Genomic DNA, 56,958 nt, shown 5'->3' with positions numbered 1-56,958 from the left:
AGGGCCTTGAAGGTCTGACTGATCTTGTTCAACCCGCCGTTGACCAGGTGAGCGCCTGGTTGGACCGGGCCGATCGTGTGGCCAAGGAGGGCAAGGCATCCTCCCCAGGAGCTGACCGCCTCTCCGCCATCCTCAAGGACCCGGACGGGCTGGAGTTCACCACTGGTTTTGTGGACCGAGTGGTCCGCACCGAGGACAGCAAGGCAGCGGCCAAGGCATTGCAGCGGGTGGCCAAACTGGCACCCAAGAGCTTGTCCAAGGTGGACCGTTCCCAGATTCTGGCCGGTGGAGTGTTCTCTCGGTTGGCTCCGGCCGCCGTGATCCCGGTGGCCCGGGGTCGCCTGCGCCAGATGGTGGGACACCTGGTGGTGGATGCCCGCCCTGAGCCGTTCGGCAAGGCCGTGGCCAAGTTCACCGAGCAGGGCAACCCCCTCAACATCAACCTGCTGGGTGAGGAGGTCCTGGGAGACGCGGAGGCTGACAAGCACCTCAAGGACGTTGACGACCTGCTGGAGCGCTCGGACGTGGACTACGCCTCCATCAAGGTCTCCTCCGTGGTGGCTCAACTCTCCCACTGGGGTTTTGACGGCACCGTGACCCGCGTGGTGGACCGCTTGCTGCCTCTGTACCTCAAGGCAGCTGCTGCCCCGGCCGGTACCAAGTTTATCAATCTGGACATGGAGTTCTATTCGGACCTGCACCTGACCACAGAGGTGTTCATTGAACTCCTGGACCGTGCTGAGCTGAAGGACTTGGAGGCCGGAATCGTGGTCCAGGCCTACCTGCCCGATGCACTGGGCGCCATTCAGCGTCTTTCCGAGTTCGCGGCCCAGCGCGTTGCCGACGGCGGCGCCCAGATCAAGATCCGCCTGGTCAAGGGCGCCAACCTGGCTTTGGAGAAGGTGGATGCCGAGGTCCACGACTGGCCCCTGACCACCATGCCCTCCAAGCAGGCGACGGACGCCAACTACAAGCGCGCCTTGGCCTGGGCTTTCACCCCGCAGCGGCTGTCCGGAATGCGGATCGGCGTTGCCGGGCACAACCTGTTCGACATCGCATTCGCCCACCTGCTGGCCGAACAACGCGGGGTCACGGACCGGATCGAATTCGAGATGCTGCAGGGCATGGCCGTGGAGCAGTCCGTGGCGGTGTCCGAAGATGTGGGCCGAATCCTGCTCTACGTCCCGGCCGTTCGCCCCGCCGAGTTCGACGTGGCCGTCTCCTACCTGGTCCGCCGCCTGGAGGAGAACGCAGCCAGTGAGAACTTCATGTCCGGGATCTTTGAGTTGGCACCCGGCAACGCCATCTTTGAGCGTGAGGCCGCCCGGTTCAAAGCCTCCGTGCAGCAGTTGATGGAAGAAGGCATCGCCCTGGATGGTGACCAGGCACCTGAGCCGCACCGCAACCAGGACCGCGCGGGCGAGGCCAACGGTGGTTACCAGGGGCACCAGCCGCTGGATCAGCCTTTTGTCAATGAACCTGACACGGACGTGTCCGTGCCGGCCAACCAGCAGTGGGCCGCCGAGATCGCCGAACAGATCACGGACCGCCGCTGGTACGACTCCCTTGCGCTGCCCGACGGCCTGGATGAGGACGGGGTCGCCGTCGTCGTGGAAACCGGGCGGCACGCCGCCAAGCAGTGGCAGGCCCGGGGAGCGCGTGAGCGCGCGGAGATCCTCAACCGCGCCGCTGACATCCTGGGGGAGCGCCGCGGTCACCTGATGGCCGTTGCCGGCGCTGAAACCGGCAAGGCCCTGCCGCAGAGCGACCCCGAGGTCTCTGAGGCCATGGATTTCTGCCGCTGGTACGCGCGCCGGGCCCTGGAACTGGAGCAGGTGGACGGTGCGGTGTTCGACCCGGACACCCTGGTGCTGGTGACCCCGCCGTGGAACTTCCCGTTGGCCATTCCGTGCGGTTCCACGGTGGCGGCGCTGGCGGTGGGGGCCGCCGTGATCCACAAGCCCTCTCCGCAGACCAAGCGCTGCTCGGCTGCGATCATCGAGGCGTTGTGGGATGCAGGTGTTCCGCGTGAGGTGCTCCAGCTGGTGGACTCCGTGGAAGGCGACACCGGCAAGGCGTTGGTCTCCCACCCCGGTGTGGACCGGGTGCTGCTGACCGGCGGATACGAAACCGCTGAACTGTTCGGTGGTTGGCGCACCGGGCGGCCTGTGACCGGTGAGACCTCCGGCAAGAACGCCCTGGTGGTCACACCCGCAGCCGACCGCGACCGAGCGGTGTGGGATCTGGTGACCAGCGCCTTCGGTCACGCAGGACAGAAGTGCTCTGCGGCGTCCCTGGGCATTCTGGTGGGCTCCGTGGGGACCTCTGAGCGTTTTGAACGCCAGTTGCTGGACGCCGCCGAATCCATGGTGGTGGACTGGCCGCAGAATCTGCAGGCCGTGGTGGGCCCCGTCATCAAGGAACCGGAGGGCAAACTGCGCCGCGCCCTGACTCAACTCGACGACGGCGAAACCTGGCTGCTGGAGCCCAAACAACTGGATGACACGGGGCGGCTGTGGCGTCCCGGGATCAAGAAGGGCGTCAAACCCGGATCCTTCTTCCACCTCACGGAGGTCTTTGGCCCCGTGCTGGGGCTCATGCACGCCAAGGACCTGGGTCAGGCCCTGGAATGGCAGAACGCCGTGGACTACGGGCTGACTGCCGGTGTGCACTCCCTGGACGCCACAGAGGTTGAGCGATGGCTGGAGGGTGTGAAGGCCGGCAACCTGTACGTGAACCGGGGGATCACGGGTGCCATCGTGCAGCGTCAGCCGTTCGGTGGTTGGAAGAAGTCCTCTGTGGGGCTGGGCGCCAAGGCTGGTGGGCCCAACTACCTGGCCCAGCTGGGGACCTGGTACAAGGCAGGATTCCACCGGGACACCACCGGCGGCAGTGCCCACCCCGTGGTCTCGGCCGTGCTCTCCTCCGCGGAACTGGCCAACACGCTGCCGGAACCGGACCTGGCCTGGTTGCGTTCATGCGCAGCCGTGGACCAAAAGGCCTGGGACGGTGAATTCGGCGTCACCAAGGACCCCACCGGCCTTTCTGTGGAGGCCAACCTGTTCCGCTACCGTCCGCGTCGTGTGGTGGTGCGCGCAGCTGAGGATGCACCCGTCACGGACGTGGTGCGGGTGGGACTGGCAGCAGCGCGCTCCGGTTCCCATGTGGTGCTCAGCCCCGCGCCGCGAATCGCTGACGAGTTGCCGCTGGTGGCGCGGGACCTGTTCTCAGGTGTTCTGCCTGCGGCCACCGATGCCGAGTTCCGCGAGCAGGCGGTGGCCCGCGTGCTCAGCGGTGACGCCGTGGAGGCTGACCAGGCCGAGGCAGCCGGGGCCAGCGACACCGAATCGCAGCGAACCCCGGCCGAGGACCTGCACGCCGGTGCCCGCATCAAGCTGATCGGCACGGACGTCAATCTGGGTGCCGCACTGGGGGCAACTCCGGACGTCGCAGTGCTGAGCCACCCGGTGGTTGGAGCTGCTCGAGTGGAACTCATGGAAATGCTCCATGAGCAGGCAGTTTCCATGACCATGCACCGGTTCGGAAATCCGTTCCCGGATATGGAATCCCTCAAATCTCGGCTGATGACAACCGTTTCATAACAAAATCTTGTTGTGGATGATTCAGGGCCAAGATCCTGTTGTGATGGACAACTGCGGGATCTTGGCCCCGAATGCACATCACGATTCATACCTATATGATGATGCCTCATCAGGGGTGCAAGTTCTGCACGTCAAAGAACCTGACCAAAGCCAAGAGATTCAGTGCAGCCCAAGGGGTGCAGCAGCGCGGGGGCCCTCACCTCCCAGCTGAAACCGAGGCTGACAAGGGGAGATCATGATTTCCGTGCGCGAGCGTATTGCGCATCTACCGGCGGAGCAACGGGAGAAGTTTGCTGTCCTGGTGCGAGCCATACCAGTACGTCTGCGCTACGGGCCGGCCTACCGTCGAACCCGCCGCGATATTCTGAAGGCACACTCGGTACCTTTTTGGGGACAAGAAGAACGCCGCCGCCAGTTGATCAAGTTGCTTTCAGTCGCCGCGAGCACGGAATATTACGGTGAACATTTTGATTACGTGGCGCTGAAATCATTCGACCCTCAGGTTGATGACCCCTTCACGGTTTTGGCGCAGCTGCCGGTGTTGACCCGTGCGGCATTATCCGCCAACACCGAGTTGATGATTGCCCCAGCATCCCGATCCACGGTTGAACTGGTGGCAAGCTCCGGAACCTCCGGTAGCCCCATCCTGTTCCACCTGGACAAGGCACGTGGGGCCGGGGAATGGGCTTACGTTCAGAACGCCTGGGAGCAGGACACCGGTTATCAGCTGGATGACTGGCGGCTGTTCCTGCGGGGTGCCGTGGAGTTTGACGAGTCCAAGGACCACTTGGTGCAGGCCACCACCGGGGAAGTGGTGCTGCGCATACAAGCCCTGTCCCCGGAAAAGATCCGGGAGCACTGGAAGCTGGTCACGGATCGCAGCATCCGCTACATCCACGGCTACCCGGCCTCCATCGACTACATGGCGCGCCTGCTGGAAACCCACCTTCCCGACGACGACTGGCGGTATCAGGTCAAGGGCATCCTGGCGGTCTCCGAGGAGTACACACCGGCCCAGGCCGAGACCTTCCGACGGGTCTTCCCCAACGCAAAGGTCTCCAACTTCTACGGGCTCTCCGAACGCACCGTGTTTGCCCCCATGGACCGGGAATGGGTGTTCCACCCGGAGCCTCTCTACGGGATCACCGAAATCCTCAAGGCAGACGGCAGCCCAGCGCAGGTGGGTGAACGTGGACGAATTGTGACAACAGGACTACGCCTGATGGGGCACCCTTTCCTGCGATATGACACCGGTGATTCCGCAGAAGTGGTGGGATTCAACACCTGGGGGGAGCCCACGTTCAAGGACATCAAGGCACGCCGTGGACGCGAAGGCCTGGTCCGCGCAGACGGAACGCTGTTCCCCACCACACCTCTGAACGTTCACGGACACCAGTTCCTGTGTGTGAACAGGTTCAGGTTCCGTCAGGACGAACCCGGGAAGGTGGCTCTCATGGTGGAGCCCTCTGCCCGCGCAACCAGTGAGGACCTCAAGGACTTCTACACCACCATGGTCAGCCGCACCAAGGATCAGGTGGAGCTGAGCTTTGAGGTGGTTGACCGTCTCCAGGTGCCACCCGGGGGCAAAGCCCGGTTGGTGGATCAGAACATCGACGGAGTGGTCAGCACCTGGGCGTGAGCCTGGCTGGGTGGGGGTGCCATCCGGGTCTGGTGCTGCTCAGGCTGCTCGGCGCCCCGAGTTGCGGGGGTGCCCCAGGCTGACGGCCGCAATGACGCCCAACAGGAGACCAACAGCTGCGCCAATCGCGTAGATCAGCGGTGTTGCGATTCCGGAGGGGTTCGCCGGGACGGTTGGCTCACCTGCAGGTATCACCTGGATGTTGTCTCCGGGTTGGGGGTCTCCGGCGGCGTCTGCCAGAGCCTCACGCCATGCGGCTGCTAGCTCGGCTGCCTCTCCTGGGCTGGCCGCACTGGCGGTGACCTCCAATCCAGTGGTGTCCGGGCTTGCCACAACGCGGACGTTCTCCAACAAGATGTCGGTGGGCGTGTCCAGGCCCAGGTCCTGTTTCACCGTGTCAGCCACCACCACGGAGTTACCCAGGGACTCGTATGTTACAGCCCTGGACTTGGCCAGCTCCTCGGCGGCCAGGCGGTCTGTTGCGGTGTCCTGTGCTGCGGTGGCGTGTACCAGGGCCGTGGTCACGGAGCTGTATTGGGGAGCTTGGGTGGCGGAAAACGCAAAGCTCAGGGCCAGGCCCAGAATCAGGCCCAGTACGGGGAGCCACCACCGACGTCGAACGGCACCACCGAGCTCCACTGCGGTGATCTCATTGGTCTCGTACGGTGATTTCTCGCGCAACTTTCGATTCCCCCTGATCGAGTCATGTGCGTGTGTCCCTCGAATTTCCGCAGGTGCAGGACTGGCGGCGCTGCTCTACCTTGCGCCCTCAGTTCGGTGTTGACTTGCGGTCGATCGTCATCTGGACACGTGCTGTGTCGTGAGCTGACGGCGTCCCCAAACGGCCGTAAGCAGGCCCCATGCTAGCCCTCCGGTCTGCTTGAATCAGGAAAATACATACTGTTACTGCGACCTACCTCCACTTGTGTGGACATTATTGGCCTCACGTTCAGTCAGGCTCAACTGCCGTGCCACCATGGCTTGAGCACCGCCCCGGGCACACGTCAGGTCTGCACATCGAGGACTGGGAGCAGGAAGCCTGAGGTCTTGGGGAAGACCTTTTCCAGACCCTGCTCAGCGTGAGCGCCATGGCGCCTCGGATTATGTGAGCGCCATGGCGCCTCGGATTATGTGGGCGCCCGGGTGTCGGGACCATCCGGTGATGATGCCTTGAGCGAACTGGGCGTCACAGCGGAGTTCAGCGTTGATGGGGGCGCAAGACGCAAGAGTTGTTTGGGGCGCAGGACGCAAGATTGGGGGAGATTTCGCCTTGGTAGAACCAGCCACATCGGTTGAGCTGGCCCGAGTGGTCACAGTGATGGCTGCTGTGTTCACAGTTGGTCTGGCCCTGTTGATCATGGCACTGGCCGCCTGCAAGTACCCCAAGGTCACAGCTGGAATCCTGGTCATGCTGACCATGCTGTCCCAGACGCTGCAGACCGTCTCCGGAGTCAACGCGCTTGGCTACGGTGATGAGCTGGGGATCCTGTTGGCCGTGGTGCTGTTCACCGGACGCCGGTTGGTCCTGCGTGGTTCCATCCGGTTCTACCCTGCGTTGTGGTTCTTTCTTGCCTTCGCCGTTCTGGGCGTGATCAGCAGCGTGGTGCAGTCAGTTCCTCTCAGCACCATGGCCTTGGGCGCGTTTCTGTTCCTCAAAGGACCCATGCTTGGATTCGCAGTGGCCCAGTTGGACTGGCGGCGTGAGGATCTGCCCAACGTTGTGCGCGCCGGAGTGTTCTTTGTTGTCTTCGTGTTGGCAGCTTCTGCAATCAACGCTGTTGCGCCAGGCCCGTGGAACGCGTGGATTGGTCGCATGGCCACCATCACGGAGCGCGCTGGTTTCACCAGCTTAACAGGGCCTTTCGACCACCCTGTGGGTCTCGGTACAACCATGTCCATGGCTTTCCTGGCGATTCTGCTTTATCGCCATCTGATCAGAAAAAATGCCTTGAGCCTGGCACTGTTGATTGCAACGGGTCTTGCCTGCATTGCTGCATTCCGGAGGAAGTCGATCGCTGCTGCGGCCGTGACGGCCATCAGCATGCGGGCCATGCTCCCTGGGCTCAAGGCGTTGTACCTGACTGCGCTGGGGGTGTTGTTGCCCGTGGCGCTCGTTCTGGGGTGGGAGCCTCTGACTGCGGTGGTGGTCAGTACGTACCAGGAGTACACGGCCAATGTTGCCGAGACTGCTCGTGTTCGCATGACCCTGGATGCCATCACTCTGACCGTGTCGGCTTTTCCCCTGGGTGTGGGGTTCGGTCGATTCGCGTCCTTCACCGCAGGTGACCACTACAGTCCCCTTTACGAGGACCTGGGATACCAGTGGATCTACGGCATGGGCCCAGGAGACCGAGGTGGGTTTCTCTCCGACACTTTCTGGCCTGCGCCGATTGCCGAGGCCGGGATCCTGGGTGCCCTCTGTTATGCAGGCGCCTTGTATCTGTTGGCTGTCACGGGTTGGCGTCTCATGCGGAGGTCACCGCACGCACATGTTCGGTGGGTGGGGGCTGTGACCGTGGCATGGTTTATCACCCTGGGAATCGAATCCGTGGTGGCACCTGTGTTCGTGTCACCACCTATGTTTGCCCTGCCGTTCGTGGCTGCTGGGATCGCCACCGCCTTGAGCTCCACGCCCCGCCAGACACGGGAACCGCTGCCGGCGACGCCGTGGGCAGCTGGGCCACGTGAGGGCAGCCAGGAGCTGCTGCCGTGGGCAACTGGGGAGTTGAAGGTTGTTGAGCGTACCGGGGGGCAACCATGAGGATTCGCATCGTGGGACCAGGCCCGGGATCCGCCGGTGGGATCGGCGTGATGGCCGGTTACTTGCAGAGCACACACTCCACACGGACCACTCTGGAATTCGTCGAGTCCGGGGGAGCGCCGGCCCCCACGGCGCTGCGACTGATGAGGTTTGCCCGTGCCCTGCTCCAGGCGGCCACGGCTGACTCTGCTGAGGTGTGGGTTCTTGCAGTGTCCTCCGGGGGCAGCACCTGGAGGAAGTTGATGGTGAGTGCGATCCTGCGAGCACGCAAGGTGCCATACGTGGTCCACCTCCACAGTGGTGGCTATCCAGAGTTTTTCCGCACGCTGAGGCCTGTCCTCCAAAGAGGTGTGCTTGGGCTCTACCGAAACGCGGCATTGGTGGCAGTTCTTGGGCGGGGGTGGGGTGACTACGTCCAGAAAGATTTGGGAGTGCTGCCGTCGCGTACGTTCCAAATGCCCAATGCCGTGCCGGGGCCGGATCGTATCGGTGTGCGCCAATCGCCCGTCAAGGTTCTCTTCGCCGGCCGAGTCGGGGCTCGGAAGGGGGCTGACTCCCTGCTGGAGGCATGGTCCCGCATGGAAACGGTGGGGCGGGCCGTCCTGGTCTTGGCAGGAGACGTGGATGATCCGGACGGGCAGATCACGACCCTGGTGGAATCTGCCCGGGACGTTCAAACCACTGGTTGGTTGGGCCCTGCGGCAATGGTGGAACAGATGGAGCACGCACAGATCTTGGTGCTGCCCAGCTTGGCGGAAAACTTGCCACTGTCACTGCTTGAAGGCATGGCCTGGGGCTTGGCACCCGTGGTCACTCCGGTGGGTGCAGTTCCTGAGGTTGTTCAAGACGGTCAGAACGGTCTGCTGGTGCCGGTCGGTGACGTCGATGCCCTGCGTGCAGCATTGGACCGCCTGATCTCCGATGCGGACCAACGGTCCCGAATCGCCACATCAGCTCGCCATGTGTGGGCAGAAAGGTACTCACTGTCCACATACCGCCCACGGTTCGACGACATGGTGGAAAAGGCGGCCCACATGCACGGCCAGCAGCAACGGACGCCGAAGGGGCGTCGTCGTTCTCGGTCACGGTGGGCCACTCGTGGAGGGACAGCCAGCCGTGGTGTATTCCGAAAGGGGAAACGGTCATGATTCCTCCCATCGATTTGGGGGCTGAACTGCACACTGAGGTCCGTGAGGCAGCAAAGCGGGCTTTCCGCTTTGCGCAGGTGCGTGAGTTTGCCGGGACGGACCCGTATGACGGTCTGCTCTCACCCCACGCCAAGCACCTCCGGGGACGGAGACCGCGCCAGGCCTGGGTGCAGGCGCACAAACGTGCGGGGCAGTGGCTGCGGGACCTGACTGATGTGCCCGTGGTGCGGATGACCAAGGGGATGGCGCTGTTTGCCCATGCGGCGGTGCTCATGGGTGATCAAGGCCAGGCTGATCAGCTGGTGGACCGGATTCTGAGTGAGCGAGGGTCCGGCCCGTGGGGTTATGAGTTCGACGTCCAGACCAGATGGGCGTTCTACCCGGCCGGAAGTCCCAACGTGGTGGCCACAACTTTTGCGCTGCGGGCATTCCAAGCCACCGGGCGGCTGGATGAAGTCAGTCCGGAGGTCACGCGGTGGCTGCAGGGGCAGTTCCACAACGGGTACTTCCGCTACACCACCACCTCCGAGCGCTTGGTGCACAACGGCTCCCTGCTGGCGGCTGAGTCGCTGGCCATGCTGGGCGGAGATGCCACCAAGATCCAGAGTGCCATCAACCGGACGGTGGCCGCCCAGATGCCGGATGGATCCTGGTCCTACGGGGTGGGGCCGGGGCTGGAATGGGTGGACAGTTTCCACACCATCTACAACCTTGATTCCCTGTGGGCGCTTGAGCAGGCAGGATTCGACACAGGGGAGGCGATACCGGAAGGCCTGCGGTACTGGGCGGAGAACTGCCTGGATGCAGACGGCCTCCCGCTGTATTACGCAAACGATCAGAAGACATCCCAGGACGTGCACAACGTGGCCACCACCGTGGGTTTTCTGGCCCGCGCGGCGCAACGGGGTTGGGGAACCCCGGATCCGCGCCCGGCCGTGAAGCACCTGCTGGGTTTGCAAGGCGATGACGGTGGCTTCCGCAGTTTGGGGTCGGGGCTGCCGCACATGAGATGGAACCAGGGTCACGCCACGTTGGCCCTGGCCGGATGGGGGAACAGCAATGAGTCTGCCGGCTCGTGACAAAGAATTCGAACACGGCCCGCAGGCCGAGCCCACGCTGAACCGTGGATTGCCGCGCGATGGCAGGGCCAAGCGGCGCGACGTCATGGGAGTGGGGATCGACCCCCTGACCATGGAACAGACTGTGGACAAACTCAAGGGGTTGATGACCGACGGCGGTCACCACAACCACCTGTCCATCAACGCCGCCAAGATTGTCTCCGCCAAGGAGAACCCTGCCAAGCAGTCCGAGTTCAACGCTGCCGATGTGGTCAGCGCTGACGGGCAGGCCGTGGTGTGGGCCTCCAAGCTGCTGGGCCGTCCGGTGCCTGAGCGGGTGGCCGGTATTGATCTGATGAACCGCCTGGTGGATCTCTCCGCCCAGGAAGGTCAGCGGATCTACCTGTTGGGCGCCCGCCCGGAAGTGCTGGCGGCGGTCCAGGAGGACTTCACCCGCCGTGGCGCCAACATTGTGGGCATCCATGACGGCTACTGGCGCAAACAGGGCAAAACCGATCAGGACATGGCCCGGGAAATCGGTTCCATGGACGTGGACATTCTGTTTGTGGCCATCCCCTCGCCCATGAAGGAAGACTTCATCTACGGTCAGCGCGATGCCATGGGCGTGGGTGTCTGTGTGGGTGTGGGTGGCTCTTTCGACGTCGTCGCCGGGCAGACCAAACGGGCGCCTAAACTGATGCAGAAAATGGGCATGGAATGGGCTTTCCGCCTGGCCATGGAACCCAAGCGCATGTTCAAGCGCTACGCCGTGGGCAACACCAAGTTCCTGTGGTACCTGGCCAAGGACCGGGCAAACGGGATGCCACTGACGGGCAGGTTGATGCGGAAGTGACTGAGGACAACTCCACTCGTGGCAGGTGATCGGCGCGGGAGAGCCCGCCTCCAGTCCCTGATGGTGCTGGGGATCCGGGTGGGTGGTGCCGCACTGCAAATGGCCCTGGTGGCCGTTGTGGCACTGCGCTTCTCCGTGGAGGACGTGGGCCTGAACGGACTGTTGTGGTCTGTGGCCCTGGTGGCCCGCATGTCCGGAACCTTTGGTCTGGACACCTCCGGCATTCGCGAACAGGCACCGCTGTGGGCCGCCAATGACCGCAGGCGGGCCCGCATGCTGGTCCGGCGTGATGCCCGCACGGTCACCCGGATCTGGTTGGTGATCGGCTTGATGGCGGTGGCGGTCACCGTGGCCGGCGAGCTCATGGGCCATCCCACCCGATGGGTGTTGGCCTTCTGGGCCGTGGCTGCCGCCTCCGCGTTCGGACGTCTGTTCATGGTCCAACGCATGGCCAAACAGCAACCTGTGGCGGGGCAGTTCCTGGAATCAGTGGCACTGCCGTTGCTGGGGTTGGTGGCTGCCCTGCTGGCTTCGGTCACGCGACCGGAACTGCTGATCCCAGGCCAGGTGGCGGCATTCGTGATCATTGCGGTCATCATGTGGTGGATCTCCCCGGCCCCTGGCCGCAGGCTCTCCCACTACCGGGCCCTGGGCATTGAGATCCCCCGCACACCGTGGCGCATGGCCCTCCCCCTGGGCCTGGGCGCCACCTTGACCGCCCTGTGCGTGCGCGGGCCCATGTTCGTGCTCTCCGCCCGCTCCCTGGCGGTGGCCGGTACCTACGACGTCGCACAGCGCATCCAGTCCGCAGGCGCCATGGGCACCTCTGCGGTGTCCACGGTGTTCGGGCCGAGGATCGCGGTGGCGGTGCGGGACCGGGCCGCGCTGCGCAAACTCGTGGTGGAGGCCGCCGTGGCCTCGGCCGTGCTGCCCGCCCTGTTGTTGGCCTTCCTGCTGCTGGTGGGTGAGGGCGCACTGGTGGAGCTGCTGGGTGAGGACTACCGGGGGACGTGGGGGGCCGCCGTCGTTCTGGTGATCTCCACGCTGATCAACGCCACCACCTCTGCCACCAGCAATGTGCTGATGATGGGTGGACACGAACGCTGGTTCATGCGGATCAGTGGCGTGCAGCTGGTGCTGGTGGTGGGCGGAGCCTGGCTCAGTGGCGCTGACACGGCGCTGGCGGTGGCCTGTTGGGTGCTGGGTGGGGAAGTGTTCCGGTCGGCGTGCATGACGGCGGGATACGTGATGCACAGTCGGAGGTTGACGTGAGAGCGGCTCGTACCCAAAGCTAGGTGACACGTCACTTAAACTAAGGCAGAATGGTGATGTCCGGCCACCCCTGAACTGGAGCACATCATGCAGCTTGGTCTCAACACCTTTGGCGACGTCCACCCCGGCGCTGACGGTCAACCCATCTCCCAGGCCCAAGTCCTGCGGCACGTGGTGGAACAAGGCCGGCTGGCCGACCAGGTGGGGCTGGATTTCTTTGGTGTGGGGGAACACCACCGCGCGGACTACGCCGTTTCCGTCCCGGACACCGTGTTGGCAGGGCTTGCCACCACCACGGAGAACATTCGTCTGGGCAGTGCCGTGACCGTGCTGTCCTCCGAGGACCCCGTGCGGGTCTACCAGCGTTTTGCCACGGTGGACGCGCTCTCCAACGGTCGGGCGGAAGCCATCCTGGGGCGTGGTTCCTTCACCGAGTCCTTCCCGTTGTTCGGCTACGCGCTGGAGGACTACGAGGACCTGTTCGCCCAGAAACTTGAACTGTTCACCCGCCTGCAGCAGGAGGGTCCCATCACCTGGGAGGGTGGTCTGCGCGCCGCCATCAACGGGATCGAGGTCTTCCCCAAGACCGAAACCGGGCGGCTTCCGGCATGGATCGCCGTGGGAGGTTCCCCGAATTCGGTGGTGCGCGCCGCCCATTACCAACTGCCCGTGATCTTTGCGATCATCGGCGGCAGCCCCCTGGGGTTCAAGCCCTTTGCCGATCACTACCGACGGGCTCTGGAGCACTTTGGAAAGCCCGAGCTGCCCATTGCGTGGCACTCACCCGGCTACATCGCAGAAACCGACCAGCAGGCCCGGGACGAGTTCTTCCCGGCCTTTGCCGCCAACCACGACGTCATTGGGCGTGAACGCGGATGGCCCGCCCTGCAGCGCTCCGACTTTGATGCCATGTGCGGCCCAAAAGGCGCCTACTACGTTGGCTCCCCGGAGACCGTGGCCCGCAAGATCGCGGCTCATCAGAAGGTTCTGGGTGCTCAGCGGTTTGACCTCAAATACTCGGTGGGGCCGTTGACCCACGATCGGATGCAACGCTCCATCGAGTTGTTCGGCACCCAGGTGGCACCCCTGGTGGAGGACATGCTGGCCGGCTGAGGCATACGCCAGATGACTCCTGACTGCCGCATGCCCTAACGTGGCGGCATGGCTTATCACGCGGATTCCACTGACCTCAACACCAAAGATGTCCTCACCTGGCAGGGCTTTGGCGATGCCGTCCGGCAGCAGGCCCAGACCATTGCGGACAGCGGCTTCCAGCCGGACCTGATCATTGGAGTGGCCCGCGGAGGCCTGGTGCCCGCAGGTGCCCTGTCCTACGCCATGGGCGTCAAGCTGATTGATGCCGTCAACGTCGAGTTCTACACGGACGTCCACGAGACCCTGCCCGATCCCGTCCTGCTGGCACCCATGCTGGACGTGGATTCCATTCGGGGCCGCAAGGTTCTGGTGGTCGACGACGTCGCCGACTCCGGGCGCACACTGGCCCTTGTGCTGGAACTGCTCTCCGGATTCGGGGCAGACTGCCGCAGCGCGGTGATCTACTCCAAACCGCGGTCCATTGTGGAGCCGGACTACATCTGGAAGTCCACGGATGAATGGATTGTGTTCCCGTGGTCGGACCAGCCGCCGGTGGTGGCCTCTGGTGCTGACGCCCAAGACAGTTGAGCGATGATTTGGTCCGGTGATCTGCGCTGAGAAGTGATGTGTGCCGCCCATCAGCTCTGATGGGCGGCACACATCACTTCTCAGCGGGGGCTGGCGCGCAATGAGCGGAAGCAGTCGCCGGTCAGTTGCTCACCAGCTGCGCGGTGGCCTCTGCGATGGCACGTTCCTCATCCGTGGGGACCACCAGCACCTCCAAGGTGGAATCCGCCGTGGAGATCCGGCGCACCTGGTCATTGCGGACCGAATTGGCCTCCGGATCCAGCGTGGTGCCCAAAGCGCCCAGGTGATTCACCACCAGCTGGCGGAAGGTGTCCGAGTTCTCCCCGATGCCTGCGGTGAAGATCAAGGCCCGTGCACCGCCCACGGCCACGTGGTACCCGCCGATGTACTTGGCCAGGCGGTAGGCAGCCATTTCGAGTGCCAACTGCGCACCGGCATCCCCGGCAGCAGCAGCGTCCTCCACAGCACGCATGTCCGAGTGACCCGCAATCGCCTTCAGCCCGGACTGCTTGTTCATCAGATCGTCCAGGTGCTGGGCGGTCATCTCCGGGTCCCGGCGGAGCATGGCGGTGATGATGGACGGATCAAAATCGCCCGTTCGGGTTCCCATGACCAGGCCGGCCAGGGGTGTGAATCCCATGGAGGTGTCATAGGACTCGCCGTTCTTGATGGCGGTCACGGAAGCACCGTTGCCCAGGTGGGCCACCACGGCGTTGAAGTCATCGCGGGCAACACCCAGGTGTTCGGCGGCCAGGCCGGTCACAAAATCGTGCGAAGTCCCGTGGAAGCCGTAACGGCGTACGCCGTACTCCTCGTACAACTCATTCGGCAGGGCGTAGCGCCATGCGTGTTCCGGCATGGACCGGTGGAAGGCCGTGTCAAAAACACAGACCTGGGGCATGTCCGGCCACTTCTTCTGAATGGCGCGCAACCCCAGTGCGTGAGCCGGGTTGTGCAGGGGTGCCAGCGGGGAGAGGCGTTCCACGGCACGGATGATCTCGTTGTCCACCAGAACTGGCTGGGAGAAGCGCTCGCCACCGTGGACCACGCGGTGACCTGCGGCATCGATGGTGCGATCCCCCAGTTCTTCTTCCAGGCGCTCGGCCAGGATGTCCAAGGCCTGGGTGTGATCCTGAATCTCGGACGTCCCGATGTTCTCGATCAGGCCCTTGGTGACCACCGTGCCGCCGTCGGTGTCGGCTTGGCCCGGTTCCGGCATCTCCCGGACCTGGTACTTGATGGAGGACGAGCCGCAGTTGACGACCAAAATCAGCATGGGTGACTACTTCCTGCGCGCCTGATCGGCCCGCTGTGTGGAGCGGAGTTGCCTCCATTGTGTCAGTCAGATCCGCGCTGGCCCCAGGCGTACGGCGGGGTTGACCTCTGTTGTTTGGAGGCGTTCGCCACGTGTTGATCGGAAGTGTTCGCCACGTGTGATGAACCGGCGGTTATCCACAGGGGCTGCCGGAACACGGTGCTCCGGTGGCAGGGTCGATCCATGGACTCGGGCATCTACTCGCTGGCGGACCTGCGTGAACGTGGATTGGACAGGCAGCGCCTGAATGCCCTCCTTGAAGGTGGCTCACTCACGCGGTTGCGCAAAGGTTGGTATGCCACGGCTCGGGCAGCGGCGCCCGTGGCCAGGGCCGTGGCGTTGGGCGGGACCCTGGGTTGCCTCAGCGGTTGTGAACAGCACGGAATCTGGACACCGAATCGGCAGCTGCACGTCATGCTCAATCCGGGAGTTCCCCGGCCTGCCGTAGCTGGGGTCCAACTCCATCGGCTGACCCGGGCCACGCATGCACCGCTGGCGCCCGTCATGGACGGTTTGCGGGAGGCCATCGCGCGCCACGATGTGGAGACCGGCCTGATCGTGACGGAATCTGCCGTGAACCTGGGGCTGATCGGAGAACCAGCGGCCAGGGACCTGCTGGGTTCGGCCCCTGCAGCCAAACGGGCATCCTTGACGCACTTCATGCTGGGCGCGGGATCCGGAAGCGAGACCCGGGTGAGACTCTTCCTGCAACAGCGTCGGTTCACGGTGAGACCACAGGTCTTCATCCCTGGCGTGGGGCGCGTTGACCTTCTGGTGGGTGAGTCCCTGATCATCGAGTGCGACAGCGAACAACACCACGCAGCGGGGGCACGCTACCGCATGGACCGAGTGCGCGATCTGGCCTCCGGGGACTTGGCTACACCACCATGAGGCTGAGCTACGACCAGATTTGGTACCACTGGGAGCAGGCTCAGCGCAGCGTGCTTGCCGAATTGGCCACGGGAAGACACCGCCGGGCACCCGTTCCCCGGGTTTAGTGCACCAACCTTATGTATGCGTGGAGACAGGCCTGTCAGGGGTCTGTCTCCACGCATACATAAGGTTGGTGCGGAGGTCACATGGTCTGGGCCTGGATGGCCGTGATGGCCACGGTGTTCACAATGTCCTCCACGGTGCAGCCACGCGAAAGATCGTTGACCGGCTTGCGCAGACCCTGCAGGACGGGGCCCACCGCCACTGCGCCGGCCGACTGCTGCACGGCCTTGTACGTGTTGTTACCGGTGTTGAGATCCGGGAACACGAACACCGTGGCCTGTCCTGCCACCGATGACTCCGGCAGCTTGGACTTGGCGATGGAGGCATCCACGGCTGCGTCGTACTGGATGGGTCCTTCGACGGCAAAGTCCGGGCTGGTGGCCTTGACGATCTCCGTGGCTTCGCGCACGCGTTCCACGTCCTCGCCGGAACCGGAACCGCCGGTCGAGTAGGACAGCATGGCAACGCGCGGATCCACGCCAAAGGCTCTGGCGGTGGCAGCTGAAGCCACCGCAATGTCTGCCAGCTGCTCCGCGTTCGGGTTGGGGTTCACGGCGCAGTCGCCGTAGACCAGCACCCGGTCCTCCAGGCACATGAAGAACACGGAGGAGACGATCTTCACGCCCTCGGCAGTCTTCACGAACTCCAGGGCAGGGCGGATGGTGTTGGCCGTGGTGTGGGCAGCACCGGAGACCATGCCGTCCACATCTCCCAGCTGAACCATCATGGTGCCGAAGTAGGAACCGTCCCGCATCCGGTCCACGGCTACGTCCTTGGTCACGCCCTTGTGCTTGCGGTACTCCACGTAGGCATCGGCGTAACGGTCAATGAGTTCGGCGTCATTGCGGTAGTCCACAAGGTCCAGGCCGTCATCCTCGAAGTTCAGGTTGATGCCCTGGGAGTCGCAGATCCGGCGCACCTCCTCCGGGCTGCCCAGGATGGTGAGATCGCAGAAGTTCCGGCGGTGGATGATTTCTGCCGCGCGCAGCACGCGGGGGTCATCGCCTTCTGGAAGAACAATGTTCTTGCGGTCCGAGCGGGCTGCTTCCACCAGGTCGTGCAGGAACCGCAACGGGGTGCGGCGCACCGGGCGTTCCAGGTCCAGGCGGGACACCAGTTCGTCAACGTCGATCCGACGGGACCACTCACCCAGGGCTGCGGCGGCCTTACGGGGGCTGCGGTTGCTCAGGCGACCGCGCGTACGTGCCACGCGCTTGGCCGCCTTGTAGGTGTCCTGCTCCGTGGTCAGGACGGGGAAGGGCGCGGTCTGGATGAACGACTGAACCAGCTCACCGGGAAGCAGGCCACCGGTCAGCAACATGCCGGCCGGGGTGGGGCGTTCGGGGGAGAGTGCCGAGGCCAGGCAGGACATCAGAACATCCGAGCGGTCTCCCGGGACGATCACCAGTTCGCCTTCAACCAGCTGATCCAGGAAGTGCTCCACGGTCATGGCCGCGATCTTCACACCCTGGATGTCACGGTCCAGGGGCACTGCTGCCAGGTCGGTTCCGAACCCGGCCTCATCCACCAGTTCCTCAATCGTGGGGCTGGACACCGCGGGAAGTTCCGGGATCACGTAGACGGGCAGGTGGTGCTGGCCGCGCGGAGCCTTCTGCGTGACTTCATCCACCCACTCCACGGGGCAGCGGTTGACCATGATGGCAAAGATGTCGCACTTGGCTTCCCGCAATTCAGTCCGGGAAACCTCCACGGCGTTGAGCAACTGCTGGGGGTCCTCCGTCTGATTGCCGCCGATCACGGCCAGCACGGAGCACCCCATGTTGTTGGCCAACCGCGCGTTGAGATCGAACTCTGCAATGGCGGCGTTGTGGGCGATCATGTCCGTGCCGTCCACCACGATCACATCGCAATGGGTGGCCATTTCCGTGTAGATGGCCACGGCCTGGGAGTCCAGGTCGTCGTAGTTGCCCGTGGCCAGGATCTCCCGGGTCTGCTCCAGGGAAACGGCGCCCCGGCAGCGCTCCGGCGGGAGTTCAAAGGTCTCCGCCATGAGCTGCAGAAGGGGGTCCTCCTGTGGGGTGGTTCCCATATGGACCGGGCGGAAGAAGCCCACGCGGTCAGAGTTCTTGAACAGGGTGTCCATCAGTCCCAGTGCCACCAGAGACTTGCCGGACAGCGGTGTCATGGCGCTGAGATAAATGCCGTTGGTCACGCGAGTGCTCCTCTTCCGCGGGCGGGTTCGGGTCCGCCGAACAGCCTATCCGCCACATCACATGCGCCGCTGCGAGTTGCCCTGCGTTCCGAGCCCCCTCCCCTCACCCAATCCCCAGTGGGAGGATGGAGGCATGATCGTTGCTTTTTCCGTTTCACCCATGGGTGGCCACAACCCGGATGCCTCCGTGCACGACGCCGTTGCCGCCGCCGTCCAGATCGTCCGGGACTCCGGTTTGCCGCACCGCACGGATTCCATGTTCACCTCCATTGAGGGGGAGTGGGATGAGGTCATGGACGTGGTCAAACGTGCCACGGAGGCGGTGGGGCGGTTTGGTCCGCGCGTCTCCCTGGTTCTCAAAGCAGACATCCGCCCTGGTCACACTGGGGAAATGACCGGCAAGATCGAGCGCCTGGAAGCAGCCATGGAGCGCCAGGCTCTGGAGGGGCAACCGAGCCCGGGGGCCATCGAAGGGTGAACGTGACCATTCGCCGCGGCACACCTGAGGACGCCGCGGCACTCACTGCTGTGCGCTTTGCCTGCCAGGCGGAGACCTACGGGCCGCTCTACGGGCCGGAATTCGTGGCTTCAATCCAGTCCGGTACCGGCACCGCTGAGGAAGATTTGCAGCACCTGAGCACCGTCGGCACCACTGTGCAGGTGGCTCAGGACGACGACGCCGCCCTGCTCGGCTTTGCGATTGCCGCCGACGGGCCCATGGACTGGGAGGCGGATGTGGCTCCCGATGTGATTGCCGCCCGCCAGTTGGTCAGTCTTTACACGCGCATCAGTACCCACGGGACGGGGCTGGGGCAACGCCTGCTCACGGCCGTACTGGCAGATCACGGCCCCGCCGAACCCGTGTATCTGTGGATCATGGCCGGCAATGACCGCGCTCATGCGTTCTACGCCAAACACGGTTTCACCCAGGTGGACCACCCGCCGTTTCCCGCCGAACACGCCTGGTCCGGGCAGTTCACCTACCGCATGCTGCGCCCGGGGCAGGTCGGCTGATGGGACGCAAACGTCAACGCACCCAACCCGAGCAACCCGCGGAGAGCAACGGCCCACACGCCGGGACCTGGGAGATCCAGACCGGCACGGTGGAGCTGGTCCCGGATGACCTGACACCCGGTGCTTGGACCGTGATGGTCAACGGTGTGCCGTCCTCCCACGTGGACCCGGCCCGCCCCGGTGACCTTGATTTCGAGTACATGCGCTGGATGGCTGCCGTGCTGCGCACCCACGTTCCTGCCCACCTGGATCCGCACAAACTCAGGGTCCTCCACCTGGGTGGGGGTGCGTGTTCCATGGCTCGGTGGCTGGCCCACGAATGGCCGGAGGCCCGCCAGGTGGTGGTGGAGCTGGATGCCCGCCTGGTGGATTTGGTCCGCGGTTGGTTCAACCTTCCCCGCGCACCCTTGCTGCGCATTCGAGCCGGTGAAGCCAGGGCGGTGACCGAGTCCCTGACGGAATCCACGCGGGATGTCATCATCCGCGACGTCTTTGCCGGTGCCGTGACACCGCCCTCCCTGACCACGGTGGAGTTCACCCGCGCGGTGGATCGGGTGCTGGATCCAGCCGGGATCTACCTGCTCAACGTGGGGGACGATCCCCAACTCAACGGGGTCCGCCAGGAGATCGCCGGCCTCAAGGCAGTTTTTGAGCACGTGGCCGCCGTGGCTGATCCCGCCATGTTCAAAGGACGACGACGCGGCAACGTGGTCCTGGCCGCATCGCATCGCCCACTGCCTGAATCCGGGACGGCAGAAGCGGCCACCATGACGCGCTCGCTGTTGGTGGACCCGGTACCGGCCCAGTACAAGGATCAGCGCTGGACAGCCACCTTTGCCGCAACGGTCCAGCCAAGGAGGGATCCGGCGTCGTCGTCGTGAAAAGGCGTTTGACAGGCAATTGACCGCTGGGAGGCGATCCCAGCGGTCATTTGCCTGTCAAACAGTGACGGTACCTTTCCGGCGGCTGATGAGCACCACATCAACCAGCGGCAGGACGTTCACAGCAATGGTGAACAGTGCGTTGCCCCAGGTGATCTGGGTGGCGTTCTAGGTGAGTAGGTTGGTGTTGTCCACCTGAATGGTGGGGGTGCCCAGGCTGTAGAGGTTGGTGATCAGGTGCAGGGCCAACGGCGCCTCAAGGCCACCGGTCAGGTAACCCGCGGCGGCGAACACCAGGCCGAAGGCCAGGAAAGCCGCCAGACCCGCGGCGTTGCCGGGGCGGTGCACCACGGCGAACAGGGCGGCGCTCACCAGCGCTGCAGTCACCAACCGGAGGCGCCATGCGGGCAGCAGCGCTGAGACCGATTGTTGAACGGCACCGCGGAAGGCCAGCTCCTCGCCGGTGACCTGGAACGGGATCACGGCAAAGACCACCAGGGTGGCCAGGATCCAGTCAGTGCGCTGAATGCCATGCACGTTGCCGATCAGGAACAGCGCCATGATCGGCACACAGGCCAGGGCGTAGAGACCGAACAGGCGCCACCGGAAGCTACCGGTCACGGACACGAGCCTGCCGGGGGTCAGGCGCAGCAGCACGCAGACAATGACCGTCAGGGTGACACCGGCCAGGAACAGGCCCGATGCTGCGGTGACCAGGGAGGCGAGGTCACCGGGCAGCACCGTGCCCAGCGGCGGTTGCAGCGTGAGGGTCACCAGGCTCAACACGATCAGTGCTGCAAACCCACCCAGCACCAGGCCCACCAGCGGACGCCACGGGGAGCGCCGCGGGTGGACGGCCTGTTCGGCAAAGTGGAGAACCGAGCCCGGGGGGATGACTTGGTTCGGGTTCATCAGCCGGCCCAGCCCTCAAGCACGCCGGTGCTGAAGAAGACCACAAAAGCGATGGCCACAACCCACATTAACGGGTGGATCTCCTTGATACGGCCCTGGACCACGCGGATGAACACGTAGGAGATGAACCCGGCGCCGATGCCGTCGGCAATCGAGTAGGTGAACGGCATGACCACAAAGGTCAGGAATGCCGGGACGGCAATGCCCCAGTCCTCCCAGTCGATCCGCACCACGTTCTTGGCCATGAGGAAGCCGACCACCACCATGGCGGGTGCCACGGCCTCGAACGGAACCACCTCAACCAGGGGGGTGATGAAGGTGGCCAGCAGGAACAGCACACCGGTGACCACGTTGGCCAGGCCGGTCCGAGCACCCTCGGCAATGCCCGTGGAGGATTCCACATAGATCTGGTTGGAGGACACCGAGCCCGCACCACCGGCCACCGCGCCAAAGGCATCCACCATCAGCACACGGTCAACGTTCTCGATCTTGCCGTCCTTGACCAGGCCCGCCTGATCGGAGAGGCCAACCATGGTGCCCATGGCGTCGAAGAAGATGGACAACAGGATGGTGAAGATCAACAGTGCTGCGGTGAAGGAGCTCAGCTGAGTGATGGCATCCAGCGGTGCGGCCTCGCCCAGCAGGGAGAGGTTGGGGAAGGACAGCAACGCGGTGGGGTTCTGCGGCACCACCAGGGACCAGCCGGTGGGGCTCTCCACAGAGGAACCGGAAGGCACCACAGCCTCCAGGATGTGGGCCAGTACACTGCCGGAAACCACGGCAATCAGAATCGCGCCCTTGATCTGGCGCACCATCAGGGCAACCGTCAGCAGCAGGGTCAGCACGAACACCAGGGTGGGCCACCCCACCAGGTGGCCACCCACGCCCAGGCTCACAGGCACCGTGGTGTTGGCCTCATCCGGTATGCGGCGCACGAATCCGGCGTTCACAAACCCGATCAGGGCAATGAACAGGCCGATTCCCACCACAATCGCGGTTTTCAACGACGACGGCACCGCGTTGAACACGGCCGTCCGGAAACCGGTGAGAACCAACACGAACATGATCAGACCGGCCCAGATGACCAGGCCCATGATCTGCGGCCACGTCAGCTCCGGGTGGGTGGCAATGGTGACTGCCAGGAACGCGTTCACGCCCAGACCGGTGGCCAGAGCAAACGGTGCCTTGGCGATCACGCCCATCAGAATGGTCAGAACACCGGCAATCAGGGCGGTCATGGCCGCAACGCGGTCGACACCCAAAGTGTTGCCGGCACCATCAGGGCCCAGCCCCAGGACCAGCGGGTTGAGCACCACGATGTAGCTCATGGCAATGAACGTGGCGATGCCGCCGCGGACCTCCCGGCCCATGTTGGAACCACGTTCAGTGATCAGAAAGTAACGGTCCAGGAATCCACGCCCTTGAGGGGCAGCGGGCTTCGCGGTGGACTCGGGAGCGGTATGGGACACGGTGCGGCTCCGGTGGCTGTGCGAGCGGTGAGGGTGAACTTGAAAGATCTTACGCTCACAGCGTTATCGAAAAGTGACCTCCGTGTTCCGGATCACGGACTCTGCAAAAGGCTGTGCCTGGGCCGCCAGGAGCCCTACCGTGAGGAGGGTGGGATGAAGGGCCGGGGTGGCGCGTCGTCGTCGTTCGGGCCTGGACAGAGCTGGAACTGATGCATGAAGTCACGGAGGGAAATCTCATGGGAGCACCGCGGACGCAACGTTTGATGGGCACCAACACCTGGCTGACAGACATGGACGGTGTGCTGGTCCGGGAGGAGGCCATGATTCCCGGTGCGGCTCGACTGCTTCAGCTGTGGCGTGAACGTGGCCAGCGCTTTCTGGTGCTGACCAACAACTCGATGTACACCCCACGCGACCTGTCCGCCCGCCTTGCACGTTCCGGGCTTCAGGTGCGCGAAAGTGAGTTGTGGACCTCCGCCCTGGCCACGGCGGAATTCCTGCGAGACCAATCCGCAGGTCACCGTGCGTACGTGATCGGTGAGGCCGGATTGACGACGGCGATGCACGAAGCCGGCTTTGTGCTCACGGACACCGACTGCGACTACGTGGTGTTGGGTGAAACCCGGACGTATTCGTTCGAGGCCATCACCAAGGCCATCCGGTTGATTGACGGCGGTGCGCGTTTCATTGCCACCAACCCGGACACCACGGGACCGTCTCCGGAGGGTCCACTGCCGGCAACGGGCGCGGTGGCAGCCATGATTTCCGCAGCCACCAAAACTGCCAAGCAGCCGTATGTTGTGGGCAAACCCAACCCCATGATGTTTCGCTCGGCACTGAACCGGATCGGTGCCCATTCGGAAACCACGGCCATGTTGGGCGACCGCATGGACACGGACATCATTGCCGGAATGGAGGCAGGCCTCTCTACGCTGCTGGTGCTGAGCGGTGTGACCAAACGGGAGCAGGTGGAGCAGTTCCCGTTCCGGCCCACCGCTGTCATGGAGTCCGTTCAAGATCTGGTGAACCTGCTGGACCAACCCGGACCGGACGGTTCAATGGACGGGTGACGGCGTGAGCTGTTGGGGCCTGTGAGAAGTCATCCGTTGGGATGACACAGGCCTGCCAGGATGGGCCTTGCGGCTGATGTGGCTGGGACAAGGGGATTCGTAATCTGAATCCATGGTTGTCACCTCAATAGTTCTGGCCCTGTTGGCCGCCGTCGGCTTGGCTGTTGGTGCCCACCTGCAGCATCACGCCGTCCGTGCGGCATCTGCGCAGCCCTTGCAGAACCGCGCGCCGTTGGTGCTGCGTCCGTTGTGGCTGCTGGGACTGGGGCTGCTGGCGCTGGAAACCGTGGTCAACATTGCGGCACTGAGTTTGGGGCCGGTGGCGCTGGTCCAGCCCATCGGTGCGGTGTCCCTGGTGGTGGCGGTCATGATCAGTGTGAATGTTCTGCGGCTCAAGGTCTCGCGGCAGTTGGTGGCAAGCATGGCATTGACCTTGGTGGGCGTTGCAGGATTTGTGGGAATCTCTGCGGCTCATGCCCAGACCGGGCCACTGATCCCGGGGACAGTCACCTGGCTCAACGGCCTGCTGATTCTCTTCAGCCTGGTGGGGGCCGTACTGGCGGCAACCCGCGCCAGTCACCTGGCCCTGGTGGCCGTGGCAGGACTGGCGTTCGGAACCGTGGCGGCATCTGCCCATGTGGCGACCACCTCGGTTGCCCGGGTGATGAGCAGTGGCGGTGGCTGGGCGGGAGCCCTTGAACTTCTCACGCACGGCATGTTGATCACCGTGGTGGGGATGGCGCTGGCCTCCGCAGTGGGCATGTGGGTGGTGCAGGTGGCCTACTCATCAGGGCCTCCGGAAACGGTGTTGGCCGGGCTGACCATGGTGGACCCCATGATGGCGGTGTTCATTGGTGCAGTGGTGCTGCGCGAGTATGCCGACTTGGGGGCTGCGGCGCTGGTGGGATTGATGTTGACGGGCGCTGCCGCCGTGGCGGGGGTGGTCCTGTTGGCCCGCTTCCACCCGGATGTCCGGGGCCAGATGGTGGAACAAACCGCCTCAAGCGCGGGCACGTTCCAGAGCGCTGAGCATGGCCGAAAACTACTGGTTCCGGCGGTTCACACGGACATGAGCGTTCCGTCCAGGTAGAACCACACGCCGTCGTGGCGACGGAAGCGGGAGTTCTCCCGTTGGGTTCCCCGGGGTGCCTGGGTGCCGGGCATGGGCTTGTAGTGCGCGGTGAAGTCCACGGTGCCCCAGTCCTCGAACGGGCCGCCGCCGGTGGTCTGGTTGATGTCCAGGCGGTACCAGCGCAGATCCGGGTCAAGGTCCATGGACAACGGGCGGGTGGCGGGGTCCCAGGTGCGCAGGAGGTAGGCGTCGTCGCCCACAGCAAAGGCGGAAAAGCGCGAGCGCATGAGGGTCTCTGCCGTGGGTGCCGGTTTGCCGTGGTGGAACGGGCGGCAGCAGTTGCCGTAGGTGTCCCCCGAGCCGCATGGGCAGCGGGTGTCAGCGTCCATTGCTGCACCTCCCTATGCGGTGGTTGAGGACGTGGAGTTGGTGGTGGAGACAGTCATAGCGATGGGTACTGTTCCACATCTGTCCCTCAATGTGCTGTGAGACAGCTGACGGTGAAAGCAAGCTCACTGACCTGTGGCCTCCCATCGGTCACCGGTGAATCGGACCAGGCCCTGCTCTTCAAAGGCTTCCAGCCATCCGGTCATGGGCCACCACCCCCACCGGATGTGGAACAGGTGGGCGTTGGTCAGGATTTCTGTCAGGTGTTCCACGGGAGGTGAGGACACCGCGTGCCACTGGTGATAGGCGTGGGCACCACCCACCCAGGTCAGGGCCGTCCCACGGTCATGCAGGTTCATGGCAAAGTCCGTGTCCTCACCCCCATATCCGGTGAACGCCTCACAGAATCCTCCAAAGGCGCAGCGGGTCTGTTCCCACAGGTTTGTGGTCATGGCAAAGGACAGGGACCAGAACAGTGTGTACTCGTCCTGCGTGGCTGTTTGCAGCTGCCCCGGCGGGGGAGCGGGGCGGGCCGGATGTGGGGCGGTGTGCTCCACAACATGCTCCAGGGCGCTGGGCTCACCCAGGGAGGCAGGCTCAGGCAGCCAGGTGTCCTGGGGCAGATAGGTCACCGGACCGCACAGCACAGAGGGAGCATTTTGTGCTGCGGCGGCACGCTGGTAGAAGCGCACCAGATCGGGTCCCGGGATGCAGTCCGCATCCAAGAAGATCAGCAGCTCAGCACCTGCCGCCACGGCTGCATCCCCGCCGGCATTGCGCGCGGCGGCCAGATTCACCGGCCTGGGGCCTGTGCTGTCCACGGCTGAGGTGTGTTCCAGAGAAAACGGCTGCTCACCGATCATCACGGTGTGGTGGGTGACCGGCGGTGCCCAGTGCGCCAGGGCCGCGATCTGCCGCTGAACATGGGTCCGCCGGTCACGGGAGCACAGGGTGATCACGTGGGTGTTCGGAGCGTTCATCCGGCCACCTCACGGATGACGTGTGCTGCCCGCTGCACAGCCCCTTGGGTTTCCCACCGGTGCCAGTCCGGGCGCAAATCCAAAGCTTCCCGCACCAGGTGCTCCCACTGCCGCACCGGTGTCACCTGGCCCGCCACACTGTCCGCGGTCACGGCCAGTCCCGCCTCCCGCAGGATTCGCGCGGTGGCCTCCTGTTCCTGGAAGGGCCGCTCCTGGGCAACGACGACGGCCCGCCGCCCCAGTGCCGCAACATCTGCCACGGAGTTCTGCCCTGCCGCGGTGATGATCACATCCGCTCGTTCCAAAAGGTTGCGGGGATCGGGCACCCAGGTACGCCCGCCGATCACGATGCAGTCGAATCCGGCCAGATTCAGGTGCGTCACGACGTCGTCCCAGTAACCCTCCGGGGAATCCGTACCCCCGGTGCCGAACATGATGACCACGCGGGGGCGGGTGCTCGAGGCAGGTGGCAGGTCCAGATCACCGGTGGGGAACCTGCTGATCCCACCGACCTGATGAACGCGGTCCGCCACGTGGGCCAGGTGTTCCGGGACAGGGACCCACCGGGGCCAGGCCGCGATTACGGCATCGGCCAGGCTGTAGCCCAGCATGTGCGGGGCGTCAGGGCGGTGCCCGGGCATGGCCTGGACCGTCACGGGAACCCCCATGGCCCGCACCAGAACGGCAACCTCCACGGAGACGTCCACGTGGAAGGCCGCCGGGCGGTGCTCCTGGATCCAGGTAGCAATCGCGGCCATTCGGTCGGCCAGTCCGCGGTGGCCGGGCGGGGCCCAGTGCAATACACCGTGCGCGGTCAGCTGGGCTGGGGTGAGCCCAGCCGAGGCAGGAGCATCCAGGGGCAGGACCACCTCTGCGTCATCCCGGGAGGACAGGATGGCGGTGGAATGCGTGACGGAAAGTTCCGCAGCCAGGGCCCGGCAGCGCGTCATGTGCCCTGAGCCGTGGTGGTGTGCGTAGAAACCGATCACCGAGCCAGCACCCCTTCAAACAACTCCATGTAGTGGCGCAGCATGATCTGCAGGTCAAAACGCTCCACGGCTATGGCGCGGGCCTGGGAACGAGGTTGCTTTAGGGCCGCGCGGACAGCGCGGGCCAGGTCGTCGACGTCGTCGGGAATCGCCAAGTGATCCGGGGTGTCCTGGAGGACCTCGGTGACTCCACCGCGGCTGAAGGCCGCCACCGGCGTTGCGCAGGAGAGGGCCTCAATGGTGACCAGACCGAATGGTTCATCCCACTGCGGGGTGACCAGGGCAACGTCAGCCCGACCCACTGTAGCGGCGATCTCCTGCGGGGAGCGGACACCCATCCATCGGATGTCCGGACCCAGGCGGGGGCGGATCTCGCGTTCAAAGTACGCGGGCTCTGCGCTGCGGCCGATCAAGGTCAGCGGCAACCCCAGGCGGCGGCACGCGTCAATGGCCAGGTGAGGCGCCTTCTCCCGGGTGATGCGCCCGAACCACACCGCACCGTCCCCTCCGGGGCCCGGCCGCCACTGCTCCGTGTCCACGCCGTTGTGAATCACGTCTGCAGGCCGCGGGAGGTTCCACTGGCGTGCCGTGAAGTGACTGACCGCTGCAAATCGGCCATTGGCGGGTCCCAGGGTGTCCACGGTCTGCTGCATGTTCGGCTGGGGTGGCACGTGCAGTGTGGTCAGCAGCGGCGGCGCCTGATGCGGGTCCAACATGAGCATGCTGGGGTGGGTGCTGTTGTTGTGGATCAAATCGTAGTCAGAGGCCTCCAGGTACTCACGCACCCGCAGATACGCCTGCGTTTCCGACTCCACACCACCTGGCGGGTAGGCATCATCCCGGGCCAGTGACTCAAATCCCGTCCAGTCCACACCGGGGAACTCCAGGGGCTCGTGATGCCCCACGGAGCCACGCGCAGCAAACAAGTCCACACTCACACCGCGGTGGCGCAGGGCGGTGACCAGGCGGTGCACAAAAACTTCCAAACCGCCGCCGAAGGGCGGGGCAATGGGCAACCGGGAGGGACCCACCACAGCAACCTTCACGGGGTCACCTCCGTGGGTCCGGCACCCTGGATCTGGGCCACCGCTCGGGTGTAGATCTCCAGGTGGGTTCGTACAGCCTCGGCCTGTTGAGCCTCACGATCCACGACCATCGGCAGGGGACCCCGCTCCAGCGCACGCTCAACGGCGTGAGCGGCCTGGGCGCCGTCACCGGTGGTGTACGGGACCACGGCCCCGGGGCGGTCGGCCTGATCCGCAAAGTGCCCGGTGCTCGGTGCCACCACGGTGACCCCCAGGTCCCGGCACATCTCCAGCCACCCGGAGTGACTTCCGTGGGTGTAGGGCAGGATCACGACGTCGAACCCCGCCACCGCTGTGAACAACTGGTGGTCGGAAAACCGTTCATGCAGATGCAGATGCTCACCCAGGCCGTGGTACAAAGCGGTCACCAGTGGGTGTTGGGCGGCGCTGTGGTGGGCAAAGATCGTCAACTGCCCACGGCGCAGATGGCGCTCCAGCTCCATGTAGAACTCAGGATCCGTGACCGTGTTGGTGCGGATGTCCTTGAGGAACACGGCCACACGTTGACCATTGCGGTGCGGGGCAACCTGCTCACGGATCTTCCCGGCCTGCACCGGGAGCACCACGTACGGGTGAGGTGCCACGGTGGCCACCCGACCGTGGCGGTAATGGATGGCGCGGGCGGCGGAATCGGTCAGGGTGATCACCTGATGGGCGGCCTCAAGCAACACGTCCAGACGTTTCAGGTGTTCGGTCTGGTCTGTCAGGTGGGGATTCTCAAGGTCATGGACCGTCACCACCAGGGCCACTCCGGAAGCCTTGCACTGCGCCACAAAGGCCTGGATCTGTTCAACGGAACGGTGCTCGAATCCAAAATGCAGGTGCACCAGATCCAGGCGGTCAGCGTGTTCCGCCAGCTGCTGTGCATCCAACAGCGGGTGCGGGAACCATTGACCAGGTTGAAGGTCGGTCGGGGGCTGTGGCTGCCAAGCCGTGACCTGCGTAGGCCCAGGAAGAACGGCGTCAACGTAGGCGTGGTGCGCCGGAATGGAGGCCACACGGAGGCGTTGTTCGTCTCGGTGGGACATGGTGGTCTCTGGTGTCACCGGGACTCACCCCCTGGGCGGCGGTGGCTTCCGGCAAGGTCACCCGTACGGCCTGGATCATCACCGTGCTTAGGATCTAGGCATGAACATGGACGGGCGCAGAGCCCATTACGGCGACTTCTACGGCTGGGATCGTGGGGGAGTGCGGCAGATGGGTGACCCCCAGGGCAATCACCGGCCCCTGCTGATGGTGGTGGGCAACTGCCAGGCCGAATCCCTGCGGATCGTGCTGGAGAGCACGGGTGGGGTGAACAGCATCCGTGTGCCGCCGGTGTTCGAGTGGACGGCAGAAGACCTCCACATCGTGAACCTGATCCTGCCGCACCTGGACGCCTTGGTGATGCAGCCTGTCCGCAACGACTACCGGGGGCTGGCCTGCGGTACAGAGCAGCTCGAGGCGCGCTTGCGCCCGGGCGCATCCAGCGTCCGATTCCCTGTGCTGCGGTATTCAGGTCTGCACCCCTTTCACGTCATTGTCCGGGACCCGGAGGACCCGTCACTGAACCCACCGCTGGTCCCATATCACGACCTCCGCACGGTGATTGCCGCGCATCTGGGGATGCGTGTGCCCACGGAGGTGGAAGTGGATGTTGGGGCGCTGCAGAAAGGTGCGCGCGAATCGCTGGGTCAGCTCCAGCGCCGTGAACAGTCCCACGGCACCGTTGTGGTCTCAGATGAACTGATGAAGCACCCGCATTGGCACACCATCAATCACCCAGATAACAGTACACTTATCCTTTTGGCGCAGAGGGTGGTTGAGACGCTTCTCATAAGTGGGCTGATTGATGCCCCAGGTCGTGAACTCCTGGGTTCCCTGGAGGCTCCCGTGGACCCGGCCGTGGCGCAGGCGTTGAACGCCCCGTTGCGCCCCGATGCCTCCACGGACTGGCGCTTGGGTCCCAACGACGACGCCCCGCGCCTCACCGTGGCCCAGGTGGCAGAAGCCCAGCTCGATTTCTACCGGGCCCGGCCCCACCTGGTGGCACAGGCCATGCAGCGCCATGAGGAACGCATCCACATCCTGGGGCTGCTCCCATGACCGGGAATACAAGGTTGATCCGCCACATCCTGCACGGGCCACCGCGTCACGGGGTGACCCGCTACGGCCGCCATCTGTTCACAGCCCTGCAGGAGGACGCGGACGTCACGGGGCACATGTACTGCGATGAGCAATCCACCACCACACCGGAGCTGGTGCACGTGACGTTCACGGACCACCTGTTCGGGTCCACCCCGGATGATGCTGTGACCGCCGTCGTGGAGATGGCCGGCGGCGCACCGTTGAGCGTGAGTCTGCATGACGTCCCGCAGGAGCAGGAGGGGGCGGTGCGGTTTGAACGTCGTCGTCGGGCCTATGTTCGGTTGATCCAAGAAGCCACAGTGGTGGTGGTGAACTCCGAGCACGAAGCCACGGCGTTGCGTACCTGGGTCCCCGCCCAGGCGGCCACGGTGCACGTGGTGCCGTTGCCCCTGGAGGTCAGTGGGACGCATCGGGTGCCAAAAAATCTCCATGAAGGTGTGCTCACGGTGGGGCTGATGGGATTCATCTACCCGGGCAAGGGCTACGAGCGCGTGGTGGAGGCCGCTGCGCCGGGAAGTTCCGTGGTGATGATCGGTGAGGTCGCCCAGGGGCACGCCGAGTACGTGGGGCAGCTGCAAGCCCAGGCCGAACGGCGGGGTGTTTCCGTGCAGATCACCGGGTATGTACCTGATGACCAGTTGGCACAGCACCTGCACGCGGTGGATGTTGCCGTGTGTCCGCATCTGCACGTGTCCGCATCCGGGTCCTTGAACACGTGGATCGCCCACGGGCGCAGGCCGCTGGTGCTCACCGGGGGTTACATGGAGGAAGTGGCGCGCCGGTGGCCGGAGCTGGTCCACCTGGTGGAGCCCCACAACCTGGGGCAAGCCATGAATGCTGCAGCGCACGCCCCGGAGTCCACATGGATCACAGGTCAACTTCCGCAGTGGGGTTGGCCGGAGGTCGCGCGGGAGTACCAGCGGATCTGGGCGACGGTGCTGCCATGACCTCGCCCACGCCACCCACGGTTTGTGTGGTCGTCCCGTACTTCAACGACGCCGCCGGGCTCAAGGCCGTCCTGGAAGGCGTGATCCGTCAGGACTATCCGGGTGTGATCCACGTGGTGGTGGCCGATGACGGCTCCACCGTTGCTGCCGACCCGGGTACGCTGCAGCCGGACGACGGCAGCCGTCCCGTCACGGTGACCGTGGTGCGTCAGGAAGATCACGGGTTCCGTGCCGCTGCCGCCAGGAACCTTGGCGCTGCGGCCGCGACTGCGCAGATCCTGGCCTTCCTGGACGGTGACACCATCCCACAACCCGGTTATCTCAGTGCGGTGGTTCAGACTCTCAGTCGGGAACCACGGGCCGTGGTGGTGGGGACCCGAACACACGTTGACACCACCCAGGATCCACCGATGGACCTAGGGCAACCGCAGTGGTTGGCGGACGCCTGGGAAGCCACGGACCACTTGCGCGGCGGAGATGACACCAACTTCCGGTTTGTGATCTCCGCCGTGCTGTCCTGCCGGGCGGAGGTGTTCTGGGAGATCGGTGGTTTTGACACCTCCATGGTGGGCTACGGCGGTGAGGACTGGGAGTTCGCCTGGCAGGCCCACGTGCGTGGTTTTGATCTGCGGCACCAACCTGCAGCGCTCGCGGTGCACCGGGGTGCTGACTGGGGTGGGCGGTCGGCTGCGGACCGCGCAGCTGCCGTGCAGGTGAAGAATGCTGAGACATTGCGCCTGGGCTCCCGGATCACACACCCCACGGTTCGTCTGCCCGGCGTGGTCCACGCCGTTGCGGACGTGGCCGTGACTCTCCCGCTTGGGCCCCAGACTTTCGGTGGTGCGTGGCAGGCAGGTGCTGTGGTCCTGGCGGTGACGGACCTGCTGGGTGCCGGCGATGTTCATGTGACGGTCCGCGGGGCAGCCGATGGCGCGGTTTCCCCAGAGGTACTTCAAGCCTTTGCCGCTGATCCCCGGGTACGGTTCACCGGCCCCGCGGAGGCCGGCCCCGCGGAGGCCGGCCCCGCTGAGACGGGTTCGGTGGAGGTGAGTTCAGCGGAGGTGGGTTCCGCCGGTGAGGTTCAGGGGCGGGTGGTGCCGCGGTTCGACGTCGTGGTGGTGCGTGCCTGCCACATCCCTGCCGGCGGTCTGCAAGCGGTGTGTGAACAAATCTCCCAAGCCGGTGGAGCGTGGGAAGTGGCCACCGTGGACGGGGACGTGCTGCTGCATGTGACGCCCCGGCGAGCAGCAGCGCGTGGCGAGCGCCAGGTCACCCGAATCACGCGAGACTGGACCCCGGTGGATGGGGCACCGGCGCTGGAAGGCGAGCTGCGGCGTCGTGGTCAGACCTACTGTTAAGTCTGCTTGTTACCTAGACTCGTGGAAGCTGCTCGGAAAGGACTGGCATGCACATTCCCAAGACGTTGGCCCTGATTCTGGCCGGGGGCAAAGGTTCGCGGCTTGGTGAACTGACCGAGCACAAGGTCAAACCGGCCTTGCCGATCGCGGGGACCTACCGGCTGATCGATGTTTCCATGTCCAACCTGATGCACTCCCACATCTCTGACGTCTGGGTGGTGCAGCAGTACCTGCCCCACAGTCTCAACGTCCACTTGGCCAACGGGCGCCCGTGGGACTTTGACCGCACGCACGGAGGATTGCACGTACTGCCCCCGTTCCAAGGTGCGGACGGGGAGGGTTTTGCCCAGGGCAACTCGGATTCGATCTTCAGGCAGCGCGAACTGATACAGGGGTTCGACCCGGACCTGGTGCTGGTGCTCAGCGCCGATCACCTCTACACCATCAACTTCCTGGACGTGATTGACACCCACGTCCGTCAACACGCGGACCTGACCGTGGTCACCACGGAGGTGGCTGAGGATGCCTCCCGTTACTCCGTGGTGCAAACGGACACCCAGGGATCCGTGGTCGATTTCCAGTACAAACCCCAGGAACCCGCGGGGCACCTGGTGGCAGGGGAGATGTTCCTGTTCCGTGCGGACTCCCTCCTGGAAGCCCTGGACGCCCTGCACACCGAACGCGGGGAACTGGGCGACTACGGGGAGGACCTGCTGCCGTGGTTCGTGGCCAACCGCACCGTGGTGGAGCACCGCCTGGACGGCTACTGGATGGACCTGGGAACCCTGCAGTCCTACTGGACCGCGCACATGCAGATCCTGGACGACGACGGCGCCACCCTGGATGACCCCCACTGGCCCATCCTCTCCGCCCAGCCCCAACTCCTGCCCGCCCGTGTGGCCGATTCCGCCCAGATCAGCCATTCCATGATTGCGGCCGGTTCCCGGGTGGCAGGCGTGGTGGAGCACTCCGTGGTGGGCACAGGTGCTGTGATCGAGGACGGCGCCGTGGTCCGCAACAGCGTTCTGTTGGACGGGGTGCACGTTGGCTCAGGGGTGGTCCTGGAGAACGTGATCGCGGACGTGGGAGCCCAGATCACCGGAGGCCAGAAACGTGGCACGGCCAAGGGCGTGACCCTGATCGGGGAAGACGGACTGGTGGCCACCGCAGAAGACTTCGACCGCACGGCAACGTTACCGCAAGGGTTCTGAACCTTTGGCGGTGGAGACCCGGCAAGAACACGTATGAACGAGCAAGGAGAAACTCATGCAGCAGAACGATCCCCAGGCAACCGCCGCAGGCAAGGGCCAGGACTCCATCAAGATGGACCCGGCCGAGGAGCAGGAGGTGTTGGACCAGGCCCAGAGCGCCAACAGCTCTGAGGTGGACCCGGCAGAACCCGCGGATGAGGGCGTGGGCGCCATGACTGATGACCAGGACATCACCCCGGCCACGGACAACTGAGTGCCCGGTTCCACCGACTCCAATCTCGGTTTCACCGGCTCAAACAGGGCGTTGGCGCCTCGGCACGCTGCTGCTGTTGGCGCCAACGCCTTGTTGGTGATCTTGGCCGCTGCAGGGTTCTGGCGGGCGGTCCCTGAAAGTGGCTGGCTCATGGTGGTCTACTACACCCACTTGAGCAATGCAGTGGCCCTGGTCTCCGCCCTGCTGCTGGTTGTTGCCCTGCTCCGTGGGGGCGTTGTTCCCGGATGGGTGCGCAGCCTGCGCTATGTGGCCACCTGCATGCTGGTTCTGACCTTCCTGGTCAGCTTGCTGGTGCTGGTTCCGTTGGGTTCCAGTTTTGTGGGGATGTTCTTCCAGGGCAGTGGTCTGTTCCACCACCTGCTGTGTCCTGCGGTGTCCTTGATCTCCTACCTGGTGGTGGAGGACAAGACCACGCTGCGCAGACCCTGGATGCTCATGGTGGCCGTGACCTTGTCCTACGGGCTGACGTTTCTGCTGCTGAACACCTGGAACCTCTACCTGGGGCCCTACCCGTTCCTGGAGGTGCACAACCAGTCCTGGGTGGAGACCGTGGTCTGGTTCTTGGTCCTGGTGGGTTCGGCATGGGTGGTGGGCGTGGCACTCGCCTGGTCGCGTCGAGCCGGTACGCGTTAGGCCCGGCACGGTACGCATGTGGCCAGCTCCGGCGTAGAAAATTGGCCAAACACGTACCGGCGCGGGCGCTGAGGGGGCCGAACCGCGGTGTCCGTTCCGTTGGGGGTCGGTTTCGCCAGCTGCGTGTTCGGTTTCGCCAGCGGAACGCGCGATGTGGTGGCGGAACCGAACACAGAGGTGGCCTGACCGGGCGTCGTCGTTGTGGAGGGTGTGTGGGGTCACAGGAGTAGCACGACGACGACGGCGCCGCCGCCCCACCCGGGACTGTGTCCGACTGTTACGGCGGAGGTGACCGGGTGGGTGTTCACAGCGTTCACTGGGACGATGACCTCTTCTGCACCCGAGCGCCCGGCCCGTACGCGCAAACCCAAGCCCGAAGGGCAGTGGGCAGTTGACGGCCGTGAGCCCCTCAATCACAACGAGGAGTTCAAGGCGGAGGACGACGGTTTCCACGTCCGCACCCGAATCGAGGAGCGCTATTCCAAGGAGGGCTTCGCCTCGATCGACGGCGACGACCTGCACGGGCGTTTCCGCTGGTGGGGGCTCTACACGCAGCGCAAGCCAGGGGTGGACGGTGGCAAGACCGGCTCCTTGAGCGATGCCGAGATCGAGGACGAGTACTTCATGATGCGTGTCCGCCTGGACGGTGGAACGCTCACGCGTGAACAGCTCAAGACCTTGGCCACCATCTCCACGGAGTTCGCCCGCGGCACGGCGGACATCACGGACCGGCAGAACATCCAGTACCACTGGATCCGGATCGAGGACGTTCCGGAGATCTGGCGTCGGCTGGAAGCCGTGGGCATGGACACGGTCTCAGCATGCGGTGACGTTCCCCGCGTGATCCTGGGTTCCCCGGTGGCAGGGGTCGCGGAGGACGAGATCATCGACCCCACTCCCGTGCTGGACTCCCTCAAAGAGGAAGTCCGCAAGCTGGAGTTCTCCAATCTGCCGCGCAAGTACAAGACCGCCGTGACGGGCCACCCCGCCCTGGACGTGGTCCACGAGATCAACGACTGCTCGTTCGTGGGGGTCAATCACCCCGAGCTCGGCCCCGGCTATGACCTCTGGGTGGGCGGGGCGCTGTCGGTGCAGCCGTTCCTGGGGCAGCGTCTGGGTGCGTTTGTCACCGAGGACCAGACGTTGGACGTCTGGCGCGGTGTCACGGGGATCTTCCGGGACTACGGGTATCGCCGCTTGCGCAACCGCGCTCGCTTGAAGTTCCTGGTGCGTGACTGGGGCGTGGAGAAGTTCCGCCAGGTCCTGCAGGACGAATACCTGGGTTACCAGTTGGCCGACGGCCCCGCACCGCAGCGCCCCTCCACACCCGGGGACCACATGGGCGTGCACAACCAGAAGGACGGCCGCAACTACATCGGTGTGGCTCCACGGGCCGGCCGCGTGCCGGGGCAGTTGCTGCATGATCTGGCTGATGTCATGCAACGGTTCGGCTCCGATCGCCTGCGCACCACCCCGCACCAGAAGCTGCTGATCCTGGACATCGACGACGCCGACGTGGATGACGCCGTCGTCGCTCTCCAAGCCTTGGACCTTCCCACCAAGCCGGGTGCGTTCCGGCGCTCCACCATGGCCTGCACGGGCATTGAGTTCTGCAAGCTGGCGATTGTGGAGACCAAGGAAGTGGCCTCCCAGGTCATGGACGAGCTGGACCGCCGCTTGGAGGATGTGGAGCTGCCTGCACCCATCAGCCTGCACATCAACGGCTGCCCCAACTCCTGTGCCCGCATCCAGGCCGCGGACATCGGGCTGAAGGGTCAGCTGCTGCCCACGGACGACGGCGGCCAGAAACCTGGCTACCAAGTGCACCTGGGTGGTGGGTTCTCCTCCGTGGAACGCGGAATGGACGCGAGGCTGGGCCGGACCGTGCGCGGGCTCAAGGTCTTTCAGGATGAGCTGGCCGACTACGTGGAAAAATTGACCCGACGCTTCCTGGAACAACGGGAGCCTGAAGAGAGCTTCGCTGCATGGACCATCCGTGCTGAGGAGGACGATCTGAAATGACCACCACAACGCACCAGGCACCTGCCCGCGGTGAAGAGGAACTGCGGGAACTGGCCGCGGCGGGCGCGCGTGAGCTCGGGGCCGAGCTGAGTGCTGAGGGCATCGTCCCCGTGGACGGGGAGGCAGACCACATCGCCGCCATCCGATGGGTGGCTGAGAACTTCCCGTCGGCGCGGATTGCCGTGGCCTGCTCCATGGCGGACGCGGTCCTGCCCGCACTGGTGGCGGACCAGGTCCCCGGCGTGGACGTGTTGTTCCTGGAGACGGGGTACCACTTCCCGGAAACCCAGGGCACCAAGGAAGCCGTGAAGTTCATGCTGGACGTCAACGTGGTGGACGTGCTGCCCAAGCTGACCGTTGCCGAGCAGGACGAGCAGCACGGCAAGGACTTGTTCTCCACGGATCCCACCGCCTGCTGCCGGATGCGCAAGGTGGAGCCGCTGGCCGATGCCCTCAAGGACTACGACGTCTGGTTCACCGGTGTGCGCCGGGACGAGTCCCCCACCCGCACCAATGCGCCCATGGTGGCTTTTGACCAGACCCACAAGATCGTCAAGGTCAACCCCATGGTCCGTTGGTCCTTGGATGAGCTCACCGAGTACAGCAACACCCACGGGTTGCCCGTGAATCCGCTGCTCTCAGACGGGTACCTGTCCATCGGCTGTGCCCCGTGCACCCGCCGCGTGGCCCCCGGTGAGGATCCGCGTGCCGGACGTTGGTCCGGTACGGACAAGATCGAGTGCGGCATCCACCTCTAGTTCACGCATGGTTCCTCTGCCCGTGATGGCCTGGTGAACCCCGTCAACAATTCCCACTGACCCGATGGGTGTGCCCGGAAACCGGGTCCCGTCCAGCAAGCCCAGGAGTAGACCACCCATGACGCAGGTTGATCTGAGCGCCCAGCAGGATCCGTTGTCCCCGCAGCCTTTGGGCACGGGGGAGCAGACGGCGCTGGACGCCCTGGAATCGGAGTCCATCCACATCATCCGTGAGGTGGTGGCGGAGTTCGACCGTCCCGCCATGCTGTTTTCCGGTGGCAAGGACTCCGTGGTCATGCTGCACCTGGCCGCCAAGGCGTTCTGGCCTGCGGCCATCCCGTTCCAGGTGTTGCACGTGGACACCGGCCACAACTTCCCGGAGGTTCTGGACTTCCGGGACCGCACCGTGGAGCGCCTGGGCTTGCGATTGGTGGTGGCTTCCGTGCAGGACTACATCGACGACGGCCGGCTCACCGAGCGCGCGGACGGCACCCGCAACCCGCTGCAGACCGTGCCCCTGCTGGATGCGATTGTGGACAACAAGTTCGACGCCGTGTTCGGTGGTGGCCGCCGGGATGAGGACAAGGCCCGGGCCAAGGAGCGCATCCTGTCTTTGCGGGACGAATTCGGGCAGTGGGATCCGCGCAACCAGCGCCCCGAGTTGTGGAACCTTTACAACGGGCGGTACACCGCGGGCCAGCACGTCCGGGCCTTCCCCATCTCCAACTGGACCGAGTTGGACATCTGGCGCTACATCGAACGCGAGAAGATCGAGCTGCCGCCCATCTATTTCGCCCACCAGCGTGAGGTCTTCCGGCGGGACGGCATGTGGATGGCGGTCTCAGAGGTCTCAGCCCCCAGGCAGACGGAGACCGTGGAGCACAAGCAGGTCCGCTACCGCACCGTGGGGGACATGTCCTGCACCGGTGCCGTGCTCTCCCAGGCGGAGACCGTGGGGGACGTGGTGGCAGAAGTCGCCGTGTCCACGTTGACCGAACGCGGGGCCACGCGAGCAGATGACCGCCTGTCCGAGGCGGCCATGGAGGACCGCAAGAAGGACGGCTACTTCTGATGGGCGCCCCCGCAACCGGCGCGGCGCAGACCGCCACCATTTCACCATCCCTGATTCACCCGGAGCAGTTTGCTCAAGACACGGAGACCCCTGTGACGGAAACACCCACCATCGATCCCGGATCCCTGTTCCGCTTTGCCACCGCAGGCTCGGTGGATGACGGCAAGTCCACCCTGGTGGGCAGGTTGCTGCATGACGCCAAGGCGATCCTTGCGGATCAGCTGGAGGCGGTCACCCGGACCTCTGCCGAACGTGGTTTTGGTGGCGGCTCAGGCCAGATCGACCTGGCGTTGCTGACTGACGGTCTGCGCGCCGAGCGGGAACAGGGCATCACCATTGATGTGGCGTACCGGTATTTCGCCACGGACCGCCGCTCCTTTGTCCTGGCCGATTGCCCGGGGCACGTGCAGTACACCAAGAACACCGTCACGGGTGCCTCCACGGCGGATGCCGTGGTGCTGCTGGTGGACGCCCGCCACGGTGTGGTGGAGCAGACCCGCCGCCACCTGGCTGTCACCGCCATGCTGCGGGTGCCGAACGTGATCGTGGCCGTGAACAAGATCGACCTGGTGGACTACTCCCAGCAGACCTTTGACCAGATCTCCGCGGAGATCACCAGCGTGGCCCAGACTCTGGGGGTGGAGCGTCTCAAGGTGGTTCCCGTCAGCGCGTTGGAAGGTGACAACGTGGTGGAGGCCTCCCAGCACACCCCGTGGTACACCGGTCAGCCGCTGCTGCGGATCCTGGAGGAGTTGCCCACCCTGGATGAATCCGGCTCCGGTGAGGACCGTTCTTTCCGCTTCCCCGTCCAGTTCGTGATCCGCCCCCAGGGCGCGGTGGCCCAGGGCGTGGATGGAGAGCACATGCGTGACTATCGCGGTTACGCGGGGCAGATCGCCTCCGGAACGGTGTCCGTGGGGGACAGAGTGATAGTCCTGCCAACAGGGCGCACCACCACGGTGGAGGGGATCGACGTCGCCGGGACCGCCACCCAGGTTGGCGGAGCCTTCCCCGGTGAGCAGCTCCAGACGGCGGCAGCCCCGCGCTCCGTGACCCTGCGTTTGGCCGATGACCTGGACGTGGCCCGCGGTGAGCTCATTGCAGGGGCGGATGACCACGTTCCGGCACCCGTGCAGAGCTTCTCCGCCCGGCTGGCCTGGTTGGGGGCCCAGCCCCTGCAGCCGCGTGCTCGTGTGCTGCTCAAGCACGGCACAGCCACGGTGCAGGCCATGGTGACCTCCATTGACGGTCGTGTGGATCTGGAGACCATGGAACTGGCGGATGCCACCTCCCTGGAACTCAATGACCTGGGTGCCGTGACACTGCGCACCGCAAGCCCTCTGCCGTTGGACGACTACACGGATCTGCGGCGAACCGGTGCCTTCCTGCTGATTGACGCCCAGTCGGGCAACACCTTGGCCGCGGGTCTGGTGGGTCAGCAGACCGGCGGTGGCGTGGAGCAGCAGGCGGGGGACGTCTGAGTGGCCCGCCAGGACCCGCGCACATCATCGGAGGCACAGGGGGGACGCGATCCTCTGGAGACCGTGACCCGCACCGCCGGCGCCCCCACCGGTCAGGCCCACGGATCCACAGCCGTCACCCGGTCCAGTTCGGCTGATGCGGGGCAGCCCAGGCGTCGTCGTCGTATCGGGTGGCCTGCGGTGTTGGCCGGACTGGCCATCCTGTGTGTGCTCACGGTGACGGCCACCGTGCTGCGTGCCAACGGGACGCTGGATGCCATGGAGCAGGCGGGTACGGAGACCTCGGACGCCCAGGAGGTCACCCTGGGCTACTTTGGCAACCTGACCCACGGACCCGCGTTGGCCGGTGTGGAGCAGGGCTATTTTGAGCAGGCGCTGGGTGAGACCGAACTGAACACCCAGGTGTTCAACACCGGCCCCACCACCATTGAGGCCATGAACTCCGGTGAAGTGGACATTGCGTTCATGGGACCCAACCCGGCCATCAACTCTTTTGTGCAGTCCGGTGGAGAATCCGTGACCATCGTGGCCGGAGCCACTTCCGGTGGGGCGCAGTTCATTGTTTCCAACGACGTCGCCGGCCCGGATGATCTGGCCGGACGCACCTTTGCCACCCCCGACTTCGGCGGCACCCAGGACGTGGCGCTGAGGGTGTGGCTGCAGGACCAGGGCTATGAGGTGGACACGGGCTCCCCGGATTCGGTGTCCATCACCCCCATGCCTTCCGGGCAGGCTCTGCAGACTTTCCGCCAGGGCGCCATCGACGGCTTCTGGGGCCCGCAGCCGTGGGCGACCCGCATGACCCAGGAGGAAGGTGGGCAGGTTCTGGTGGATGAGCGGGATCTGTGGCCGGATGGCCGGTACCCCACCACGGTCCTGGCAGTGCGCACCGACTTCCTGCAGCAGCACCCGCAGACCGTGGAAAAGATCCTGACCGGTCTGGAGGATTCCGTGGACTACCTGAACACCGCTGATCAGGATCAGGTGATCGAAACCCTGAACACCGGGTTTGAGAACGCGCGCACCGAGCCACTGGACCCGGAGACCATTGCGGGGTCCTTGGAGGCCATGGAGTGGACCACCGATCCCATGGAATCCACCTACGCCACATTGCTGGAGAACGGGGTGCAGGCCGGCACCACCCAGGAAGCCTCACTGGACGGTTTTGTGGATGACTCCCTGATCAACACCGTGCGTGAGAACCGCGGCATGGACCCCGTGGGTGGGGAGATCTCCGCTGCCGTTCTCCCCGCAACCGGCTCCCGGGAGGATGCGGCATGACCACCACGCCCTCCGAAACCGTGATCCGCATGGAAAACCTGGGCAAGACCTTCTCCGCGGAAGACGGAGCGGTGCTGCAGGGGCTGGACCTGGAGATTGAACGTGGGCAGTTCGTGGCCCTGCTGGGAGCCTCTGGGTCTGGCAAGACCACGTTGCTCAACGTGGTGGCCGGCCTGGAAGAACCCACGGAGGGTTCCGTGACCGCCCCCGCGCAGGGGGCCGCCATGATGTTCCAGGACGCAGGTCTTTTCCCCTGGCTCACGGCCGGCAAGAACGTGGAGCTGGCTCTGGAACTTGCCGGTGTGCCCAAGGCAGCGCGCAAGGACCGAGTACAGGAACTGCTGGAACTGGTACGCCTGCCCTCCGTGGCGGACAAGCGCCCCCATGAACTCTCCGGAGGCATGCGCCAACGTGTGGGATTGGCCCGCGCCCTGGCGCAGGAACGGGAAGTCCTGCTCATGGATGAACCCTTCTCTGCCCTGGATGCCATCACCCGTGACCTGCTGCAGGAAGAACTCCTGCGAATCTGGGAGGTCACCGGGCGGACCATTGTGTTCATCACCCACAACGTCTCCGAGGCCGTGCACCTGGGGCAGCGTGTACTGCTGCTCTCCTCACGCCCGGGCAAGATCGTGGAGGAATGGGACACCGGGCCCTGGAAGGATCCGGGCTCCTACGGTTTTGAGGCCGTGGGGCAGTCCCGTGAGGAAACCTTGGACCAGCTGACCCGCACCATCACCCACCGGCTCAGGGAGGAGATCGGACGCCATGCCCGCTGAATCGACCTCCCAGAACACCCGCAACACCGCAGAAGCTCCGGACAACGCAGCCGCCCTGGCGGGTCTGGACGCCCTCCAGACCCGCGGGGGGCAGTCCCGCACCGCCGGGGAGTTCTTCCGCACCAGGGTGGCCCCTCCCGTCGTGGCGCTGATTGCTGCCCTGATGGTGTGGCAGTTGACCGTGGCGATCATCGACCCCCGTCCGGACATCATGCCCGGGCCGCTGGAAGTGGGGCGCCAGATCTGGGCTTCCATTGTGGACGGCACCCTGCCGGGGGCACTGGCCACCTCCCTGTGGCGCGGGGTCAGCGGGTTCTTGATCGCCGTGGCCGTGGCCACACCGTTGGCGCTGTTGATCGCCCAATGGGCCGGTCTGCGCAGCGCCATCGGACCCTTGATCACCGGCCTGCAGGTGCTGCCGTCCGTGGCCTGGGTTCCCGCAGCCATTGTGTGGTTCGGCCTCTCCGATGCCACCGTGTACTTTGTGGTGCTCATGGGAGCCATCCCGTCGATCGTCAACGGCATGCTCTCCGGAATCGACCAGATCCCACCCCAGCTGCTGAAAGCCGGCCGGGTCCTGGGTGCAGACGGATGGAAACTGGCCACCAAGGTGGTCCTGCCGGCTGCCATGCCCGGGTATTTGGCCGGACTCAAGCAGGGCTGGGCCTTCTCCTGGCGCTCCCTGATGGGTGCGGAGCTGATTGCCATCGGCGGATCCATCGGATTCGGCCTAGGCTCGTTGTTGGCTCAGGGTCGCACCGTCTCCGACATGGCGATCGTGCTGACCGCCGTGCTGAGCATCCTGCTGGTGGGCATCGTGATCGAACTGCTGTTCTTCAACCCGCTGGAGAAGAAGCTTCTGCGAGGCCGCGGCTTGCTGGTCCGGTAGGGGCTGCGGTGACCCACGCCTGAGGTGCGGGCAAGGGACGCTGGCGGGAGTGGCGTCGTCATGAATAACGTTCAAACTGATGTGCAAGGGGCTGCGGGCAACCGCGGCCACAAAGGGAGGAAACCAGTGGTAGAGACCACCCCGGGAAAGCGTCCGCTGCGAGTGGCTGTGATTGGTGCCGGTCCGGCCGGGATCTACACCGCAGACATGCTGACGAAGTCGGATGCGGTGACAAACGGTGAGATCGAGGTGGCCATTGACCTCTTTGACCGCTACCCCACCCCGTTCGGGCTGATCCGCTACGGCGTGGCCCCCGATCACCCCCGCATCAAGGGCATCATCTCCGCACTGCGCTCCATCCTGGGCCGCGGTGACATCCGGTTCTTCGGCAACGTGAACTACGGCTCGGACTTGACCCTGGGGGAGCTCAAGGAACACTACGACGCCGTGGTGTTCTCCACCGGCGCCGTCAACGACGCTCCCTTGGAAGTCCCGGGCGTTGATCTGGACGGTGTGTACGGTGCCGCCGAGTTCGTGGCCTGGTACGACGGCCACCCCGACTACCCGCGCACCTGGCCGCTGAAGGCTGAGAAGGTGGCCGTGATCGGCAACGGCAACGTGGCCCTGGACGTGGCCCGCGTTCTGGCCAAGCACGCCGATGACATGCTGACCACGGAGATCCCCGGCAACGTGTATCAGGGTCTGAAGGCCAACCCGGTCACGGACGTCCATGTGTTCGGCCGTCGCGGACCGGCGCAGATGAAGTTCACCCCGCTGGAACTGCGTGAGCTGGCCAAGGTGCCGGACGTGGACCTGATCGTGCACGCCGAGGACATCTCTGAAGAGCACGTTTCCGAGGAAGCCGCCGGGGAGAACAACCAGGTCAAGGTCATGCTCAAGACCCTGCGCAAGTGGCTCGAGGACGATTCCCCCAAAACCGCCTCCCGCCGCCTGCACCTGCACTTCTTCCAGCGACCGGAAGAGGTCCTGGGAGAGGACGGTGCCGTGGTGGGCCTGCGCACCGAACGCACCCGTTTGAACGACGACGGTTCCGTGTCCCCCACCGGTGAGTACTTTGACCATGAAGTCGGTGCCGTCTACCACGCCATCGGCTACCTGGGCTCCCCGCTGGCCGAAATCCCGTTCGACCTGGAACGCGGTGTGATCCTCAACGCCGAAGGCCGCGTGCTGGACCCCAACGGTGTGGTGCACCCGGGCCTGTACGCAACAGGCTGGATCAAGCGTGGACCGGTGGGGCTGATCGGTGCCACCAAGTCCGATGCCCTGGAGACCATCACCCACCTGCTGGAAGACGTCCCCACCCTGGAAGGTGCCGACCAGCCCGGTTTCGAGGCCATCAAGCAGACCATGTCCGCCAAGGGTGTGGAATACACCACCTGGGACGGTTGGCTGCAGCTGGATGAGTACGAACAGAACCTGGGCGCATCCTCCCACGACGCCGAAGGCAACCCGCGTGAGCGCGTCAAGGTGGTGGAGCGCGACGAGATGGTGCGCATTTCCCGCGCCTGATCTCCTCTGCTCTCCGGTGTTTGAGGGCTCTCCCGCCGTCGAGCAGTGAGTTCCCCCGCTCTCCTCCGCTGAGCAGTGATTTGTGCCGCCCATCAGAGCTGATGGGCGGCACAAGTCGCTGCTCGGCGGCAAGGGACGCGTCAGACTCCCAAGAGCCTGCGCATGGGGTCGGAGAGGAACAGTCCGTCCGGATCCGTGTGTTGGCGGATGCGAAGGAAGTCCTCCCAGTGCTTGTACTGGGGTGATAGTGCCTCAGCCGTCAGCGTGTGCCGACCTGCCCAGTGAGGGCGTGCGTCATGAGCCATGAACACGGTCTGCAACTCATCGAACAGTTCAGGGGTCCAGGTCCGCCAGAACTGCCGGACGGAAATCCACCCCGTGTAGCGTCCGTGCGCCGGTGACAACCAGGCCTCCTCGGGTGCGGCGCACCGAACGGTGACCGGCAGCCCCAGATAGGAACCCCGCTTTTCCAGGAGTTTCTGGACGTCCCGGAAGGTCGCCGTGAGGTCTTCCAGGGGAACGGCCCACTCCGTCTGGACGTATTTGACCGGGCGGGCGGAGGAGAACACCTTGTAGGAAAGATCCGTGAAGCGCCGCGAACTCACCGCCCGGGTGTCCAGTCGGTTGAGGCCAGGGACAGCTTTGGGTGCCCAACTGGCCAGGCGGTTCAGGCTCAGCGGCAGTCCGCGGCGCAGCACGGTGTCATCCATGCGCCGCACGGTCTGCGCCACCTTTGAACCGGGCTTGGACCATTCATCCGGGAGTCGGTGCAACCGCGTCATGATGTGCGTGTGGGCGGAGCCGGTCACGGGGTTCCAGAAGAACTCGAAGTGATCGGCAGATGCCATGCGCTCACCGATGGCATCGATCAACTGGTCCACGGGCTCTTTGAACTCGGCAGAGTGCAGGCGGAATGACGGTTCACACTGGAACGTCACGGCAGCCACCACGCCGATCACGCCCAAGCCGGCGCGGGCCGCTTGGAAGACCTCACGGTTCTGCGCGGGGGAGCATTCCAGGATCTGACCGTCCGCAGTCACCAACGTCAAGGCACACACCTGCCCGGACATGGACGGGTACCCGGTCCCCGTGCCGTGGGTGGCAGTCGAAACCGCCCCACCCACCGTCTGGTGGAGGATGTCCGGGAGGTTGGAGAATGCCAGACCCTCCCCCTCCAGGATCTTGGCTGCGCGAATCAGCGTGGTCCCTGCCAAGAACCGCGCCTGGTTGGTCACCCGGTTGATTTCCAAGAGGCCCGTCAGATCCGTGAGATCCAGGCGAACGTCGCGGGGGGCGGCCAGTTCGCTGAAACTGTGTCCGGAACCGGCCGGGCGCAGTCCGACCCCTGATTCCCGGACGGCTTGGATGGCTTCTGCCAGTTCTTCCATGGTTGTGGGCCGGACCGTGCGCACATCTTGGATCTGGTGCGTGTGGTCCCACGTCTGCCACGTGCCCGCGCCAACCTCTGCGGGCAAACTGAGTGGCTGGTTCATCGTCGAGCCTCCCCTCTTGTGTGGCATGTGCCACCTAAAACGATGCCTTCTGTCATCTTTGCACCATGCCATGAGAGATGGCTCAACACGTGTCCGAATGATGGTCAACGGGCACGTGGTCCGCAGCAAATTGCGCGTGCTCACCCGTGCAGCATCGCGAATCGCGCGGACCCCGATGTTGCTGGTACAGTAGGCGATCGTCCGAGAGGACAAGGCCCCCATCGTCTAGCGGCCTAGGACACCGCCCTTTCACGGCGGCGGCACGGGTTCGAATCCCGTTGGGGGTACTGATTCACTCAGGTGGATCACCATTGGCTGGTGCAAACCAGTCGATTTGCCTGGGGAGCGGGTGCTGATGCTAGTATCTCTCCTCGTTGGAAAGCGCAAGAGCCGCGTGAGCACGCGGATTCGGCTTCCATTCCAGGCCCTGTAGCGCAGTTGGTTAGCGCGCCGCCCTGTCACGGCGGAGGTCGCGGGTTCAAGTCCCGTCAGGGTCGCAAAGACGGCGTCAGTTCAACTGAGCGCCGTCTTGGCATCCCAAGTGGGTGTCTGGCTCTGTAGCTCAGTTGGTAGAGCGTGCGACTGAAAATCGTAAGGTCACCGGATCGACGCCGGTCGGAGCCACTGAAACCCCCGCGTAGCTTCTACATCGCGGGGGTTTCTTGCTACCTGGACACTTTCCGGCTGTAAAGCCACTTACCCAGCAACCGGCTCTTACCCACACAGTCAGCACTGCTGATTCATTCACCGTGTTCCCGGGATGCTCCCAAGGAGTTTCCCTACTCTGGGCCCGTGCAGCCTCTCCAGATCGTCGGCAGTCATCGCCGCCACGCAAAGTTGGCGTGGGGTGCGTTGGCGGCCGCCGTCGTGGTTGCCGCGGGCGCGGGGTGTGCCGGCCGGGAGTCCGTGACTGAATCCGCCCCAGAGCCCACCACGGCTCAGCCGAGCGCAACCGCAGCGGTGACCCCGGCCAGTTCGAGCGAGTGCTTTGCCGTTGCGGACACTTACCTTGCGGTCACCTTGCTTCCCTTGGACACCACGGACGGCGATTCCGATTCGGCCGCCGACGACGACGCCACCATCTCCCTGTCCCGCACCGCTGATTCGGTGGATGACTCCGTGGATTCGCTGCCGCAGGATGTCCATGAACCCCTGCACCAGGCCGCGCAGATCCTGAGGGACGCAGGAGACAGGTTGAATCCACAGGAGCTGATGGAAGTCCGGGACACCCTGCAGCCGGTTCACACGTGGTTGAACCAGCGGTGTTCCACCGTTGACTTCGGAGCCAGCGCGGAATCGGGTCAAGATCAGGCCTTTGTGCTGGCGCGATCCTGACCGCGCTCTCTGAGCGGACAAGCACAGGGGCGCCTCAGCTGGCGAACTCCAAGTGGGCCAACGGCATCCACCGTTTCATCAACCGTCCCATGGCCACCTCAGCACCCAAGTGGTCGTGTTCGTTGACGAACGTGATGGCATCGCGCAGATCGCGTGGGCTGTCGTCAGGCTGAATGCCATTGGCAACTGAACCGTAGTCCAGCACGATCAAGGACATGGCGGAGAACGTGGAGACCCAGCGGGCGACGGTTCTCAGGTCCTCACCGAGTTCTTGGAAATCTTCTTCCTGGCTCTCCTCCAGCACGCGAGCTCCCCAAGACACACGTGCTAGGGCAATGTCTGCCGGGACCACCAGCCGGTGGTGGATCTGACCGTCCTGATCCACGGGTGCGTGGTCCTGTGGCGCAAACAGGGCAAACCATGCGACGGGGACGGTCCAGTCGGACTCGCGCGTGTAGTTGCGGGTTTTGCGTTGGTCCCGGACGCTGCGTCCGCGCTCGCGGACCTCCTCGTGGTCCAGGAGCATGGTGATCAGGGGTTCGGCCATCTGCCGTTCCTCGGAGGTCACGGCTTCCATGGTCCGGCGCAGACGCTGGGGTGGATGGTACAGGGGTAGGTCACCGGTGCGTACAGCTGGGGCCGTGGTCAGTGGTAGTGTCCACAGAGGCTCGTGAATGGGAGGCAGCGGGCCGTGTTCCTGGGTTGCCAATCGAGCGAGCTGTTCTGCCAGTTGGGTGTCCTCACCCACAGCGGGGGACACCGCGCCGTCCACCTGGGATGTGTAGGGCGGCTCCAGGTCCTCCCGGGGCACGTAGGCGCGCAGACTGAAGCGCTGCGGCAGGCCAGTGGTTCCCCGCCAGGCGGTTCCGACGTTCAGCAGCGGCGCCATTGTCACAGTTCAGCTATCTTCACAGTCCAGCCATCACAGGGCGATGTCGATGACCACCGGCGCGTGGTCAGAGGCCCCTTTGCCCTTGCGCTCTTCACGGTCGATCACAGCTCCCGTGACCTGGGCGGCAAGGGCAGGTGAGCACAGTTGGAAGTCGATCTTCATGCCTTCCTTCTTGGGGAAGCGCAACTGGGTGTAGTCCCAGTAGGTGTAGACGCCCGGGCCGGGGTTGTTCTCCCGCAGCACGTCCACAAAACCCGTTTCCAGGAAGGCGTTGAAGGCGGCGCGTTCGGGTTCGGAGACGTGGGTCATCTGGTTGTCCAGGAAGAACTGCATGTCCCAGACGTCCTCGTCCCGCGGGGCCACGTTCCAGTCCCCGGCCAGCACGATCTTGGCTTCGGGGTCCTCCTGCAACCATTCTCCGGCGTGCCGGTTGAGAGTCTCCAGCCACGTGAGCTTGTACGGCATGTGCGGGTCTTCCAGCCCCCGGCCGTTGGGCACGTAGAGAGACCACACGCGCACACCGTTGCACGTGGCCGCAATGGCACGGGCTTCCTGGACGGCCTCCTGATTGCCCTTGCCGAATGTGGGCTGCTCCGGGAAGGTGCGCTGGACGTCCTCCAGGCCCACGCGGGAGGCAATGGCCACCCCGTTCCACTGACTCAGGCCGAAATGAGCTACCTCATACCCGGAGAACTCAAAAACCTCCCACGGGAAGTTGTCGTCCTTGGCCTTGGTCTCCTGGATTGCCAGCACGTCCACGTCCGACTTGTTCAACCATGCCTCCACACGGTCTGCACGGGCGCGAATCGAATTGACGTTCCAGGTGGCGATCTTCATGCCTTCAACCCTAGGTCAGAGCTCGGACACCGCATCAACTGAGGCATGCCGCGCCGATACAGAAACAACGCAGACGGCAGGCGGGCGTCGTCGTGAAGTCACCGGAGGACTCGGCAGTCCACTTGTAATTTTTGTCACCGATCACCATGCCGTGCCCGCGCCCCCGGACAGCACCAGCGGCCATGGCCGCACGCTCACCAGCCATGACCAGGTAATACATGTGAAATACAGCGATTTGGGTGTGAATTCACCTACCCCCAGCGCCCTGACATTGAGGGGCCGAAGGCGGCAGGCACTCTTTCGGGGACGCCGGTCACGTTGTGCGGGGGCCTCTGAATTCAGTACCTATGGAGTGGGGACCTGCGCAACACGACGATCGGGGATCACGTCTGACCCCTCCACTGGGGAGTGGGGGAGCAGGCAACGTCCGTTGCGCAGGGTGCCACCGCTGGAAACGGTGGGGTTCAGCTACGTCATTCAGGCGCACTCACATGCGCCCCAGGGGGGATCATGTCCGCAACGGACGCACAGGCCAGGACAGGGCAAAGCCTTGATGAGGCGGGTGTTGCACCGTCGGCACCGAGCACGGTCATTGGGCCTGCCTCCATGGCCTGGGTTCGCTACACCCCGGAAGGGTCGGGCCCCATCCCGTCAACCGAGATCCAGGCCTGGGCCGGATGCTGCCGGGTTGCGATCTTTGACCCGTGGGAAACGGAAGCCGCAGCCCAGTTGAAGGCCCTGGCGCCTGAGACCACCGTCCTGTGCCGCAAGAACATTGCCATGGTGGACCAGGAGGATCCCGGTCCGCTGTTCTCCACCGGCGTCTCCCATAATCAGGCCGAGCGCAACGGAACGTGGTTTGCGGTTGACCGCTCCGGGGAACGAATTGCGTGGGAGGAGCCCGAACGGCACTGGCAGATGCGCGTCTGGGATCCCGAATACCGTCAGGCATGGGTCAACAATGTGGTCCTTGAGCTGCAGGATTCCCCGTTCGACGGCGTCCTGGGGGTGGGGGATCTGGAGGAAACCCCCCGACTGGACCTGCCGCTGCCCGACCTGGGCTCGCAAACTCAACAGCGCGAAGCCAACGACGACCTCTTTGCTGAAGCAGGCCTTGCACTGGCCGGGATCGGCAAGATCATGGTGGCCTCCGTGGGTGATGCCCGGCGCTCGCCGGAACGGTGGGTCAAGTTGGCCCAGTGGGGTGGCGTGTTCGAGCCGGGTTGGCTGAGCACGGTGGGCGGTCGCGTCCTGGACCCGGGTACTGCCCGGCAACAGACCCACGCCCTGGTCAGCGATGGCCCGGAGGCTGTCCCGCAGGATCAACTGGCCATTGTGCGCACGCCTGTGCCCACGGAGGCGCACGATGATTCCACGGAGGTTTCCCAGGCCGAGATCGAGTTGGTCCGCTACGGTTTGGCGGCCTATTGGATCTTTGGTGGTGGCCACGGGATCTACGCCGCCAGTTCACCGGATGGCCGCCGCGGCCTGTGGATCCCGGAGATGGCCTGGGACCTGGGTGAGCCCATTCAGGACCCGGAGACCGTGGTCAACCTGTGGTCGCGCACGTTCACCAAAGGGTGGGCTGCAGTGAACCTTGCCAGTGACGGACGACGACGACGCCAGGTGCGCCTGCCCGCCGGTTATCTTCTGCCGGACGGCACGGAACCGCCTGAGCAGGTGGTGCTCTCCGCTCATGAGGGCATCCTGTTGCGCCGGGATTTCTGAGTCCAGCTGACAGCTGCCGTTTGAAACACGCTTTGGGCCAGTTTCCAGATGCGGTAACTGGCCAAACAGCGTGTTTCAAACAGGGGTCATCACCCTGTGGGCTGGGACCTCCACCAGGAGTCCATCAAGGTCACCGGCGTGGTGCGCTTGTGGCGGGTGGCTGCCCAGCGGGCCTCGATCTTTTCAGCTGCTTCTGAGTCGATCGAGCGGCCTTCCAGGTAGTCGTCAATGGCGTCGTAGGTGATGCCCAGTTCCGTTTCATCCGTTTGACCGGGGCGGTCATCCAACAGGTCAGCGGTGGGGACCTTCTGCCACACGGATTCCGGTGCGCCCAAGTGCTCGGTCACGGCGCGGATCTGGCGTTTGTTGAAGGTGAACAGGGGCAGGACGTCGGCACCGCCGTCGCCGAACTTGGTGAAGAACCCGGTGACGGATTCGGCTCCGTGGTCCGTGCCGATCACCAGCAGACGCCGGTCCCCGGCCAGTGCGTACTGGGCCACCATGCGAACCCGGGCCTTGACGTTGCCCTTGTTGTAGTCGGTGATCTCCTGTCCCGTGGCTGCCGTGAATCCTTCGGTGAATCCGTCCACGGCGGGGCCGATGTTGAACGTGACAACTTCATCAGCCTGGATGAACTCCAAGGCCTTCTGGGCATCCGCCTCATCCTGCTGGACCTTGTGAGGCAGCCGAACGGCCACAAACACGGCGCCCGTTCCCTGGGCGCGCAGCTGCTCAACGGCCAACTGGGCCAGGCGTCCGGCCAGGGAGGAATCCACGCCGCCGGAGATGCCCAGGACAAAGCCGCCGGCACCCGTGGCCTTGGCGTAGTCCACCAGGAACTGCACCCGCTTCTGAACTTCCTCAGCGGGGTCGACGACCGGGGCCACGCCCATCTCCTGGATGATGATTCTCTGCAGTTCGCGCATGGGCTCATGCTAATCGTGCGGTGTTTCGCGGGAGTGTCCACTGCCCCGTACTCACATCATGAGAAGGTGCCACTGCGTGCATCCAGACAAGTTGGAACCGTAGATGCGGATAGATTGGGCTCCATGACAGCTATTTCCGTATCACAAGCGGCCCATTTCCTGGGCGTCAGTGATGACACTGTGCGCCGGTGGGTCACCTCCGGGCGCCTGACAGCCTCCAAACAAGACGGCGGCCAGACCGTGATTGACGGGTTGGAGCTGGCCGAGTTGGTCAAGTCCCTGGCCACTCAACCGGAGGACCCCACCCATGTGGCCAGTTCCGCGCGCAATCGCATGGTGGGGCTGGTGACCGCCGTGACCTCCGACAAGGTGATGTCCCAGGTGGAGATGCAGTGTGGCCCGCACCGCGTGGTGTCCTTGATGAGCACGGAAGCCGTCCGTGACCTGGGCTTGGAACCAGGTTCCGTGGCCACTGCCGTGGTCAAGTCGACCAACGTGATGGTGGAGGTGCCGCAGACATGAGTCGGTCACGCACTGCACGGATGGTATCGGCTGTGGTGGGGTGCGGCGTCGTCGTCGTGACCATGACCGGGTGTGGAGGCAACGGTGAGGCGCCCGGGCAGGCGCATCAGACCGTCACGGTGTACGCCGCGGCCTCCCTGACGGATTCGTTCACGGATTTGGCTCGGGAGTTCGAGGCCGAGCATGCAGGGGCCACCGTGGAACTGAACTTTGCGGGTTCCTCCACGCTGGTCACGCAACTGCAGGACGGTGCCGCGGCAGATGTGTTTGCCTCCGCGGATCAGGCCAACATGGACAAGGCTGTGGATGGGGGTCTGGTGGAGGGGGAGCCCAGCATTTTTGCCACCAACACGCTGACCATCGCCGTGCCGCCGGGCAACCCGGCGGGGATTTCCGGGTTCCAGGACCTCCGCGGGGAGGGGGTGTCCGTGGTGATCTGCGAATCCCGGGTGCCCTGCGGTGCTGCCACGGACAAGATCGAGGAGGTCACGGGTGTTTCACTGACCCCCGTCAGTGAGGAGAGCGCGGTCACGGACGTCATGGGCAAGGTGACCTCTGGGCAGGCTGACGCCGGAGTGGTCTACAAGACCGATGTCACCGCCGCCGGGGACGCCGTGGAGGAAGTCCCGATCGCTCAAGCGGATCAGGCCGTCAACAAGTACCCCATTGCTGAACTCGCTTCCGCCCGGAACACCGAGTTGACGCAGGAGTTCGTGGACTTTGTGCGTGGTCCACGTGGCCAGGAGCGGTTGGCGCAAGAGGGTTTTGGTGCGGGCTCCTAAGGCCAAGTCCTACCTGGCTGTTCCGTGGTGGGTGGCTGTGCCGGCCATTGCGGGCGCGTTGTTCATTGCCTTGCCGGTGGTGGGCATGGTGTTCCGGGTGGACGTGGGTTCCTTCTGGGCACTGGTCAGCTCGGAGTCCTCGGTGGCGGCGTTGTGGTTGAGTCTGCGGACAGCTGCCGCCAGCACCGTTCTGTGTGTCCTGCTGGGCACCCCGCTGGCGTTGTTGCTTGCCCGCTCCCAGTTCCGGGGGCAGCGGCTGGTGCGCTCCTTGATTCTGCTGCCGTTGGTGTTGCCGCCGGTGGTGGGCGGTATTGCGCTGCTCAGTGTTTACGGCCGTGCCGGACTGTTGGGTCAACATCTGGAAGTGCTCGGCATCTCCATAGCCTTCAGCACCACGGCGGTGGTGATTGCCCAGACGTTCGTGTCCCTGCCGTTCCTGGTGGTGGGGCTGGAAGGGGCATTGCGCAGCGTGGGCACCCGGTACGAGGGGCTGGCGGCCACGTTGGGGGCAGGCCCCGGAACCGTGCTGCGGCGCATCACCTTGCCACTGGTGCTGCCCGGGCTGGGGTCCGGGGCCGTTTTGGCTTTTGCCCGGAGTTTGGGGGAGTTCGGGGCCACGTTGACCTTTGCGGGTTCCCTGCAAGGGGTCACGCGGACGCTCCCGTTGGAGATCTATCTTCAGCGGGAGGTGGACCCTGATGCCGCCGTGGCGCTGGCCCTGGTTCTGGTGATGGTTGCCGTTGTGGTGGTTGGGTTCTCTGCTCCGCGAGCCTTCCGGAGGCAGTCGTGACCTTGATCTTCGATCTGCACGTTGCCTCCCGTGGTGTGCAGGCCGCGTGTTCTCTGGGGGCCGGCCGCACCTTGGGGTTGACCGGCCCCAACGGTTGCGGAAAGTCCACGGTGCTGGACGTACTGGCCGGGTTGCTCATCCCCTCCTGCGGCCACGCGAGCCTGCAGGGCCGGACCCTGTTCAACCTGGACGACGACGCCCGCGGCACCTGGGTGGCACCCCACCGCAGGGCGGTGACTCTGATGGCACAAAGGCCCTTGTTGTTTCCGCACCTGTCTGTGCTGGAGAACGTGGCTTTCGCCCAGCGCTCGCGGGGGCTGACGCGCCGCGCCGCCCGGGAGGCGGCCATGGGGTGGCTGCGAGAGGTGGGTGCCGAACGTTTTGCCTCACGGCAGCCGGATGCTTTGTCCGGGGGGCAAGCCCAGCGGGTGGCTCTGGCCCGCGCGTTGGCTGCCGAGCCGGAGTTGCTGCTGTTGGACGAACCCTTGGCGCCAGTGGATGCAGCAGGCAAAGAGGATCTGCGGGAACTGTTGTCCCGGGTCCTGGAAGGCCGGACCGCCGTGGTGGTCAGCCACGATCCTGCCGATGTGGAGCACCTGGCGGATGAAGTCCTGACGTTGGGTGTTTGATGGTCCATCTCCTCACCGGCGGCTGACAGCGTGCGGAGCCCTCGCTGCCGGGTCGATGTCGGACATGGGTAGTACAGTGGGTTCATGACGACAGTGACCAAGCGTGATCTCAACCAACGCACGGCGGAAGTCCTTGCGCGGGTGGTGGAGGCTGGTGAGGTGGTTGTGACTGAGCGGGGCGAACCGCGTTGGCGAGTGAGTTACTACGTTGGCCAGGACGATTCGCTGGCTCGAGCGCAGCGGCAGGGGCGTTACACCCCTCCGGTCTTGAAGCAGGTGCCCTGGCCCGAGGTGGTTGGCGGTCCGCGCTACGAGTCCGGGGACGTTGACCTGCTGCTTGACCAGATGAAGGGCGATCACTGAGCCGTGAACATTGTCTACCTCGATTCTTCGGTGGCGCTGCGCACCATCCTTGACGTTCCAGAACGTCTGCAACTGCAGGCATGGATGGATGAACATGATGTGGATTTCGTGTCGTCGCGGCTGTTGCGGACCGAGGTGGTTCGGGTTCTCAGACGTGATCAGAGACCGCCGTCGGACGCGGAGCCGCTGCTGAGTCGTGTGGGCCTGTTCGACATCACCCGTGAGGTGCACACGGTTGCGGAGTCAATCGAACGGCATGTCAAGACACTCGACGCCTTGCACTTGGCCACTGCGCTGCTGATCGGAGAATCAGTGACGGTTGCGACTCACGATGCCATCATGAAGACGGTGGCTGAACATCTCGGGCTCGGCACAGTCGATCCCGTCGCGTCCGGGTGATTGGATTCGGGTATCGACATTTCTGTCAAGGCGGATCCAACGGCTGTGTTGCCGATTTAACTGCGTGGGCGACATGGAAGTGGAGGTGCCCGTGTGGGTCCGTCAAGCCAGAGGTCACAAGTCAAGAAGGCCCTGGCTGGTTAGGAAGGGCGCGGTGGGCTCAGGAACATGGCTGTACGACGCTGCGACGACGTCGGTATGGTGGGGCCATGTCCGAGACTGTCATGACGCCTGAGACGGTCGCGCTGCGCAAGATCCTCCAAGCGCGCCGCGACGAATTCCAGGTGCTGCTCGATAAATACGGGGCAACCAAGCCGCGGTTATTTGGTTCAGTGGCAGGTGGTACCGCCCGCCCCGGATCGGACATCGACATCCTGGTTGACATGAACCCGACTGACGGCAACGTGCTGATGCGAGCCTCCGGGCTCATGGAGGAGACCCGGGAACTGTACGGAAGGGATGACATCGACGTTTTCCCGGTCCAGTTGCTCAAGCGGCCGGTATCTGATTCGGCGCTCACCGGTGCGGTCGCGCTGTGAGTCGTGACCCCGCCCAGCGCATTGATGATGTCCTTGAAGCCATCGAACGGTGCACGCGTTACGTCGTAGCCCTGCAAGATGATTTCACGGATGTGGAGATGGTTGAAGACGCCATCGAGCGGAATCTGCAGATCATTGGTGAAGCGGTGACGCATCTTCCTGCTGACATCACTGGTGCTCACCTCGAGGTGCCTTGGTCCCAGATCCGCGGGTTCCGCAATATCCTGGTCCATCAGTATTTCGGGGTTGACGTCGAGGTGGTTCGTGACGTCGTGGTAACCCACCTCCCTCAGCTCCGCGAGGTGCTGCGGGGCCACGTCGACGACATCTGATCTCATGTCGATGGTGGATGGCGAGCCCGGCTTATTTCACCACCGACCGGCTTCGAGCGGTCCTGCAGGGGCCGTCAATGGGGTGATCGAGGTGATGTGCCGGGTCGCCCGCAGCTTCCGTAACTTCGAGGATTCCGCCTACGCGCTTCGCTGGCCAGCGGTAGGTACTGCCCACTGCCGAAATTACCTACCCAGGTTTATACGTGAAGGGCCGGTCCGGGGTAAGTCACGCTCTCAGTATTCACTAGGGACGGGACTGCTGCACGATCAGGTGACATCTTGACCTGACCTATGGCTCGGTTTCCAGTTGACGTCGCTAGTCGATGGTCTTCATGGAAGGCTCTTCGCATGCCACGCCCGTACCCTCCCGAGTTCCGTGCCCGTGCCATCGCTCTGGTCCGCGAGGGCCGCCAGGTCAAGCAGACCGCACTGGACCTGGGCATCCACGAGGTCACCCTCCACAACTGGCTGCGACAGGACGATATCGACCACGGCCGCCGGCCGGGACTAAGCAGCCAGGAATCTGCCGAGCTCCGCGCGGCGCGCGGCCGTGTCCGCCAGCTCGAGCAGGAGATCGCGATCCTCCGCCGGGCCGCGACGTGGCTCGACGAGGAGGGAGGAGTTGCCCCAAAAGGGCGCACCCGGTGATCGACCGACTCGTCGACGCCGG

At 64.6% G+C, this 56,958-nt stretch carries 54 protein-coding genes, 3 tRNA genes and 1 pseudogene (1 of these 58 only partly in view); 43 read left to right on the top strand and 15 right to left on the bottom strand.

Going from position 1 to position 56,958, the window contains the following annotated elements; genetic code table 11:
• Nucleotides 1-3,602 carry the 3' portion of a proline dehydrogenase family protein gene (locus tag GTW58_RS08025; protein ID WP_232818030.1) on the top strand. 160 nt of this gene lie to the left of the window's left edge, so only the last 3,602 of its 3,762 coding nucleotides appear in the window; its start codon lies off the left edge, out of view; the stop codon is at nt 3,600-3,602.
• A 235-nt stretch (nt 3,603-3,837) separates the two neighbouring features.
• Nucleotides 3,838-5,241, top strand: a complete 1,404-nt coding sequence (locus tag GTW58_RS08020; protein WP_119932934.1) for a phenylacetate--CoA ligase family protein — start codon at nt 3,838-3,840, stop codon at nt 5,239-5,241.
• 39 nt (nt 5,242-5,280) lie between these two features.
• On the opposite strand, the gene GTW58_RS08015 is transcribed toward GTW58_RS08020, so the two are convergent.
• Nucleotides 5,281-5,922, bottom strand: coding sequence for a YveK family protein (locus GTW58_RS08015; RefSeq protein WP_119932933.1), 642 nt, complete (start codon nt 5,920-5,922; stop codon nt 5,281-5,283).
• 589 nt (nt 5,923-6,511) lie between these two features.
• Between GTW58_RS08015 and GTW58_RS08010 the strand changes: the two genes are divergently transcribed.
• From GTW58_RS08010 to GTW58_RS07980, 7 genes are all read left to right on the top strand, one after another.
• Nucleotides 6,512-8,002: a hypothetical protein gene (locus GTW58_RS08010; protein WP_157980483.1), complete on the top strand. Its 1,491-nt coding sequence runs from the start codon at nt 6,512-6,514 to the stop codon at nt 8,000-8,002.
• On the top strand, nt 7,999-9,150 hold the full coding sequence (locus tag GTW58_RS08005; protein ID WP_119932931.1) for a glycosyltransferase family 4 protein: 1,152 nt from the start codon (nt 7,999-8,001) through the stop codon (nt 9,148-9,150). The genes GTW58_RS08010 and GTW58_RS08005 overlap by 4 nt, the downstream gene beginning before the upstream one ends.
• The gene (locus GTW58_RS08000; RefSeq protein WP_119932930.1) at nt 9,147-10,229 is read left to right on the top strand and encodes a prenyltransferase/squalene oxidase repeat-containing protein; all 1,083 of its coding nucleotides are present in this window, start codon (nt 9,147-9,149) and stop codon (nt 10,227-10,229) included. Before GTW58_RS08005 ends, GTW58_RS08000 begins: the two co-directional genes overlap by 4 nt.
• Nucleotides 10,210-11,061, top strand: a complete 852-nt coding sequence (locus tag GTW58_RS07995; RefSeq protein WP_119932929.1) for a WecB/TagA/CpsF family glycosyltransferase — start codon at nt 10,210-10,212, stop codon at nt 11,059-11,061. The genes GTW58_RS08000 and GTW58_RS07995 overlap by 20 nt, the downstream gene beginning before the upstream one ends.
• Before the next feature lie 18 nt (nt 11,062-11,079).
• Entirely contained in the window at nt 11,080-12,333 is a 1,254-nt protein-coding gene (locus GTW58_RS07990; protein WP_156125348.1) for a lipopolysaccharide biosynthesis protein, read from the top strand.
• A gap of 87 nt (nt 12,334-12,420) precedes the next feature.
• Nucleotides 12,421-13,446, top strand: a complete 1,026-nt coding sequence (locus GTW58_RS07985) for an LLM class flavin-dependent oxidoreductase (protein ID WP_047689091.1) — start codon at nt 12,421-12,423, stop codon at nt 13,444-13,446.
• A gap of 48 nt (nt 13,447-13,494) precedes the next feature.
• On the top strand, nt 13,495-14,016 hold the full coding sequence (locus GTW58_RS07980) for a phosphoribosyltransferase (protein ID WP_047689087.1): 522 nt from the start codon (nt 13,495-13,497) through the stop codon (nt 14,014-14,016).
• Nucleotides 14,017-14,137: 121 nt separating this feature from the next.
• Here GTW58_RS07980 and GTW58_RS07975 read toward each other — a convergent pair whose 3' ends face one another.
• On the bottom strand, nt 14,138-15,292 hold the full coding sequence (locus tag GTW58_RS07975; RefSeq protein ID WP_119932928.1) for an acetate kinase: 1,155 nt from the start codon (nt 15,290-15,292) through the stop codon (nt 14,138-14,140).
• 222 nt (nt 15,293-15,514) lie between these two features.
• Here GTW58_RS07975 and GTW58_RS07970 point away from each other — a divergent pair, with 222 nt between their 5' ends.
• The gene (locus GTW58_RS07970) at nt 15,515-16,222 is read left to right on the top strand and encodes a hypothetical protein (protein ID WP_156125346.1); all 708 of its coding nucleotides are present in this window, start codon (nt 15,515-15,517) and stop codon (nt 16,220-16,222) included.
• Between the two features lie 184 nt (nt 16,223-16,406).
• Here GTW58_RS07970 and pta read toward each other — a convergent pair whose 3' ends face one another.
• Nucleotides 16,407-18,500, bottom strand: a complete 2,094-nt coding sequence (gene pta, locus GTW58_RS07965) for a phosphate acetyltransferase (protein WP_119932927.1) — start codon at nt 18,498-18,500, stop codon at nt 16,407-16,409.
• Nucleotides 18,501-18,633: 133 nt separating this feature from the next.
• Between pta and GTW58_RS07960 the strand changes: the two genes are divergently transcribed.
• Genes GTW58_RS07960 through GTW58_RS07950 form a run of 3 tightly spaced genes read left to right on the top strand, consistent with a single transcriptional unit; the run spans nt 18,634 to nt 20,395 of the window.
• Nucleotides 18,634-18,978, top strand: a complete 345-nt coding sequence (locus GTW58_RS07960; RefSeq protein WP_047689080.1) for a thiamine-binding protein — start codon at nt 18,634-18,636, stop codon at nt 18,976-18,978.
• A gap of 2 nt (nt 18,979-18,980) precedes the next feature.
• Entirely contained in the window at nt 18,981-19,514 is a 534-nt protein-coding gene (locus GTW58_RS14615; protein ID WP_157980482.1) for a GNAT family N-acetyltransferase, read from the top strand.
• A complete protein-coding gene (locus GTW58_RS07950; RefSeq protein WP_119932925.1) occupies nt 19,514-20,395 on the top strand; it encodes a spermidine synthase in 882 nt (293 codons plus the stop codon). Before GTW58_RS14615 ends, GTW58_RS07950 begins: the two co-directional genes overlap by 1 nt.
• Before the next feature lie 168 nt (nt 20,396-20,563).
• On the opposite strand, the gene GTW58_RS07945 is transcribed toward GTW58_RS07950, so the two are convergent.
• The gene (locus GTW58_RS07945; protein ID WP_119932924.1) at nt 20,564-21,307 is read right to left on the bottom strand and encodes a CPBP family intramembrane glutamic endopeptidase; all 744 of its coding nucleotides are present in this window, start codon (nt 21,305-21,307) and stop codon (nt 20,564-20,566) included.
• A complete protein-coding gene (locus GTW58_RS07940) occupies nt 21,307-22,677 on the bottom strand; it encodes an NCS2 family permease (protein ID WP_119932955.1) in 1,371 nt (456 codons plus the stop codon). Before GTW58_RS07940 ends, GTW58_RS07945 begins: the two co-directional genes overlap by 1 nt.
• Nucleotides 22,678-23,039: 362 nt before the next feature.
• On the opposite strand from GTW58_RS07940, the gene GTW58_RS07935 reads away from it, so the two are divergent.
• Nucleotides 23,040-23,846: an HAD-IIA family hydrolase gene (locus GTW58_RS07935; RefSeq protein WP_052209410.1), complete on the top strand. Its 807-nt coding sequence runs from the start codon at nt 23,040-23,042 to the stop codon at nt 23,844-23,846.
• Between the two features lie 112 nt (nt 23,847-23,958).
• Nucleotides 23,959-24,936, top strand: coding sequence for a hypothetical protein (locus tag GTW58_RS07930; protein ID WP_119932923.1), 978 nt, complete (start codon nt 23,959-23,961; stop codon nt 24,934-24,936).
• Here GTW58_RS07930 and GTW58_RS07925 read toward each other — a convergent pair.
• The 5 genes from GTW58_RS07925 to GTW58_RS07905 form a co-directional block, all read right to left on the bottom strand.
• A complete protein-coding gene (locus tag GTW58_RS07925) occupies nt 24,906-25,307 on the bottom strand; it encodes a YchJ family protein (protein WP_047689070.1) in 402 nt (133 codons plus the stop codon). The two genes, GTW58_RS07930 and GTW58_RS07925, sit on opposite strands and share 31 nt — an antisense overlap.
• A gap of 123 nt (nt 25,308-25,430) precedes the next feature.
• The gene (locus GTW58_RS07920) at nt 25,431-26,285 is read right to left on the bottom strand and encodes a glycosyltransferase family 2 protein (protein ID WP_119932922.1); all 855 of its coding nucleotides are present in this window, start codon (nt 26,283-26,285) and stop codon (nt 25,431-25,433) included.
• Nucleotides 26,282-27,274 carry a glycosyltransferase gene (locus GTW58_RS14990; RefSeq protein WP_119932921.1) on the bottom strand — a complete coding sequence of 331 codons (993 nt, stop codon included), beginning with the start codon at nt 27,272-27,274 and terminating at the stop codon, nt 26,282-26,284. Before GTW58_RS14990 ends, GTW58_RS07920 begins: the two co-directional genes overlap by 4 nt.
• Entirely contained in the window at nt 27,271-28,320 is a 1,050-nt protein-coding gene (locus GTW58_RS07910; protein ID WP_047688853.1) for a glycosyltransferase, read from the bottom strand. Before GTW58_RS07910 ends, GTW58_RS14990 begins: the two co-directional genes overlap by 4 nt.
• The gene (locus GTW58_RS07905; protein WP_119932920.1) at nt 28,317-29,405 is read right to left on the bottom strand and encodes a glycosyltransferase family protein; all 1,089 of its coding nucleotides are present in this window, start codon (nt 29,403-29,405) and stop codon (nt 28,317-28,319) included. Before GTW58_RS07905 ends, GTW58_RS07910 begins: the two co-directional genes overlap by 4 nt.
• 82 nt (nt 29,406-29,487) lie before the next feature.
• On the opposite strand from GTW58_RS07905, the gene GTW58_RS07900 reads away from it, so the two are divergent.
• The 14 genes from GTW58_RS07900 to GTW58_RS07835 all read left to right on the top strand — a co-directional run bounded on the left by GTW58_RS07900 (nt 29,488) and on the right by GTW58_RS07835 (nt 44,721).
• A complete protein-coding gene (locus GTW58_RS07900; RefSeq protein ID WP_198673427.1) occupies nt 29,488-30,444 on the top strand; it encodes a WcbI family polysaccharide biosynthesis putative acetyltransferase in 957 nt (318 codons plus the stop codon).
• Entirely contained in the window at nt 30,441-31,433 is a 993-nt protein-coding gene (locus tag GTW58_RS07895) for a glycosyltransferase family protein (protein ID WP_156125322.1), read from the top strand. Before GTW58_RS07900 ends, GTW58_RS07895 begins: the two co-directional genes overlap by 4 nt.
• On the top strand, nt 31,430-32,791 hold the full coding sequence (locus GTW58_RS07890; RefSeq protein ID WP_157980481.1) for a glycosyltransferase family 2 protein: 1,362 nt from the start codon (nt 31,430-31,432) through the stop codon (nt 32,789-32,791). The genes GTW58_RS07895 and GTW58_RS07890 overlap by 4 nt, the downstream gene beginning before the upstream one ends.
• Nucleotides 32,792-32,838: 47 nt before the next feature.
• On the top strand, nt 32,839-34,002 hold the full coding sequence (locus GTW58_RS07885; protein ID WP_119932918.1) for a glucose-1-phosphate adenylyltransferase family protein: 1,164 nt from the start codon (nt 32,839-32,841) through the stop codon (nt 34,000-34,002).
• 55 nt (nt 34,003-34,057) lie between these two features.
• Nucleotides 34,058-34,255: a hypothetical protein gene (locus GTW58_RS07880; RefSeq protein WP_047688855.1), complete on the top strand. Its 198-nt coding sequence runs from the start codon at nt 34,058-34,060 to the stop codon at nt 34,253-34,255.
• On the top strand, nt 34,256-34,909 hold the full coding sequence (locus GTW58_RS07875; RefSeq protein ID WP_119932917.1) for a hypothetical protein: 654 nt from the start codon (nt 34,256-34,258) through the stop codon (nt 34,907-34,909).
• Nucleotides 34,910-35,233: 324 nt separating this feature from the next.
• Nucleotides 35,234-36,931, top strand: a complete 1,698-nt coding sequence (locus GTW58_RS07870; RefSeq protein ID WP_119932916.1) for a nitrite/sulfite reductase — start codon at nt 35,234-35,236, stop codon at nt 36,929-36,931.
• Nucleotides 36,928-37,689: a phosphoadenylyl-sulfate reductase gene (locus tag GTW58_RS07865; protein WP_119932915.1), complete on the top strand. Its 762-nt coding sequence runs from the start codon at nt 36,928-36,930 to the stop codon at nt 37,687-37,689. Before GTW58_RS07870 ends, GTW58_RS07865 begins: the two co-directional genes overlap by 4 nt.
• Nucleotides 37,690-37,807: 118 nt before the next feature.
• Entirely contained in the window at nt 37,808-38,761 is a 954-nt protein-coding gene (cysD, locus tag GTW58_RS07860; RefSeq protein WP_232818029.1) for a sulfate adenylyltransferase subunit CysD, read from the top strand.
• Entirely contained in the window at nt 38,761-40,242 is a 1,482-nt protein-coding gene (locus GTW58_RS07855) for a sulfate adenylyltransferase subunit 1 (protein ID WP_119932914.1), read from the top strand. Before cysD ends, GTW58_RS07855 begins: the two co-directional genes overlap by 1 nt.
• Before the next feature lie 63 nt (nt 40,243-40,305).
• Nucleotides 40,306-41,523, top strand: a complete 1,218-nt coding sequence (locus tag GTW58_RS07850) for an ABC transporter substrate-binding protein (protein ID WP_119932952.1) — start codon at nt 40,306-40,308, stop codon at nt 41,521-41,523.
• Nucleotides 41,520-42,302 (top strand): ABC transporter ATP-binding protein, encoded by a 783-nt coding sequence (locus GTW58_RS07845; RefSeq protein ID WP_119932913.1) that lies wholly within the window; start codon nt 41,520-41,522, stop codon nt 42,300-42,302. Before GTW58_RS07850 ends, GTW58_RS07845 begins: the two co-directional genes overlap by 4 nt.
• Nucleotides 42,292-43,191, top strand: coding sequence for an ABC transporter permease (locus GTW58_RS07840; protein WP_119932912.1), 900 nt, complete (start codon nt 42,292-42,294; stop codon nt 43,189-43,191). Before GTW58_RS07845 ends, GTW58_RS07840 begins: the two co-directional genes overlap by 11 nt.
• A gap of 126 nt (nt 43,192-43,317) precedes the next feature.
• Nucleotides 43,318-44,721 (top strand): FAD-dependent oxidoreductase, encoded by a 1,404-nt coding sequence (locus GTW58_RS07835; RefSeq protein WP_232818028.1) that lies wholly within the window; start codon nt 43,318-43,320, stop codon nt 44,719-44,721.
• Between the two features lie 140 nt (nt 44,722-44,861).
• Here the strand turns inward: GTW58_RS07835 and GTW58_RS07830 are convergent, their stop codons facing one another.
• A complete protein-coding gene (locus GTW58_RS07830) occupies nt 44,862-46,214 on the bottom strand; it encodes a D-arabinono-1,4-lactone oxidase (protein ID WP_047688873.1) in 1,353 nt (450 codons plus the stop codon).
• Nucleotides 46,215-46,428: 214 nt separating this feature from the next.
• On the opposite strand from GTW58_RS07830, the gene GTW58_RS07825 reads away from it, so the two are divergent.
• From GTW58_RS07825 to GTW58_RS07810, 4 genes are all read left to right on the top strand, one after another.
• Nucleotides 46,429-46,501, top strand: a tRNA-Glu gene (locus GTW58_RS07825).
• A gap of 136 nt (nt 46,502-46,637) precedes the next feature.
• Nucleotides 46,638-46,711, top strand: a tRNA-Asp gene (locus GTW58_RS07820).
• Between the two features lie 54 nt (nt 46,712-46,765).
• Nucleotides 46,766-46,838: transfer RNA gene (locus GTW58_RS07815), tRNA-Phe, on the top strand.
• A gap of 168 nt (nt 46,839-47,006) precedes the next feature.
• The gene (locus GTW58_RS07810; RefSeq protein ID WP_119932910.1) at nt 47,007-47,549 is read left to right on the top strand and encodes a hypothetical protein; all 543 of its coding nucleotides are present in this window, start codon (nt 47,007-47,009) and stop codon (nt 47,547-47,549) included.
• A 34-nt stretch (nt 47,550-47,583) separates the two neighbouring features.
• Here the strand turns inward: GTW58_RS07810 and GTW58_RS07805 are convergent, their stop codons facing one another.
• From GTW58_RS07805 to GTW58_RS07795, 3 genes are read right to left on the bottom strand one after another with little or no spacing between them, the layout of a single operon-like run.
• Complete coding sequence (locus GTW58_RS07805; RefSeq protein WP_119932909.1) at nt 47,584-48,438, bottom strand: DUF8083 family protein; 855 nt, start codon at nt 48,436-48,438, stop codon at nt 47,584-47,586.
• A 33-nt stretch (nt 48,439-48,471) separates the two neighbouring features.
• On the bottom strand, nt 48,472-49,278 hold the full coding sequence (locus GTW58_RS07800) for an exodeoxyribonuclease III (RefSeq protein WP_119932908.1): 807 nt from the start codon (nt 49,276-49,278) through the stop codon (nt 48,472-48,474).
• A 34-nt stretch (nt 49,279-49,312) separates the two neighbouring features.
• Nucleotides 49,313-49,483 carry a hypothetical protein gene (locus GTW58_RS07795; protein WP_157980480.1) on the bottom strand — a complete coding sequence of 57 codons (171 nt, stop codon included), beginning with the start codon at nt 49,481-49,483 and terminating at the stop codon, nt 49,313-49,315.
• Between the two features lie 305 nt (nt 49,484-49,788).
• Between GTW58_RS07795 and GTW58_RS07790 the strand changes: the two genes are divergently transcribed.
• Nucleotides 49,789-51,006, top strand: a complete 1,218-nt coding sequence (locus GTW58_RS07790) for a putative glycoside hydrolase (protein ID WP_119932907.1) — start codon at nt 49,789-49,791, stop codon at nt 51,004-51,006.
• A gap of 89 nt (nt 51,007-51,095) precedes the next feature.
• On the opposite strand, the gene nadE is transcribed toward GTW58_RS07790, so the two are convergent.
• Nucleotides 51,096-51,932, bottom strand: coding sequence for an ammonia-dependent NAD(+) synthetase (gene nadE / locus GTW58_RS07785; protein ID WP_119932906.1), 837 nt, complete (start codon nt 51,930-51,932; stop codon nt 51,096-51,098).
• 123 nt (nt 51,933-52,055) lie between these two features.
• Here nadE and GTW58_RS07780 point away from each other — a divergent pair, with 123 nt between their 5' ends.
• The 9 genes and pseudogenes from GTW58_RS07780 to GTW58_RS07740 form a co-directional block, all read left to right on the top strand.
• Nucleotides 52,056-52,454, top strand: a complete 399-nt coding sequence (locus GTW58_RS07780; RefSeq protein ID WP_119932905.1) for a TOBE domain-containing protein — start codon at nt 52,056-52,058, stop codon at nt 52,452-52,454.
• On the top strand, nt 52,451-53,236 hold the full coding sequence (gene modA / locus GTW58_RS07775; protein ID WP_119932904.1) for a molybdate ABC transporter substrate-binding protein: 786 nt from the start codon (nt 52,451-52,453) through the stop codon (nt 53,234-53,236). The genes GTW58_RS07780 and modA overlap by 4 nt, the downstream gene beginning before the upstream one ends.
• On the top strand, nt 53,223-54,026 hold the full coding sequence (locus GTW58_RS07770; RefSeq protein WP_232818027.1) for an ABC transporter permease: 804 nt from the start codon (nt 53,223-53,225) through the stop codon (nt 54,024-54,026). Before modA ends, GTW58_RS07770 begins: the two co-directional genes overlap by 14 nt.
• The gene (locus GTW58_RS07765; protein WP_119932903.1) at nt 54,023-54,655 is read left to right on the top strand and encodes an ATP-binding cassette domain-containing protein; all 633 of its coding nucleotides are present in this window, start codon (nt 54,023-54,025) and stop codon (nt 54,653-54,655) included. The genes GTW58_RS07770 and GTW58_RS07765 overlap by 4 nt, the downstream gene beginning before the upstream one ends.
• Before the next feature lie 84 nt (nt 54,656-54,739).
• Nucleotides 54,740-55,018: a type II toxin-antitoxin system Phd/YefM family antitoxin gene (locus tag GTW58_RS07760; protein ID WP_119932902.1), complete on the top strand. Its 279-nt coding sequence runs from the start codon at nt 54,740-54,742 to the stop codon at nt 55,016-55,018.
• A 3-nt stretch (nt 55,019-55,021) separates the two neighbouring features.
• Nucleotides 55,022-55,417, top strand: coding sequence for a type II toxin-antitoxin system VapC family toxin (locus GTW58_RS07755; protein WP_119932901.1), 396 nt, complete (start codon nt 55,022-55,024; stop codon nt 55,415-55,417).
• A gap of 209 nt (nt 55,418-55,626) precedes the next feature.
• Nucleotides 55,627-55,956, top strand: a complete 330-nt coding sequence (locus GTW58_RS07750) for a nucleotidyltransferase family protein (protein WP_119932900.1) — start codon at nt 55,627-55,629, stop codon at nt 55,954-55,956.
• Nucleotides 55,953-56,288 (top strand): HepT-like ribonuclease domain-containing protein, encoded by a 336-nt coding sequence (locus GTW58_RS07745; RefSeq protein WP_119932899.1) that lies wholly within the window; start codon nt 55,953-55,955, stop codon nt 56,286-56,288. The genes GTW58_RS07750 and GTW58_RS07745 overlap by 4 nt, the downstream gene beginning before the upstream one ends.
• A gap of 348 nt (nt 56,289-56,636) precedes the next feature.
• Nucleotides 56,637-56,958: pseudogene (locus tag GTW58_RS07740) on the top strand (transposase); the annotation flags it as partial.

Source organism: Kocuria subflava (assembly GCF_012163155.1).
In the GTDB taxonomy this organism is placed as follows: Bacteria; Actinomycetota; Actinomycetes; order Actinomycetales; family Micrococcaceae; genus Kocuria; species Kocuria subflava.
The sequence above is the reverse complement of the archived record's forward strand: the minus strand, read 5'-3'. Positions and strand labels throughout refer to the sequence as shown.

Excerpts from the sequence above, each read along its gene's own strand:
- GTW58_RS08020 (WP_119932934.1), top strand. The coding sequence starts at position 3,838 with ATGATTTCCGTGCGCGAGCGTATTGCGCATCTACCGGCGGAGCAACGG.
- GTW58_RS08005 (WP_119932931.1), top strand. The coding sequence starts at position 7,999 with ATGAGGATTCGCATCGTGGGACCAGGCCCGGGATCCGCCGGTGGGATC.
- GTW58_RS08000 (WP_119932930.1), top strand. The coding sequence starts at position 9,147 with ATGATTCCTCCCATCGATTTGGGGGCTGAACTGCACACTGAGGTCCGT.
- GTW58_RS07995 (WP_119932929.1), top strand. The coding sequence starts at position 10,210 with ATGAGTCTGCCGGCTCGTGACAAAGAATTCGAACACGGCCCGCAGGCC.
- GTW58_RS07985 (WP_047689091.1), top strand. The coding sequence starts at position 12,421 with ATGCAGCTTGGTCTCAACACCTTTGGCGACGTCCACCCCGGCGCTGAC.
- GTW58_RS07980 (WP_047689087.1), top strand. The coding sequence starts at position 13,495 with ATGGCTTATCACGCGGATTCCACTGACCTCAACACCAAAGATGTCCTC.
- GTW58_RS07975 (WP_119932928.1), bottom strand. The coding sequence starts at position 15,292 with ATGCTGATTTTGGTCGTCAACTGCGGCTCGTCCTCCATCAAGTACCAG.
- GTW58_RS07970 (WP_156125346.1), top strand. The coding sequence starts at position 15,515 with ATGGACTCGGGCATCTACTCGCTGGCGGACCTGCGTGAACGTGGATTG.
- GTW58_RS07960 (WP_047689080.1), top strand. The coding sequence starts at position 18,634 with ATGATCGTTGCTTTTTCCGTTTCACCCATGGGTGGCCACAACCCGGAT.
- GTW58_RS07950 (WP_119932925.1), top strand. The coding sequence starts at position 19,514 with ATGGGACGCAAACGTCAACGCACCCAACCCGAGCAACCCGCGGAGAGC.
- GTW58_RS07945 (WP_119932924.1), bottom strand. The coding sequence starts at position 21,307 with ATGAACCCGAACCAAGTCATCCCCCCGGGCTCGGTTCTCCACTTTGCC.
- GTW58_RS07940 (WP_119932955.1), bottom strand. The coding sequence starts at position 22,677 with ATGGGCCGGGAGGTCCGCGGCGGCATCGCCACGTTCATTGCCATGAGC.
- GTW58_RS07935 (WP_052209410.1), top strand. The coding sequence starts at position 23,040 with ATGGGCACCAACACCTGGCTGACAGACATGGACGGTGTGCTGGTCCGG.
- GTW58_RS07930 (WP_119932923.1), top strand. The coding sequence starts at position 23,959 with ATGGTTGTCACCTCAATAGTTCTGGCCCTGTTGGCCGCCGTCGGCTTG.
- GTW58_RS07925 (WP_047689070.1), bottom strand. The coding sequence starts at position 25,307 with ATGGACGCTGACACCCGCTGCCCATGCGGCTCGGGGGACACCTACGGC.
- GTW58_RS07920 (WP_119932922.1), bottom strand. The coding sequence starts at position 26,285 with ATGAACGCTCCGAACACCCACGTGATCACCCTGTGCTCCCGTGACCGG.
- GTW58_RS07900 (WP_198673427.1), top strand. The coding sequence starts at position 29,488 with ATGAACATGGACGGGCGCAGAGCCCATTACGGCGACTTCTACGGCTGG.
- GTW58_RS07895 (WP_156125322.1), top strand. The coding sequence starts at position 30,441 with ATGACCGGGAATACAAGGTTGATCCGCCACATCCTGCACGGGCCACCG.
- GTW58_RS07890 (WP_157980481.1), top strand. The coding sequence starts at position 31,430 with ATGACCTCGCCCACGCCACCCACGGTTTGTGTGGTCGTCCCGTACTTC.
- GTW58_RS07885 (WP_119932918.1), top strand. The coding sequence starts at position 32,839 with ATGCACATTCCCAAGACGTTGGCCCTGATTCTGGCCGGGGGCAAAGGT.
- GTW58_RS07880 (WP_047688855.1), top strand. The coding sequence starts at position 34,058 with ATGCAGCAGAACGATCCCCAGGCAACCGCCGCAGGCAAGGGCCAGGAC.
- GTW58_RS07870 (WP_119932916.1), top strand. The coding sequence starts at position 35,234 with ATGACCTCTTCTGCACCCGAGCGCCCGGCCCGTACGCGCAAACCCAAG.
- GTW58_RS07865 (WP_119932915.1), top strand. The coding sequence starts at position 36,928 with ATGACCACCACAACGCACCAGGCACCTGCCCGCGGTGAAGAGGAACTG.
- cysD (WP_232818029.1), top strand. The coding sequence starts at position 37,808 with ATGACGCAGGTTGATCTGAGCGCCCAGCAGGATCCGTTGTCCCCGCAG.
- GTW58_RS07855 (WP_119932914.1), top strand. The coding sequence starts at position 38,761 with ATGGGCGCCCCCGCAACCGGCGCGGCGCAGACCGCCACCATTTCACCA.
- GTW58_RS07845 (WP_119932913.1), top strand. The coding sequence starts at position 41,520 with ATGACCACCACGCCCTCCGAAACCGTGATCCGCATGGAAAACCTGGGC.
- GTW58_RS07840 (WP_119932912.1), top strand. The coding sequence starts at position 42,292 with ATGCCCGCTGAATCGACCTCCCAGAACACCCGCAACACCGCAGAAGCT.
- GTW58_RS07830 (WP_047688873.1), bottom strand. The coding sequence starts at position 46,214 with ATGAACCAGCCACTCAGTTTGCCCGCAGAGGTTGGCGCGGGCACGTGG.
- GTW58_RS07805 (WP_119932909.1), bottom strand. The coding sequence starts at position 48,438 with ATGGCGCCGCTGCTGAACGTCGGAACCGCCTGGCGGGGAACCACTGGC.
- GTW58_RS07800 (WP_119932908.1), bottom strand. The coding sequence starts at position 49,278 with ATGAAGATCGCCACCTGGAACGTCAATTCGATTCGCGCCCGTGCAGAC.
- GTW58_RS07795 (WP_157980480.1), bottom strand. The coding sequence starts at position 49,483 with ATGGCTGGTGAGCGTGCGGCCATGGCCGCTGGTGCTGTCCGGGGGCGC.
- GTW58_RS07790 (WP_119932907.1), top strand. The coding sequence starts at position 49,789 with ATGTCCGCAACGGACGCACAGGCCAGGACAGGGCAAAGCCTTGATGAG.
- nadE (WP_119932906.1), bottom strand. The coding sequence starts at position 51,932 with ATGCGCGAACTGCAGAGAATCATCATCCAGGAGATGGGCGTGGCCCCG.
- GTW58_RS07780 (WP_119932905.1), top strand. The coding sequence starts at position 52,056 with ATGACAGCTATTTCCGTATCACAAGCGGCCCATTTCCTGGGCGTCAGT.
- modA (WP_119932904.1), top strand. The coding sequence starts at position 52,451 with ATGAGTCGGTCACGCACTGCACGGATGGTATCGGCTGTGGTGGGGTGC.
- GTW58_RS07760 (WP_119932902.1), top strand. The coding sequence starts at position 54,740 with ATGACGACAGTGACCAAGCGTGATCTCAACCAACGCACGGCGGAAGTC.
- GTW58_RS07750 (WP_119932900.1), top strand. The coding sequence starts at position 55,627 with ATGTCCGAGACTGTCATGACGCCTGAGACGGTCGCGCTGCGCAAGATC.